This window comes from Arthrobacter parietis (assembly GCF_039530425.1).
Lineage (GTDB): Bacteria > Actinomycetota > Actinomycetes > Actinomycetales > Micrococcaceae > Arthrobacter_D > Arthrobacter_D parietis.
Genome location: NZ_BAAAON010000001.1, coordinates 184,344 through 242,014, shown reverse-complemented (window position 1 = coordinate 242,014; position 57,671 = coordinate 184,344). Strand labels below are relative to the sequence as shown.

Genomic DNA, 57,671 nt, shown 5'->3' with positions numbered 1-57,671 from the left:
CGCGCCACAAGCAGCGCCAGGGCTGAATCCTCTCTTTTGAGGGTCACCCACGCGTAGTAACACCACAATAAAAAGCAGTGCAGGGCAAGCCCTACCAGGTAAGCCCACACCCCCGGCACGGAGGCCGGGGACCGGAGATCATCCGGGCCGCACTGTTTCAGACCTCCGGTCATCAAAAGGAGAACCGCCACTATGGCACGTCTCGCTGGCGTAGACATTCCCCGCGAAAAGCGGGTTGTCATTGCGCTTACCTACATCTACGGCGTGGGCAAGACCCGTGCAGATCAGACGCTCGCAGAGACCGGGATCAACCCGGAAACCCGAGTGAAGGATCTTTCTGACGCTGAGCTCGTACAGCTCCGCGATTACATTGAAGGCAACTACAAGGTCGAGGGTGACCTCCGCCGTGAGGTAGCTGCAGACATCCGCCGCAAGGTGGAGATCGGCAGCTACGAAGGCATCCGGCACCGCCGCGGCCTTCCTGTGCGTGGACAGCGCACCAAGACCAACGCGCGTACCCGTAAGGGCCCCAAACGCACCGTCGCAGGCAAGAAGAAGGCCGGCCGCTAGTTCTAGCGGTTGCCCATAGCCACCACCCAAAACCTTCGTAGGAGAAGTAATGCCCCCCAAGACTCGTGGAGCGGTGCGTAAGCCGCGTCGCAAGGACAAAAAGAATATCGCCTTCGGTCAGGCGCATATCAAGAGCACGTTCAACAACACCATCGTCTCGATCACCGATCCCAGCGGAGCTGTTATCTCCTGGGCTTCGGCTGGCGAGGTCGGATTCAAGGGCTCACGCAAGTCCACCCCCTACGCTGCGCAGACCGCTGCCGAGGCCGCTGCAAAGCGCGCCCAGGAGCACGGCGTCCGTAAGGTCGACGTATTCGTGAAGGGTCCGGGATCCGGACGCGAGACCGCGATCCGCTCGCTGCAGGCTGCCGGCCTTGAGGTTGGCTCCATCCAGGACGTTACCCCCAGCGCCCACAACGGCTGCCGCCCGCCGAAGCGCCGCCGCGTCTAAGTAGCTCCCTTGGCTCCAGGCTCGCCCGCGCTTCACCGGAAGTGTGGGCGGCTTGGGGCTGACTGTCGTTTAGCTACTGAGTTCCGCTCTCTAGCTTTCCCTTTCCACCATTTGTGTTGCGTCATATAGCGGATGCTCCCTGAAAGGAAATGTAAGTGCTCATTGCACAGCGCCCCACCCTGACTGAAGAAGTAGTCGCTGACAACCGTTCGCGGTTCGTCATCGAACCGCTGGAGCCCGGTTTCGGCTACACCCTCGGCAACTCGCTTCGCCGTACGCTCCTGTCCTCGATTCCCGGAGCAGCTGTCACCAGCATCCGGCTCGACGGCGTGCTGCACGAGTTCACCACCGTTCCCGGTGTGAAGGAAGATGTCACTGAGATCATCCTGAACGTCAAGAACCTGGCGGTGTCCTCCGAGCATGACGAGCCCGTGGTTGCCTACCTGCGCAAGCAGGGCCCCGGCGTCGTCACTGCAGCTGACATCGCTCCGCCGGCCGGTGTGGAGTTCCACAACCCGGACCTGCACATCGCAACCCTGAACTCGAAGGGCAAGTTCGAGCTTGAACTGACCATCGAGCGTGGCCGCGGTTATGTCTCTGCTTCGCAGAACAAGTCCGGTGACTCCGAGATCGGCCGCATTCCGGTTGACTCGATCTACTCGCCGGTCCTGAAGGTGACCTTCCGCGTGGAAGCCACCCGTGTTGAGCAGCGCACCGACTTCGACCGCCTGATCGTAGACGTCGAAACCAAGGACGCTATCGCTCCGCGCGATGCCGTTGCTTCGGCAGGTACCACCCTGGTTGAACTGTTCGGCCTCGCCCGCGAGCTGAACACCGCCGCTGAAGGCATCGAGATTGGCCCTTCGCCCAGCGACGCCGCTCTCGCCGCTGACATGGCCCTTCCGATCGAGGATCTCGAACTGACAGTTCGTTCCTACAACTGCCTCAAGCGTGAGGGCATCCACACCGTGGGTGAACTCGTTGCACGCTCCGAGGCTGACCTGATGGACATCCGCAACTTCGGTGCCAAGTCCATTGATGAGGTCAAGGCAAAGCTGGTTGACCTGGGTCTGTCCCTGAAGGATTCCCCTCCAGGGTTTGACCTTGCAGCCCGCGCCGCTGCGATTGAAGAGGACGACGACGCCTACGGCGACGAAGCACTCTAAACGTTAGAAACCTGGTGCCGCTTTAGGATGCGGCCTCGGGCACATTTATGAGGAGATAACACATCATGCCCACACCCACAAAGGGCCCACGCCTCGGTGGCGGTCCGGCGCACGAGCGCCTGATGCTCGCCAACCTGGCCGCCTCGCTGTTCGAGCACAAGCGCATCACCACCACGGTGACCAAGGCAAAGCGGCTTCGCCCCTACGCCGAGCGCCTGATCACCTTCGCCAAGAAGGGTGACCTGGCCTCACGCCGTCGTGTCCTGGCTGTCATCAGCAGCAAGGGTATCGTCCACGAGCTGTTCACGGACATCGCCCCGGCTGTTGCTAACCGCAACGGTGGCTACACCCGCATCACCAAGATCGGCAACCGCAAGGGCGACAACGCTCCCATGGCTGTCATCGAGCTGGTGCTGGAGTCAGTTTCCGCCAAGCAGGCAGTGGTCGGCGAGGCTGAGCAGGCTGCCGGTAACGCCGCTGCCCGCGACGCTGCAGCTGCTGCACCCGTAGCGTCGGCTGAGTCCGCAGATTCACCGGAATCGGCTGAGTCCGCAGAGTCCGCTGAATCGGCACCCTCGGCAGCTTCGGCTGACGAGGTTGCGGCAGAGGACACCACGGTAAGCGCCTCTGAGGGCGACGCCGAGGAGACCGTTGTTGTTGAAGAAGGCTCCGTGCCGGAAGCAGACGAGAAGAAGTAGTTCTTCTGCTCTGCTGAACACATGAACGAACAAATGCCCGTCATCCCGTCCGTGGATGGCGGGCATTTGCGTGTTCGGATCGATTTAGCGTACGACGGCGGTCCGTTCTCCGGTTGGGCTGTCCAGCCTGGTCTGCCAACAGTTCAGGGCACAGTGGAATCGGGTCTGGGGTTACTTTTTCGGAGACGCGTGCGCCTGACCGTTGCCGGCCGGACTGATGCGGGCGTGCACGCACGCGGTCAGGTGATCCACATCGATCTCGAGCCGGGGGAGTGGTTTGCGTTGAGCCGGGGCCGGGACATCGATCCCGCGTTGGCCCTGAAGCGTCGCCTGCAGGCCACCGTGAACCGCTACCTGCCGCCCGGCGCTGCCGCGCGTACCGCCTATGCGAGCAATCCGGCGTCACCCGTTGTGGTGCGCGCTGTGCGGCTTGCTCCGGCGGGCTTCGATGCGCGGTTCTCGGCGTTGTGGCGCCGGTATAGCTACCGGATCGCTGATCGTCTTGACAATCAGGATCCGTTGCACCGCAGCACTGTGCTGTGGCACTCGGAGGAACTGGACGAGGGCTTGCTGAACGAGGGGGCCCGGCCATTGCTGGGGCTTCAGGACTTCCGGGCATTCTGCAAGCCCCGGGTGGGTGCCACGACTGTTCGGGAGCTGCAGCGATTCGAGTTTGAGCGGGAACCGGATGGTGTTCTTCGCGCAACCATCCAGGCCGATGCCTTCTGCCACAACATGGTGCGTGCGCTGATCGGTGGCGCACTGCGGGTGGGAAGTGGTGAGGAACCGCCGGAGTGGATGGGGGAGCGGCTGCGTTCCCGTCAGAAGGACTCGCGTTCTGTCCTCGCTCCGGCGCATCCGTTGGTGCTTGAGGAAGTGCGATACCCGGACGACGCCGCCGAGCTGGCCTTGCGTGCGGAGCTCACGCGGGCGAAGCGTGATCACGTTCGGGGCGATGCCTGACCAGCTGGCAGCGCAAGACCGAGGGGTCGGCGGCGCCTCGCCTGGTCGCGCACGCGGCCGTTCCGTTAGAAGGGCGGTCACGCTCCGGCCGGCGCACGTGGCCGTTCCGTTAGAAGGGCGGTGCCTGTGCTTGGGCGTGGATCGGCTCGGGGTGGGTGGTGTAGGTCCTTCCGGTGAGGGAGGTGGACACAATGGTGCCTTCGACCGGTTGCCGGTGTTTCCAGAAACCCATGGTTTTGAACAGGTGATGGCGTTTACAAAACGCCCCGAGGTTGTCTGCGCAGGTTTCTCCGCCCTGGGACCATGGTGTTGTGTGGTCGATTTCGCACCGTACCGCTGTCCGGTTGCAGCCGGGATGTCGGCAGGTCTTGTCCCGCACCCGTACCCAGTCCTGCAGGTCTTTGGGTGGTTTGTACCTGGTCCTGCCAACCGAGAGGACCGCTCCGCTTTCCGGGTGGGTCAGCAGCCGTGTGAATGACGGCGCGTGGCCGGCAAGCTTCCGGGCCGTGTCCGGATCGATGGGCCCATATCCGTCGAGTTCGGCGGGCTCATTCCCGCCGAGCAGGGTCATCACCGGCACGGTGACGAACACCCGCGCAGCCACACCGCGATACCCATCAGAGGAAGAACCGCCAGAGGACCCGGCAGAGGACCCAGGAAAAGGCACGGAGGAGGCCCCGGCACTTGGTCCGGAGGAGGAACCGGACCCCAAAGCGGGCTGGCGGTTCGCTGTGGTGGTCGTCGGGTCGGTGGCACAGGTGTGGGTGAGCAGGTCCGAGAAAATATCTGCCCGCAACTGACCAAGCGTCCGCGGCTCGTCCGGGCCGTTCAAGGTCCGGGCGGTGCCGTCGATCCGGTGCATGATCCCATACGCTTCCTCGGCGGGCAGGTAGGCGCTCAACCACGCCATGCCGTCGCTGGCGGGATCCACGGCGACGGAACGTTCACGGATTTTCTTTTCCCGCCGTACGGTCAGGGCTTCGGGGTGCATCAGTTCACGCAGCCGCCGGGCACGGTTGGACAGCTTCGCCACCGTTGTTCCCCGTGCAATTTCGAGGAGTTGCTCCTCGAAGTCCGGGATCTCCTGCTCGGGAACACCGCAGCTTTCCTGCGCCACAGTCAACGCGTGCCGGCGGGAGATCTTCCCGAGTTGCAGCGCTTCGACGGTGGCGGGAAAGAAGTTCACCAGCAGCTTCGACTGCTCAATCAGCTTCCCGGCCGAGGCGTCCGGGATCCGCAGTACCGGCCCGATCTCAGCGGCCGCGAGGCTTTCCCCGTACTCCTGCGCAACAAGGGTGCCGTATCCGTCTTCCATGAGGGACCCTACAGTGAGCTCGGCTATGTGGGTCAGCAGCTTCGCTTCCTGCGCATCGACCCAGGCCCGCAACGTAGCGAGTTCCTCCACACACTCAAGCGACGCCACAAGATCCCGCTTGGTTACCGGATGATGCGACAACTGCCCAGCTAACGGGCCCATGACCGAATCCGACGCCCACAACGCCGTCTCCTCAGACACCCAACCCGAACGCTTCCCCGCCATGAAAACATTCCATCACCCGCCACTGACAAAACCGCCCGACGCCCAAACACAGCCGCCAAGACAACCCAGCCCGGCACGGAAGGCTCCGAAGAGTAGGCCCCGAAGAAGCTAGTTCTGCTCCGACCGGTGGAGCGGCAGGGTCACCGTAAACGTGGTTCCGGCACCTGGCTGACTGCTGCACCGGATGGTCCCGCCGTGGCTGTCGACGATCGCCTTGGTGATGGATAGGCCAAGCCCCACGCCCGGAATGGACGACTCCCGGGCCGCAGCAGTGCGGAAGAACTTGCCGAAAATCTGTGTGGTCTCATTCGGCGACATCCCGATGCCGGTGTCCTGCACTTCGAGCAGAGCCGCGTCGCTGTGCTGCCGTGCGCGTACGGTGACCGTGCCGCCGTCGGGCGAGTATTTGATGGCGTTGGAAATGAGGTTATCCAGCACCTGGCGGATCCGCAGCGGATCCGACGTGGTCCACAGGATGTCGGGAACATCCGCCTTGAGGGTCACTCCGGTGCCTGCGGTCTGCGGCCACGCCGATTCGATGCTGTGCTCAACGAGGCCGGTGAGATCGGTTGGCCGCAGATGGACGCTTGCGGCGCCGGACGCGGAGGCAAGCAGGTTGGACACCAGCGCGTACAGCCGTTCCGCGTTGCGGCGGGCAACGCAGAGCTGGTGGGTGACGTTTTGCGGGAGGTCGTGATCGTCGTCGAGCACCAGGTCAAGATGCCCGATGATCGAGGTGAGCGGCGTCCAGAGTTCGTGCGACACGTTGGACACGAAGTCCTCTTTGGCGCTCAGGGCCTCCACCATGTCCGTCACGTCGTTGGAGACGATCACGGATCCGGTGAACCGGCCGTCGCCGTCTTTCATGGCCGTCGCGGCCGTAGAGACGGCGCGCTGGTTGTCCTTCGGCCCGAGCCACACCAGATAGTTGGCGAACGTCTCGCCGGCTGCGGCCCGCTGCACGGGATACCGGGCGGTCGCCACGGGAGTGGATTTGTCCGCAGCGTAAAGGTGGCTGGCGCCGTCGTCGTTGGTATTGCCTGCCTGGACGAGGAGGTCATAGGAGCGCTGCTGGCGGTTGGTGTGGGTGCGGTTGCCGCTGGCGTCGAGGGCTACGAGGCCGACGTCGATTGTGTCGAGGATGGCTTCGAGGAGCAGCTCGCGCTCGTTGTTTTCACCCTGGAGGCGGTCTACCTCGGCCTTCGATGCTTCGAGTTTGCGCTGGCTGTAGACGGAGTTCATGCTTGCGAAGCGCAGCGAGGTCCACACCGTAGCCATGGCCACACTCAGCAGCACGGCCGTGCCGACCTGGCTCAGCGGCGCGAGCCCCAGCAGGGGAGCAACGCCGAGGATGAGGAACGGGCCTGCGAAGCTGGACAGCAGGCTCAGTGACGGCTTCATCCCGGACGCAGACAGCCAGATCACCGGGAAAATGGCCAGGAGGCTCAGGCCCGGAAGCACCTCAGCTGCGCCATTGCGGGTCAGCGAGATGGCCACGAAGTCCAGCAGCGGGATGGCTACGTAGGAACCCTCGCGGAACTTCTCCCATGGAGCCAGGAAGGCCGCCGCCAGCAGGCCCGCGTGCAGGAGGAGCCCACCAAGGAACAGGGGATCTACCAGTAGGGAGGGTGCCACGATGGCAGCGATGATGGCAATGACGGCCACCAGGAGCGCCAGGGGCAGCTCGCAAAGCCCTACCCGAGTGCGGAATTGCAGGTTCGAGTAGGCGCGCTTCACTTTCAGGAACATCACGCGATCGCTCACGGTGCCGCCTTGGCGCGCGCACACAGAACAGTAGGGACATGCCTCCGAGACCAGGACATACCATCCATTATGTGGCCACTTGATACAGCAGAAGGACCATAACTCCTAACCGGTTCACAAAGTTCCGATATTGTGACCGTAAACACCTTTGCACGCGTATGCTGTGTAGCACGTTGCGGCGGTTCACTGCTCGTCGCGGTGTTTCGTCCTTTTGTGATGAACTGAACAACCACAGTTCTGTCGGGGCCAGGAGGAGATAGTGCCAGATCCAGGTGTGGCGGTAGTCGTCGAGGATGATCTCGACGTTCGCAACCTTGTGAGCACGGTGCTCACGCAATCGGGATTCGTTGTCCATACCGCTGCTGAGGGCCGCGATGGCGTGGCAGCGGTCAAGGAGCATAACCCGACGCTGGTTACCCTCGACGTAGGGCTTCCGGACATTGACGGCTACGAGGTGCTTCGCCGCATCCGCGGTCTCAGCGACTGCTACGTGATCATGCTGACCGCGCATAACGAGGAGATTGACACTCTGACCGCGCTGCAGTCCGGCGCCGATGACTTCGTCACCAAACCCTTCCGCCCGCGTGAACTGCGGGCGCGCATCGCCGCAATGCTGCGCAGGCCGCGCGGCGGACTCAGCGAGGAACAGCCAACGACGACGACGGCGCCCGCCGCTGAGGAGCCAAACCTTCCGCCACGTCCGGATTCAGTGCTGCGGCACAACGGCCTCGAGCTGGACAAGGACACGCGCACCGTCACCGTTCGCGGTGAGGAACTGGTGCTGACCCGGAGCGAGTTCGATCTGCTGCACGAGTTGCTGCGCAGCTCCGGCGCTGTGCGGACCAAGGGTGACCTGGTGCGCGTGGTGCGGGGGCAGTACTACCGGACGGATACGTATATCAGCGAAGCCGATGAGCGGGCCATTGAGGTTCACATCGGAAACCTGCGCCGAAAGCTGGGGGAGGACTCGCGAAGTCCCCGCTGGCTGATGACCGTGCGGGGTGTGGGCTACCGGCTGGTGCCCCGGCGCGTGGACTGAGTTTTCAGGGCTTAATTCTTACGGCTTGTTGAGGTGCAGCAGTCTTAGCTCACGCATGGTGCGTACTCCGCATCGGTGAACATGTGGGAGTGCAGCCTCAGCCTCTTCCAGTTTGCCCTCACGGAGCAGTTTTTCCAGCGCGCTTGCCAGCGTGACAAGCTGGGTGGCTCCAACCATGGTGGACGTGATCTTCAGGCTGAGCACGGCGTCGAGTGAGGCGGCCTGGTTCCGGCGCGCAATGGCGGAGGAGATTCGTAGGTCGCGTTCGTCCCAGACGGCAACGTAGTCGCGCACAAACGCCCGGGCGGCGGCGGGGCTGTCGAGCTGATCCTCGAGGTCATGGAGCACGTTGGGATCCACGAGAGGTGTCCTGTCTACACGGTGGCTGCCGCCTGGGGCTCTCCGCGGCTCAGCGCCGACGGCGCGCAGGGACTCTGCGTCGTCGTCATCTGCGCTGGGGCGGGAGAGGGCCATGGGCTAACGCTACTTTCACAAAATGGGAGAAAAGCGGGAATTGCATGATGCTGTGCAAACATTGCGGAATTCTTCGGCTTGCGTACTAACTGGATTTGAAGCTTGGGGTTACGAACCGCTGAACGTCGCGATTGCGTTAATGACTGCGGGTCCGAGAATGATGATGAACAGCACCGGGAAGATGAAGAAGAGCAGCGGAAAAAGTACCGTGACCGGCAGTTTCATTGCCTTTTCCTCGGCACGTTGGCGCCGCTTCACCCGCATCACCTTGGCCTGCGTGCGGAGCACGCCGCTCAGGGCGATGCCGTACGCGTCAGCCTGCACAATGGCTTTCACGAAGCTGCGCAGTTCAGGGATGCTGGTGCGGTCTGCGAGGGCGAGGTAGGATTCGCGTCTGCTGCGCCCCACCTGCATGTCCTGAAGGGTCCGGACCAGTTCCTCTGCGAGAGGGCCCTTACCGGTTTCGCCTGCGCGCTGCATTGCGCTTTCGAACCCGAGGCCGGCCTCTACCGAGATGAGCATCTGGTCCAGCGTGTTCGCGAGTTCCAATTGCATGGCCTTCTGCCGTTCCTGGCCCTTGCTGTAGAGCAGAAGGTCTGGGATGAAGTAGGCGAGGACAGTCACGAAGAGCGCCAGCATCGTGATCATGGGCTTCTGGGCAGCGCTTGCCATGAGGTAGCCGAGTCCGGCTCCCACCAGGCAGAGTGCCGGCTTCGCCCCGAGTACCTTGCCGAGCGGCATGGACGCCGGTCTTCCGGCCAACGCGAGGAGCTTGTCCAGCTTCTCCACGTACGAGGACGGCGTGAGCCTATAACCGAGGCGCGCCAGAGAGCCGGAGGAAGTCTTCTGAACATCGTCCGCAGCATGGAGTCCGCGGCTAAGGTTCGCCTGGATCGTCTTGTAGGTCTTGTTACCGGGAGTGAGCAAAGCCCACCCCAGATAGCCCAGGGGCGCAGCGACGAGGAACAGGGATGTCAACAACACTGGATTCACGCCGGCCTCCTAGAACTTCAGATCGATGATTTTGCGGAGCCACAGGCAGCCGATGGTCATCATGACCACGGAAGCGCCGATCATGACCCAGCCGAGCGGATTCTCAAACAGCGGGTTGATATAGCCCGGGCTGACCACCGTGAGCATGCCGCCGATGGCGAACGGAAGCGCTACGAGGATGTACGCCGAAAACTTGCCTTCTGCCGCCAATGCCCGGATCTGTCCCTTGATTTCGCTGCGCTCACGGATGGTGGCACCAACCTGATCGAGGACATCAGCAAGGTCGCCGCCGACTTCACGGTTGATCTGGATTGCCTGCGCGATCCACGCGAAGTCTTCACTTTCCATGCGCTTGGAGGTGTCCGTCAGGGAGGCGAGGAGATCCTTGCCCAGACTGGTTTCAGTGACCACCCGCCGCATCTCATCTGAGGTAGGTGCGTCAGCTTCAATGGCGGCAGCATCAATGGCCCGCAAGATGCTGTGCCCCGCGCGCAGACCGCCTGTGAGGAGCTGAAGGGTGTCACCGAGCTGGGCATCAAACTTGGAGCGCCGACGGGCGATCCGAAAGATCAGGGCGACATGAGCGACAACCGGAGCTAGCAGGAAGAAGAGAATGCCCAGCAGTGGACCACCCACCAGCAGGCCGAGCGCCAACCCGGCGATGCCGCCGGTGACGACGAGCAGGAACATGTCGGCCTGAGTGAGCCGTACGCCGGCCGTTTCCAGGAGCTCCGGCCGGTACAGTCTCTGCGGGCGCTTCTTGAGGAAACGTTCCATGGCACGGACGGCGGATCCGGCGAACTTGCTGAGCTGGGAGTCCGACTCCTCCACCGGCGGACGACGGCGGTCCAGCGGAACTGCTGACTGTGCAGGACGAGTGGCGAAGAGCAGGAGGCCGAGAGCTGCGAGGCACAGCCCCGCACCATACAGGAACAGCAGCGTCATCGGCTTACCTCTGCCCGATCAGCGCAGCACCAAACACGGCGGGGGACACAGTGATGCCCAGGTCCTCGAACCGTTCCATGAAGCGCGGTCGGATGCCGGTGGGGATCGGCTTACCAAGGAAGCGTCCGGAGGAGTCAACGCCGGCGGAGTAATCAAAGACGAAGGCGTCCTGGAGGGTGACTACGTCGCCCTCCATTCCCTGTACCTCGGTGACATGGGTGATGCGGCGGGTGCCGTCACGCAGTCGTGAAATCTGGATGACCAGGTGAACAGCGGAAGCAATTTGTTCGCGGATAGCTCGTAGTGGCAGATCCATGCCGGCCATGAGAACAAGAGTCTCGAGCCTGGCGATCGCGTCGCGGGGCGAGTTCGAGTGCACAGTCGAAAGGGAGCCGTCGTGGCCGGTGTTCATGGCCTGCAGCATGTCGAGCGATTCCCCGCCACGGACCTCACCGATGACAATGCGGTCAGGGCGCATACGCAGCGAGTTGCGCACGAGGTCACGGATGGTGACTGCGCCCTTGCCCTCTGTATTGGGCGGTCGACTTTCGAGGCGCACCACATGCTGCTGCTGAATCTGCAGTTCCACAGCGTCCTCGATGGTGACAATGCGGTCGCCATGGGGAAGGAACGAGGACAGCACATTGAGCAGCGTCGTCTTACCCGTGCCGGTGCCACCAGAGACGATGATGTTCAGCTTGGCCTTGACGCACGCGTCAAGCAGCTCGGCCATCTCCGGTGTGAGGGTTCCGAAGCTGATCAGGTTCTGAACCGTCAGTGGAGTCTTGCTGAACTTTCGGATGGTTAGCGAGGATCCGTTTACAGCCAGCGGAGGAATGACGGCGTTCACACGCGAACCGTCCTCCAGACGCGCGTCAACATACGGCGAGGACTCGTCAATGCGGCGGCCTACCTTGGAGACGATGCGCTCGATGACGCGGCGCAGGTGCTCCTCGGACTTGAAGCTGGTGTCGGCGAGCACAAGCTGACCGCGACGTTCGATGTAAATCTGGTCGGCGCGGTTCACCATGATCTCGGTAATGTCTTCGTCGTCGAGTAGTCGCTGGAGTGGTCCGTATCCGAGGACGTCGTCGGCGACGTCCTGAATCAGGCGCCGGCGCTCGTCTGGAGTCAGCGGCACCTGCTCCGCGTCGATGACCTGGCTGAGCTCTTCGCGCGCGGCTGCGCGGAGGTCCTCTTCCTTCAGGGTTGAATCGCTGAAGCGAGCGCCCATTCGCTCATACAGCGCTTCGGCTGCCCGCTGTTTAATGCCGGCGAAGACGTCGACGCGGGCGGCCACCGGCGCTTCCGGTCCGGTGGAGGTTCCGGAGCCGACGACGACGGCGCCCTGGAACACCGGCTCGGTCGCCTCACCTGCGGCGTGCGTCGGCACCGAGTGCGCGCTGGTGCCAGTAGCAGCGGACGCAAGGACAGAAGCCGTCGGCGTGGGAGCTGCCGCAGGGGTCGACCCGTTGGCTTGATTGAGACGATCGGAAAGTTTCATCGGATGACGACCCGCCGGTGGGCTTTACGCTGGTTGCCCTGCCGCCACTCCGGGGTGAAGCGCTGGACCAGTCCGTGGAGGTTTTTGGTGGCGGGGTCGCGCACTTCCTCCTGCAGCAGGGGAACACCGCGGTTCGTGGCGAGGGACAGCGCCCGGGAACGCGGAATCGAGACGTCGACCGGTGCGCCGAGGGTTGCCTCAATGTCCTGAACAGACAAGCCGGTCTTGGAGTCTGCAAAGTTGAGGACCACATGACGGGTTTCGGGGATGAGATTGAGCTTGTTGAGGATATCCAGGCCTGACCGAAGGCCGCGGACGCTGGGCACATCCATGCCCGTGACCCACACCGCATCGGTCGATTGTTCCAGAGCAGCGAGGCTGTGCTCGGTCAGTCCCGGGCCGGTGTCGAGGACAACGTACGGGAATTCAGCGCTGAGCTGCTTGATCAATGCGCCAAGCTGTTCTGCAGAGATGCTGTCGGCATCCGCCGGATTGCTGGGAGCGCACAGTGCATAGATACCCGAGGGGTGAGGTGTCAGAAAGGCCTTGAGCACCATGGTGTCGGAACTCGCTGAGCTGGACACCGCGTCCCGGACCGAGTACTCCGGGTTGAGGTATAGGTTCGATGCCACGTCGCCGAACTGCAGGTCAAGGTCTACGAGGACCACGCCCATGGGAGCAACCTTGCCGAGACCGACGGCGATATTGGAGGCGATGGTTGTCTTGCCGACCCCACCCTTCGGTGAGAAGACGCCGATGACCAGCCCGTGCTCCTGCTTGGCAGGGGCGACAGACTGAACGAACTCGGCACGGTGGCGGCTGGCGAAGGCCTGGCAGGCGCGCTCCAGCAGCAGACGCACACTGGGAATGTCAGCCGTTGGGTCGACGACATCGCGGACACCGGCCCGCATGGCGGCGAGTGCGACGCCGGAGTCTTCCGGCGCGACGAGCACCATGCTGAGGTTCGGGAACCGAACGTCGACGATGGTTGCAAGTCGTAGTGCACCGTCCACAACCATCCCCGGACCGAGAATCAGGACTTCAGGCTGCTGGACTGACAGCAGATCTAACAGGTCGCCGGGCTGTGGCAGGAGCGCTGGCTTGACCGCGAGTACTTCGCCGGGCAGGCCGGCAGCGGTGGCCAGACGGACCTTCTGCTCGAAGGCGTTGTCCGCTGTGATGAGGAGAAAGCGGCTCATCGGTACAGCTCCTCGTCCTTGACAATGAGCGGGGGAGCGTCATTCTCGGCGACTGTAGCTTTGCTGAGCCAGATTGACTCGTATTCGCTAGCAAAGACGAGGCGTGATGCTTGATCCGGGGTTAGAGCGAGAGTCACCATCAGGGAACCGGTTGGCAGCGCTGCGGCTGCAGCGGCTGCCGCGTCTTCTTCTGTCGCTTCGGGATCGGCTGGCGCTGGTTCGGGTGCGCGCTGGACCGCCGAAATAAGCACCCGCGGCAGCAGGAGTTGAGTGGATTCTTCTTCTGGCGCAGCTACTATGCCGCTGTCCGATTTTGATACGAAGACGCCAACGAAGTCACCAGCCTCCACCCTTCCCCCGGCGATACGCTGCGGTTCGACAAGAATCGATACCTCGTGCAATCCGGCAGGCACTTCTACAGACCCTGGGGTTTCGAGATCTTCCGGCTTTACGAGTCGTTCCGTGATCAAATGTTCACCCGGCACGAGGTCTACTGCTGTAACCAGCCCCGCAGAGCTGTCAAGGTTGGCGAGGGCAGTATCTGCCACAGATGCGTCGGGAAGTTGGGTTGTGGCTACCGATGCGGTCAGTTCTGCTACGGGTGTGCCGGCTGGCACAGCGGTCTGCACAATGAGGACATCAACCGGCTCGAGTTCCTGTATTGCGCGGGCATCTGCGCGGTTGGCGTAGCTGAACACCATCACGGCCCCGACAAGGGCAAGGACTATTGCGGCGATTCCGGCTATCAGGCGGGACTTCATCAGGGTGCTCCGAGTGTGAGTTGAACAACATTGGTGCCATTGACGTTGGGTGCGCCCATTGTGTAGCCATCGGCGAGTGAGACATATTTGACGAACTTGCCGACAATTCCACGGCAATCGTTTGTGCACGCGGCGGAGCCAACGTCGGTCGCCGTGTTGTGGAAGGAATTGCCTCCGCCACTGAAGTACCAACCGTGGACCTCATAGGCGGCGAACGATTGGAGATCGTAGACGGCGCCGCTGCCGGTTCCCGTTACTTTGTAGAACACGGGCAGGACCACGATTGGGTAGGTGCCCGCGTTTATAGCTGCCTTCCACCTGTCCAATGTGGCGGTGCAATTGCTTGGTGCGGCATTCCCGGGATTGCTGTCCGCTTCGTCGAAAGCAATATCGATCAGGGCGCCGCAATTACCGGGGTCCGGTGCCAGCCAGCCAAACCCGCCGGGAACGGTTTGCCCTGAAGGACCGTAATTGCAGTCCGGGTTGGCATTCGAACCGTGGCTCTGCAGAACCTGCAGACCACCTCCAACGTGTCCTTGAACTTGGCAGATCGAAAAGGCGATGGGAAACGGAGTCTCGCCTGCAATGGGACTTCCCCAAGCGGCGGAGGAGGTGACTGTCACTTCAGCGTCATCAAAACCAAGAGCTCGGGCAAATAGGAGTGAAACCTTATTGGATGTTGTGCCTGCTTCAAGCGCACCCGCCGTTACCGACACTTTCCCCGCAGTTTTGTTTAGCGTGACATTGCTGGGATTGCTTTGGTTGTCGAGTGCGTTCGCGTCAACCATTTGCTTCGCAAGAGAGCCTGACATGATTGACGTACTGCATTTGGTGTCTTCCGAGTTATACGCACAGGTTTGAGCGATGCTCAGGGCTGCCGCGTCGGCACCGTTGCGCAGCTGGGCTTTTTCCGCGTATAGCATCCCGACATCCACTGCGATTGCGGCGAAACCAAGCAGCGCGACCAACAGGATGGCAACGATGACGGCAACAGCACCGCGCTCGTCGCTCTTCTGGTTCATCCGCCGCATCGCATGGTTCCTTTGCCGGTCATCGTAAAGGGGCCAGCGATACCAGTGAGGCTAGGCAGCTGGTACGAAATGACGAATGTGGTGTTGGTGGTAGTCGTGCCTGTCGTGCTGGCCGGGCAGGCTGTGGGAGCAGGACTGAAATTGGTAAGGGTCAGTTCGGGCTTCAGAGTCGAAGCTGCAGCCGTGGCGGCTGCTCGCGCTTTGACCGGATCATTGGTGATGGCCATGGCACGCGCACCGTCGCGCGCTGCGTTGGTCAATGTGACTTGGGCGTTGTACGCCCGACCGAATTCCATGATGCCGAGTAGCAGGAGGACCAGCACCGGAAGAAGCAACGCCATTTCAACTGCGACCGCGCCCCGATCTCTGTTTCCTACCACCAGGTTCACCTTTCATCCGTTGACAGAAAACGGGCCTGGGGGAACATCGGTGCTCGCCCAGGCCCGTCAATCAGTTTTAGGCGCAGCCTTCGGCTACCGCAGCGACTGCTGGGGTAGATCCTGAGGCGGGCACAGCGGGCGCAGCAGCGGTGAACGTCTTGCCTGACATGGTGCACGCGGCACCCTTGAATGTGTTAGTAAGCTGCGTGCCGAGCAAAGTGACAGCAACGATGATTGCGATGGCAATGAGGGCAACCATGATGCCGTACTCGACGGCGGTTGCGCCGGTCTCGTCGCGGTTGGTGCGGGCCTTGATGGTGGACTTGGCGTCTGCCAGGAATGCTACGAGCATTTGGGTTTCTCCTGTACGAGATGGGCGGCTGGCCCATCGCCAGCTCTGCCAAAAAAGTAGCAGTGGAAATCCCCGAAAACTCCAAGATTGAACCAATCCTGAGCGAACCCTAACCGGGGTAGCTTTTTATGTGTGTATCCTGCGCTTTTCCTGCGCCAGCGTCAGGATTTGCGGCGCCGTCGACCGCTGTAGGTGGCCGGTACTTCGATCATTTCCGACGCACTCGAAGGAGCTGAAACAGGGGCGGCGGACCGACCGCCCGCCCCCAGAATCCGCCCGTCGTGCAGCTCCAGAACCCGGTCCGCACGCTGCATCAGTAGCGGGTCGTGGGTGGAAACAATCGCAGCCACCTCATGACTGTGCACGAGGTCGCTGATGAGGTCCATCATGGTGCCGGCAGTCACGCTATCGAGCTGCCCGGTGGGTTCGTCAGCAATCAACACCTTCGGCCGGTTCGCCAGTGCCCGAGCCAGCCCAACACGCTGCTGCTGGCCGCCCGACAGCTCCGCCGGCCGCTGATGATGGTGCTTCCCCAATCCCACCAGCTCAAGCAGCTCATCCACCCGTGCCTGACGCTCGGCAGCGGGCATACCGACCAGACGCATTGGCACCTCGACGTTCTCCGCAGCAGTCAGGATGGGAATCAACCCAAACGACTGAAATACAAACCCGAGATGCGTCTGCCGCAACGTCACCCGATCCTGCTCCCGCATCGCCGTCAGCTCCAGATCCCCAACGAAGACCGTCCCGCTATCGGGTTCATCCAGCCCGCCGATACAGTTCAACAGCGTCGTCTTGCCCGAACCAGACGGACCCTTGACCACCAGCAGCTCACCCGGCGCAACCGACAACGACACATCCGTGCACGCATGCACAGCGCTCTCACCGGAGCCGTATGTCTTCGTCACGCCTTCCGCACGCAACGCGGGGGCAGCGGCACTCATGGTGTCTCCTCGGAAGCACCTGAAGCAGAAGGGCCATCAGCGGAAGCCGGCGTCACCCGCACATGATCCGGCTCCAACCCCAACCGCACACGATCCTTCATATCCAGGCTCTCCATAAACTCCTGCGGCAACTGCAACCGCCCCACACGATCAATCACAGCGAACTCCTCGGCAATCAGGTGCTCATCGCCGTCGTTATTCACGCCTGTCCGGCGCAGAGTCTCCGTAGAGCAGCGGCCGTCGCGGATCTGCACCGTGCGCTTTACGTGCTCGGACACGGTGGGATCGTGCGTGACAATCAGCGTCGTGGTACCCAGCTCCTCATTGACCCGTCGCATCGCCTCCAGCACTTCCGCGGAGGTGTGCTCGTCCAGCTCGCCGGTCGGCTCATCCGCCAGGATCACCTTCGGCTCATTCGACAGCGCGACGGCGAGAGCCACCCGCTGCTGCTCCCCGCCGGACATTTCCTGCGGCTTGCGGTTCCGGCAATGCGCCACCCCGGCCAGCTCGAGCAGCGAAGCCACCCGAGTGTCGGCATCCTTCCGGCGGGTGATGGCCATGGGCAGCGCCACGTTCTCTGCAGCGGTGAGGTAGGGCAACAGGTTCCGTGGCGTCTGCTGCCAGATGAACCCGACCGTCTCCCGCTGATACCGCGAACGCTCCTTGCGGCTGAGCCCCAGCAGATCCACGCCCGCCACCTGCGCCTTCCCGGCGGACGGACGGTCCAGGCCGGACAGGATGGTCAGCAGAGTCGACTTCCCAGAACCTGACGCGCCGACCAGAGCCGTCATCTCACCCGGCATGACCGTCAGGTTGAGCCCCTGAAGCGCCTGCACCTCGATGCCCTCACCCTTGAAGATGCGCACCACATCCTCACACAGGATGTGCGGCTGCCTTTCGTTTCCCACCGTTATCACCTCAGGTATCCGTCATTCGAAGAACCGCAGCCAACCGCTGCCGCCGACCAGCAGCCACAGCACCCGCCACCGAGAGAAGCACCACCACCACAAACCCAACCAGCAGGCCCAGCAACAGCAGGGGATTCAGTGCCAGCGCCGGCTCGGCAGCACCGCCGGTAAACGCCGACAGGTCAATCGCACCCAGAATGACCAGCGGCAGCACCAGCCCAAGAGCAGTCCCGGCCAGCACCGCAGCCCCGGTAATCGGCCCGAGCTCCCACAACATCAACGCACCATCGCGACGAGGCGGGAACCCCAGCGTACGCAGCAGCGCGATCAACCGGTTGCGGGCCGGCGCATTCACCACCGACGTCATGACGATTGTCAACGAACACAGCGCGGCCATCGCGCCGATCACCGCCCACAGCCCTAGCTGCAGTCCCCGCCCGGACGCCGATTCGAGCGTCTGCTCAACCTGCTGGTCCGGAGTCTGCTGCAAAACGGGCACGCCGGCGATGTCCGCAACTGCGTCCATGACAGCCTCAGAAGCAGCGCCATCGTGCAGGTCAGCCAAAAGCACGGACGGTTCAAACGTCCGCTCCTGCACAGAGCCGATTGCCTGCTCACCCACCAACATCCAGACCGACGACGCCGAGAACACCACGTCCTCCGGCCCAATGCCCACCACCTCCGCGTCCACCGACGTCCCGCGGTAACGCAGCTCAATAGCCGTACCTTCCGCAAGCTCCAGTGCAGGCGACGCGATTACAGGTAGAGCTCCATCCGAAGCATCGCCCTCCAACGCGTTCAGCAACGCCGGCGGGAACGCACCAGCGAGGTCCTCCTGGACACTCAACACCGCACCGGGATCGGCCGCGAGTAGGTTCACGTCCTTGGTTTGCCGGCCACCCGTCTCCGCGCGCAGGGTCCCCAGATCCGTCACCGCGGCCACCGACGCGACGCCCTCGACCGACCGGATCCCCTCAACCTGCTCCACCGAGAACGGCGGGCCCTGGACGCGGAGGTCAGCACCGACGTCGGCCTGTGCAGCATCGGTGACTCCCTCACTGAACGTCGACAACAGCACGCCGGAAAAGAGCACGACGGCGAGCCCCACGATCAGCGCCAGCACCGGCACCAACCCCGCACCAGGCGAGCGCACCGCACGCGACGCCCCCAGGAACCCGACCAGCCCGGGACCCCGCCGCCGAACCCGCGCGAACCACTCAAGCGGTACCGGATACAAACGCAGCACCAGCACGCACACGGCAAGCGCAATGAGCAGCGGCGTCGCCGACAGCAGCGGATCCACCTCGCCGTACTCCAACGCCCCCTGCGCCAGCCCCCGCTGCGTCAGCAGAACCGTGGCCATTCCAGCCAGCACGACGACGGCGGCCTCCGCACTCACGCGCCACCGGTTCCGTGCAGAGGCGCCAAGATCCTGCCGCAACGAAGCTTCCGGACGATGCTGGACCGCCATCAGCACTGCGGGCACAAAGGCCGCCAGCACCGGCCACAGCAGGTGCGCCGGCGAGAACGGCACGGGCACCAGCAGGAAAGCCGCCAGCGCACCGAGCACGGCAGCCGGGATGCCGAGCAGCAACCCGTCCAGCGCCAGGGCGCCGCGCAGTTGCCAGTAGCTGGCCCCGCGCGCCGACGCCAGAGCCAGCGCGCCCCGCCGTCGTTCGAGGAGAAGCCGTACCGCAAGGGCGGCGGTTGCCAGGCACACGCCAAGCGGCCCGGAAGCCAGCAGCGCGAGGATCTGGTTGGTCGACGCGGCACGCTGGGTGGCATCGGCTATCGCGTCGGGTGTTTCGGATCCGAAGACGACAGTGGTCGGCAACGGGGAGGTGGAGGGAACGGTGTGCGGCGTCCCGAGGAACTCACTTAGCTGCGCGGCGGTTTGCGGTGCTGTGCTGGCGGTCAGGGAGTCGGTGGACACCGGGTACCAGTAGGAGGTCTGCACATGGTCAGCCGCTCGCGAGAGGAACGGGAACGCCCTGGGGGAGACGAAGGCCGTTGCATTCACGGCCGTGCCGGTGTCCGGATTGAAGTCCTCGGCCGCTGAGAGCAGCGTGTTGTTCAGGCTCCAGTAGGGGGAATCGGGGTCCTTCGGCGCGTAGATGCCGCTCAGGACAATCGGCTGCGACCGCACCTCGTTGCCCTCATCGCCGGATTGACCCGGCAGGAAGACGGCGACATTCCGCTCCCCGCCGACCGGCCACTTCGCTGACGCGGCGGAGTCCCGCGAGAGGATAATTTCCACCGGATCCTCGCCGTACTGATCCGGCGGCGGCCCCGGCAGCGCGCCCTCCACCAGCTCGATGTGCTCGAGCGCCTGCACATCGACTGCGTAGTTCAGCACCAGTTCGCGGATACCGTCCGGCAGCGGCCCGATGCTCGAGTTGACGCCGGTAGCCAACCAGCGGCCGTTCCCGAGGACTGAGCCAAGCGGCTCGGCCAGGTCTTCCCGAATGGTGGCGAGCGCGTCCTCGGTGGCCCCGTCAATGTCCGTCTCGTCGAAGGCGCGGTCGAAGTCCTCAAGCGGCGGGAAGGACGTACTGAACGCGCGGACTGCCTGCTGGGATCCCGCGAGCTCGGACACCGATTCCTGCAGGTCCGCCGTATACATCGAGTCCACTGCACGCGGCCACGCGCACAGCAACGCCGAGACCACCAGCACAATCGACGCCACCAGCACCGAGGGCCAGCGGGAGTGCCGGAACTCGCGGCGCAACAGCCGGTACAGACTCACAGCGCATCCACCGCCAACGCCGGCGTGAGCGCCTGCCGCTTCACGCGCTCGCCGTAGAACCAGGCCGCAAGCACCAGGATCAGCACCTGCACCGCGAGCACGCCCAGCAACGGCACGACGGCGATCGACAGCGGCGCCCGCAGCGCCTCCGACGCATTAACCACCACCGCCTGCGCCAGCAGCGACACGGTTAGCGCCGCCACTCCCAGCCCTGTCAGCAGACCCAGTACGACGGCGGCACCTCCGACACTGAGCACCTCCCACCGGCGCCCGCGCACCTGGTCGCGGGCCTGCATGCCGAGCGCTCGCAGGACGGCCACCTCGGAGCGCCGGGATTGCACGAGGGTCACGATGCTGGCCGTCAACGCCGCACCGCCCACGAGCAGCGCTCCGATCGCGCCGATCCAGAGCGAGGTGGTTGCCGGTGCCAGAAAGCGTCCGATGAGTGAGTTGTCTGCCGTGGAGACGGTTGCGCCGGGTCCGGCCAGGCTGGCGGCAGCGCCGGCGGTGGCGGTCCGGTCCGTTGACGCGAGCCAGACTTCTCCCGGCCGCGGAGGAACGGGTGAACTGGCCAGCGACGCGTGACTGTAGGCCTGCAGATCCACCAGGACGGCGCTGCTCTCCGTGGTCCCGGGCAGTACGGGTGCAACCGCGGCAACGACGCCGTCGATCTCGACGCCGCCGGGACGCAGCGACACTGGGTCACCCACCGTCAGGTCGAGGTCCGCGAGCAGTTCAGTGGTGAAGGCCACCGGAAGAGGCGGCGCATCCTGAGCTCCGACCATGAGCCGGGCCTGCGCGGTGCCGAACGTTGAGCCCTCCTGGGGGAAACGCACGCCGACGCCCGTCTCCAGCGGCAGCACACCGGACTGCGCGGACCCGAACGCGGCGGACGCGAGCCGCAGGTCGGAATCCTCGGTGAACCGGCCCTGCCCGGTACCGATGCCGCCGTCGCTGGACACGCTCGTGATTTCGAGCTCGTAGCCGCGCGGGGCCTCGGACGGGTCCAGGGCGATGTCCACGGCTGTGATTGCTGCCGGGCGCAAGTCCTCGGGCAGCGGAAAGGACAGGGAATGCGCCTGGTTCCCGGAACCGGACAGAACGAGCGTGCCGGCTGGCACAGGCACCAGGAGCCCGGCCTCCGAGCGGATCCAGACGGTGACGGAGGCAGAGCGGGCGGCAGCGCCGTCGTCGTCCGGTGTTTCCGAGGTGCCGCGCGAGGTGAACTGCAGACGGACCTGGGTGGCGGACGGCGTCAGGGCCAGCGCGGGTTCGGGGACGGGGGACTCGAAGGCCAGCGCGCCCGCAAGCTCTCCGACGTTCACCAGGTTGGCGCCGTCGTCCAGGAGCCCCGGCAGCGATCCGGCATCAACGGCGAGCAGGGGAGCGGTGATCGATGCCAGCCGCGCTTCGCCCCGGTAAGCGAGGGAGGCCGCGGTCACCGCCTCACGTTCGGCGAAGGTGTTCAGGGCCGGAACGTCATCAGCGGACCGGATGACCAGCGGACCGGGCACCGCGACACGCACGTCCGAACCATTGCCCAGCTGGGATGCCGCTTCCTGGGACCGGCTGGTGGTCTGCGCATACGCGGCAGTGAACGTGGCGGTGCCCACCGTGACGGTGACCAGCGCGATCGGAATCACGTAGGACGCGATCCGCCGGGAGACCTGCCGCGCCGCCAACGGCACTCCGAGGGTGGCGCGGGAGGACGTCCGGCGCTCTACCCGGCGCGCCAGCCACGCGGTGATGACCAGGGCCAGCGCGGTCCCGGACAGGAGCAGCAGGGCAGGAGCGGGAGCGGCGAGCGGGTTGACCTTGAGGGTGCCGCTGCCGGACTCTACCAGCGGCGACCGGTACAGCAGGAACTGCCAGAGCGAGAGCGCGGTCGCAGCAACGAGCAGCGCCAGCACGCCGAAGGAGGCCACCCGTGCCGTACGCGCTGCATCTCCGCCCGGACTGTGCTCACGCAGAGCGTCGAGCACCGCAACCGCGACGAACACCAGCGCCGTGATCCCCGCGCACAACACCGGCACGCTCCAGCTGGCCGAGGCGAACTCACCCATTCCCTCGACATACTCTGTCTCACTGCCGGTGGAAAGCAACGGACCCAGCACGACGGCGGCAACCCACCCGAGCAGGCAACCCGCGACGGCCAGCGGCACCACTTCGAAAGCGGCGACGGCGGCGCGCTGACCCGTCGTGGAGCCGCGGGCACTGATCAACTTGTCCTCCACAGCACGCGTATCGGCCAGGAGCCGCGCGAACTGCACCACCGTCACCGCACTCAGCGCCACCAGCAGAAGCAGGGCAATGGGAAGGACAGCCCGGACCGACTGCGTTGCATCCGCCGCGGAAGCCAGCAGGCCGCCGAGTTCACCGGACGGGATCACGCCGCCGTCGTTGATTGCTGGATCGCCGCTCAGCCGCTGCGGCAGCTGGCGCAGCCCCTCAGCCAGCCGGGACAGCTCCGCCGCTGAGACCGAGTCCGCATCCACCGTGAACACCCACTGGACTTTCGGCTCACCACTCAGCGCAGGAATGGTCTGCGGAGGAACGACGACGGCGGTGGGCACCGATTCCGCGCCCTGGACGGGCACCGGGTCGAGGAAGGCGGCGTCCGGGCCCACGGGATTCAGGGTTGCCACCAGCTCGAGCCGGACCGTTCCCTCAGCACCCTCCACGGCGAACGTGTCACCCACGGCGAGGCCGAGGGATTCCGCGGTCGAAGTCTCCAGGGCAGCGGGAATGGGGCCGGTTCTGTTGAGTTCACTAGCGGCACCCGACGTGAGTGGTGCGAGCGAGCCGGCTGCCGGCGTCGTCGTCGGTGTCCAGCCGACCGGCAGGAAGGTGAGGTCAGCCGGGAGGTTGGTGGCGCTGCCGCCGGAGGGCACCAGCGGGCGGGGCGGTGAATACGGTGCGATGGAGATGGAGAGGCCGTTGGGAAGTCCCAGTTCGGCGAAAGCGGCTTCGGCGGCTGCCTGCTGCGCAGCGGCGTCGTCAGCGATGGTGGTGTGGATGCGGAAGAAGCCCTGCGCGCCGGAGGCTGAGGCCCCGGAAGCTGAGGCGAGGGAGCGCAGTGCCTCCGTTGCGGCCAACTGGGTGAAGCCGCTGATGCCGGCGAGGACCGCCGTCAGCACTGCGAGGGTCAGCGCAATAATGGCCAGAAGGCTGCGGCGGGCGGCAGAACGGCGCGACGCAAGTTGGACCAGCCGCACTCTTCGCCCTACCCCCTAGATGAACCTCCTGCCATCCTATGCTGATGGGTATGGCTGACGTGTTTTGACCCGGGGGTCACGTCCGCGCTAACCTTGAGAGTCGTTGTGCGTATCCCATCTCGATATGTCCATGCCCGCGTGCGGCTCAGTTGCAGAGCTACCTGGTCCGCGGATATGGCCGAGAACCCAGGGATCACCGGTGTAGCTTTCAGTCCTCACCTGAAGTTCCGGTAACGCATGCATCAGCTGCGTTGGCATCTGGAGGTCATTCTCCACGTGTGCCAGCGTCACCGTAGAACAAGAAACGAAGGCAAAAACCGTGCGTACGTACACCCCGAAGCCCGGCGACATCAACCGCCAGTGGCACGTCATTGACGCCACCGACGTTGTCCTAGGCCGTCTTGCCAGCCAGACCGCAACACTGCTGCGCGGAAAGCACAAGCCGACCTTTGCCCCCCATATGGATATGGGCGACTTCGTCATCATCATCAACGCTGAGAAGGTTGCCCTCACCGGCGCCAAGCTCGAACAGAAGCGTGCCTACCGCCACTCCGGTTTCCCGGGTGGACTGAAGTCCGTCAACTACGCAGAGCTGCTGGAGAAGAACCCGGTACGCGCTGTGGAGAAGGCCATCAAGGGCATGCTGCCCAAGACCTCCCTCGCTGCCCAGCAGATCGGCAAGCTGAAGGTTTACCGCGGTGCAGAGCACCCGCACGCGGCCCAGCAGCCCCAGACTTTCGAAATCACCCAGGTCGCTCAGTAGTCCTGGCCACCACAGACTAAGAATCACTCAAGGAGAACCGTGGCTCAGAACACTGAAGAGCTGAATGAACCAACCGAGGAGCTCACCAGCTACACCTCGGAATCGTCGGCCGTCTCGGACGCGCCCGTCAAAGAGCGCCCCGCGCTGACCGTAGGCGGCGCCGCTGTGGGCCGTCGCAAGGAAGCTGTTGCACGCGTCCGCGTCACACCGGGAAGCGGCAAGTGGATTGTCAACGGCCGCGAGCTGTCTGACTACTTCCCCAACAAGCTGCACCAGCAGGAAGTCAACGATCCGTTCAAGCTCCTCGAGCTCGACGGCGCGTATGACGTCATTGCACGCATCCACGGCGGTGGCCCTTCCGGCCAGGCCGGTGCACTGCGCCTCGGTGTTGCCCGCGCGCTCAACGAGATTGACCGCGAGAACAACCGCCCCGCCCTCAAGAAGGCAGGCTTCCTGACTCGTGACGCCCGCGTCATCGAGCGCAAGAAGGCCGGTCTCAAGAAGGCACGCAAGGCGCCTCAGTATTCCAAGAGGTAAAAATCGCCTACCCCAGGAATACCGCTGGCGCGTTATTCCTGGGTCCCCTCGGCGATTTTTCGCTCTTGGCTCCACAAGCGCTGATTTCACCAGCTTCACCCGTTACGCCCGCTCGGCTGCTGCCGGGCGGGCGTAACGCTCTAACAGCGTTCTTCGACGCTTCCCGGGTGCGGGACTTTTCTCCCTTAGGATGAACCACGATGACTAGATTATTTGGGACCGATGGCGTCCGCGGTCTGGCGAACGGCCTCCTCACCGCAGAACTCGCTTTGCAGCTTGCCCAGGCAGCGGCCGTGGTGCTGGGGCATCAGCAATCCGATGGCAGGCGCCCCACCGCCGTCATCGCGCGGGATCCGCGTACCAGTGGCGATTTCATTGCCGCTGCCGTGGAAGCCGGCCTGGCGAGTGCCGGCGTCGACGTTTTTGACGCGGGCGTCCTTCCCACACCGGCTGCGGCTTTCCTCGTTGCTGACCTGAACGCTGACTTCGGGGTCATGATCTCCGCCTCCCATAACCCGGCGCCGGACAACGGCATCAAGTTCCTGGCGCGCGGCGGCAAAAAGCTCGACGACGCCCTCGAAGATGCGATCGAATCCGAACTCCTCGCACCCCGGCACCGCCCCGTTGGGCCGGACGTCGGCCGCATCCAGCGCTTCGCCGATGCTGAGGACCGCTACGTGGTCCACCTCCTTCAGTCACTACCGCACCGGCTCGACGGCCTCAAAGTGGTGCTGGATTGCGCCAACGGCGCGGCCAGTGGCTGCTCACCCCAGGTGTTTTCCGACGCCGGCGCGGACATCGTGGTCATCGGCGCTGACCCGGACGGTAACAACATCAACGAGGGCTGCGGTTCCACCCACCTCGAAATGCTGCAGGCCGCGGTGCTGGAACACGGCGCAGACCTCGGTATTGCGCACGACGGCGACGCCGACCGCTGCCTCGCCGTGGACCACGAGGGCACCGTGGTGGACGGCGACCAGATCATGGCGATCATGGCAGTTGCCCTCAACTCGGCCGGGCGCCTGAAAGACGGCACACTGGTGGCCACCGTGATGAGCAACCTCGGCCTGAAGCTCGCTCTGCGGGAAGCCGGAATCACCTTGCGTGAGACTGCGGTGGGGGACCGCTATGTTCTTGAAGGCATGCGCGACGGCGGCTTCAGCCTCGGCGGCGAACAGTCCGGACACGTCATCTTCGCTGACTACGCAACCACTGGCGACGGCGTTCTGACCGGCCTGCAGTTGGCGGCGCAGGTCGCGTTGACCGGCCGCAGCCTGAAGGAACTGTCGACCGTCATGACCAAGCTTCCCCAGGTGCTGATCAACGTCAAGGGCGTGGACAAGTCGAGTGTGAACAGCGACGACGAGGTGCAGCGTGCGGTCCGCGACGCCCAGGAATCCCTCGGGGAAACCGGCCGCGTACTGCTGCGCCCCTCCGGCACCGAGCCGGTTGTCCGCGTGATGGTTGAGGCCGCCGACATGGTTACGGCCGAGCGCACTGCCGAGACCCTCGCCGGGATTGTGCAACATCAGTTGGCGCTCGAACCCGCTTAGGCCTCCCTGCTCCGTCTAAACATGGATAGCGGATTGACTATTCATGTTTAGTGGGTGAAACATGAACAACATGAAGCATGTTCTGGGTTCTACGGCGAGCCGGTAACCGGATGTGGCCAGCGCATAATTACGAGAAGCGGCCGTGGAGGTTTTCCGGGAGACCGCCGCGGGAGGATCGGCTCTTCGCGGAGGTGGTGGTATCCCTGCCGCCACTGATCGCCGCTCAGGATTACTACCCGGAAAAGGACACACTGGTCGCGCTGGAGGAGGCCGCCGTTGCTGTCGCTTCCCTGGACGCTACTTCCGGCGCACGCATGGCGGCGATCAGCGGTTTTCTCCTCGGGAGCGAGTCTGTCTCTTCCTCGAAGATTGAACATGTAGAAGCGCCACGGGATGACTACGCGCGGGCAGCAATCGGGATTAAAGCCAGCGCGAACGCCCGTTCAATGGTCGCTGCCACAGACGCCATCCAAGCCATGATCGACGGAGCCGGCTCCACGGGCACGATCTCGGTGGATCAGATATTGAAGGCGCACCACCTGCTCATGAAGGACGATCCGGTCGACTTCACGTACGCCGGCCGCTTTCGCGATGTCCAGAACTGGATCGGCGGTTCTGACTACTCTCCGCGCAACGCCATTCATGTTCCCCCTCCGCCGGAACTCGTCGACGACCTCATGGCCGACCTGATTGTATTCAGCAACAGGGTCGACCTGCCGGTCATAGCCCAGGCAGCCATTGCACACGCTCATTTCGAGTCCGTGCACCCATTCACCGACGGCAACGGCAGGATCGGGCGTGCCCTCATCGGCGCTGTCTGCCGCCGCCGTCGGCTGACCACCGGGACCGTTACCCCCATCGCTTCCGCCATGGTCGCCGACGTTCAGCAGTACTTCGATCTGGTCAATGCCTACAGAACCGGCGATGTCGACCCGTTCGTGAAGTACCTGGCGGTCTCGGCGGTAAGGGCGACTGACGCAGCCCGCGCATCGATTGCCGAGCTGGAAGAGCTACCCGGTATCTGGGAGGAAGCCGCAAAGCCTCGGCGCGGTTCAGCTGATGAGAAAATCATCGCTGCCCTGCTGGAGCACCCGGTCCTCGAAGCGCACACTGCTGCCCACATCGCAGGTGTCACCCTGAACGCCGTCTATGCCAGCTTGGATCGGCTGACAGAAGCCGGAGTAATCGCCCCCATTACCCGAAGCAAGCGGGACCGAGCCTGGGCGGCGACCGAGGTGCTCGACGAGGTTGATCGGCTGAACGCGCGCTTGGCAGGCAAGTAAGGTACGGCAGTAGCTAGACGGAACGCTGCTTGAGGCTGTCGCGGATCTCGGTCAGGAGCGCAACCTGCGGGTCAACCTCTTCGACCTTCTCCTCCAGGTTCAGTTTGCGGTCGCGCCGCTCGATCAGCTTGTTCATCGGCATGACGATTACGAAGTAGACAGCAGCGGCGATCAGGAGGAAATTCACGACGGCGGTGAGGAACATCCCGAACAGGATCTCGTTGCCGTTGATGGTCACCTTCGCAAAATCGTCGAAGTTGGGTGCGCCGACCAGCGCTGAAATCAAGGGCATGAGGATGTTCTCGACGAGCGATTTCACCACCGCCCCGAACGCGGCACCGATAACCACGGCAACAGCCAGGTCAATGACGTTGCCCTTCATGATGAAGTTTTTGAATCCGTTGATCATGGGTTCAGGTTACGGGAAGATTTGCGCAGATCAGGTGAGCCCGACGGGCGTGCAAGTCGCGCGAGCTGCGCAAAAGTTCGGGGTACATCAGTAGCCGGGCGCCGGTGGCAGGTTGAAGTACTCCTCGAGGGTTGCCACACCGTCCTTCCGCATGGCCTGCGCCAGCTCAACGCTAACGTACCGGTAATGCCAGGCCTCGCCGGAGAACCCGGTGATGCCCTCCGCCCCCAACGGATACCTCAGGATGAACCCGAACCGGTGCGCGTTGGCTGCCATCCACTGACCTGCGGGAGTGTCGGCGAAGCAGGAGGAGAGGGTGCACGCGCCGTCGTCCTGGCCCACATCGAAGGCGAGCCCCGTCTGGTGTTCGGAGAACCCGGCGCGCGCCGAGATGCGGTCAGCTGCTGCCGTGTCACCGCCGTACTGCGCCACCCAGTGTTCATAGGTCGAGACCTGGTCCTGGAAGGACCGGTACCCGCTGACCAGGGTGAGGCTCACGCCGTCGCTCGCTGCAGTTGCAAACATCTCCTCCACAGCGGCAGCGGTGTCACCACGCAGCAGGGCATTAGGCTCGGCCACGGCCAGCGGGACCGCGGGCAGTACCAGACCGGAAGGAAAGTAGTCGATCGGGTTGATCGGCCGTTGCTTGTTGACGACGACGCTCACCGAGGTTGGGTCGCCCAGCTCGGTTGGCTCTGGAGGCGGTGCAGCAACTGGAGGCGGCGGAGAGGGAGAAGCCGCAACACTCGGCGCGGCGGTGGGTTGCGCTGGTGGCGTCTCGGGGACCACCGACGGAGCAGAAGTTTCAACGGGAGCGGGTGCACGCTGTCCCGGGGCGGGAATGGTGCCGGGGGTCTGGGACACGGCCGGAGAAGGCGGAACTGAAGAAGCGGGCGGAACCGATGACGCAGGCGCGGAGGCGGGGTTGTCCGCTGCAGGTGGCGGCGTACCGCAGGCTGACAGCGCGACGAGGAGCACCGCCGTCGTCATCCAGCTGGATGGGGTGCGGTGCCGCCGCGGTTTCGTCAGGTTTTTCGTAGCAGCATTCTTCGGATCGAGTGGTCGGCTTCCTTGGTGAGGACCAGGGTGGCGCGGCCGCGGGTGGGAAGGACATTGGCCATCAGGTTCGGCTCGTTGATGCGGTGCCAGATGCCAAGCGCGGTCTCGCGGGCCTCCTCGTCGGTGAGTGAGGCGTACCGGTGGAAATACGACTCCGGGTTGGCGAAGGCGCCGCTGCGCAGCGATTGGAAACGCTGGACGTACCACTCCTCAATATAGGAGGTTTTCGCGTCCACGTAGATAGAGAAATCGAAGAAATCGCTGAGCGCGAGGCCGGAGCGCCCGTCCGCCCTCATGCGCGCCGGCGCAAGGACGTTCAGGCCCTCCACAATCAGCACGTCCGGCCTGCGCACCACCACTTCACGACCAGGCACGATGTTGTAGGTCAGGTGCGAATACCAGGGGGCGCGGACCTCCTCGGCGCCGCTCTTGACCTCACTGACGAAGCGCAGCAGACGACGGCGGTCGTAGGACTCCGGGAAACCCTTCCGCTGCATCAGGCCGCGCCGTTCCAGTTCCTCGTTGGGGTAGAGGAAGCCGTCCGTGGTGATCAGCTCAACGTTGGGGGTGCCGGGCCAGCGGCGAAGGAGCTCGCGCAGCACGCGGGCAGTGGTGGACTTGCCGACCGCCACCGAACCGGCAACGCCGATGACGAACGGCGTCCGCGTGGTGGTCTCACCGAGGAAGGTATTGGTGGCGGCATGCAGTTCACCGGCGGCGGCTACATAGAGCGAGAGCAGCCGGGACAGTGGAAGGTAGACCTCGCGCACCTCGTCAAGGTTGAGGGCGTCTCCCAGGCCGCGCAGACGGAGGATGTCCTCGACGTTGAGCGGCGACTCGATCTCATTGGACAGCCGCGACCACGTCTGACGCTCGAGTTCAACGAACGGGGTGACACCGGCATCCACCGTCGCTGTGGGCCCGGTACCGGGAGATTGCTCACTCACCCTGTGAATTCTGCCCCCTGACCAGGACATTAACAAACGGATAGCGGCCTCTCCGGTGAGCTGCACCACGCCTGAACTTCGCGGCGCAAAGGAAGGAGTGCTCGGCAGGTACGCTTAAGCCCATGTGTGGAATCGTAGGATACGTAGGCCGGAACAACGGCGCATCACTGAACAGCGCGGTACTCGAGGACGTCGATTCAAACGGCAGTCACGGCGCCCTTGACGTTGTCATGGAGGGCCTGCGCCGGCTCGAATACCGCGGCTATGATTCCGCGGGCGTTGCAGTCCTGACGGAATCCGGCATCCAGTCGCGCAAGAAATCCGGCAAGCTGACCAACCTTATTGCCGAGCTTCAGGAAGCGCCCCTTCCTGATTCACTGACGGGAATCGGCCACACCCGCTGGGCCACCCACGGCGGCCCGACAGACCAGAACGCACACCCCCACCTGGCCGACGACGGCCGGCTGGCGATGATCCACAACGGCATCATCGAAAACTTCGCAGAACTCAAGGCCGAGCTTCTCGACGCCGGTGCCACCTTCATCTCCGACACCGACACCGAGGTTGCCGCCGTACTGCTGGGCAGCATCTACCGCCGCCTGGCGGACGCCGACGCCGGTTCAGGTTCCGGTTCCGAGGACACGCTGACCCGGGCAATGCAGGAAGCCAGCCAGCGCCTCGAAGGCGCCTTCACGCTGCTGGCCATCCACCAGGACGCCCCCGACGTCGTTGTGGCCTCTCGCCGCAACTCGCCGCTGGTTGTGGGCCTGGGCGAGGGCGAGAACTTCCTCGGCTCGGACGTCTCGGGCTTCATTGACTTCACCCGCCGCGCAGTGGAGCTGGGCCAGGACCAGGTGGTCACCATCACCCCGGACGCGGTTGCAATCACCGACTTTTTCGGCGCTCCCGCCGAGGGCAAGGAATTCCACGTCGATTGGGACGCCGCTGCCGCGGAAAAGGGCGGTTATGACTCCTTCATGGAGAAGGAAATCAATGACCAGCCCGACGCCGTTGGGCAGACGCTGCTGGGCCGCACCGACGCCAAGGGAAACCTGGTACTGGATGAACTCCGCATTGACGAGTCAATTCTGCGCTCGGTGGACAAGATTGTTGTCCTCGCCTGCGGAACCTCTGCCTACGCCGGCTCGGTGGCCAAGTACGCCATTGAACACTGGTGCCGTATCCCCACCGAGGTGGAGCTCTCCCACGAGTTCCGCTACCGGGACCCCATCGTCAACGAGAAGACCCTCGTGGTTGCCATCTCCCAGTCCGGCGAGACCATGGACACCCTCATGGCGGTCCGCTACGCCCGCGAACAGGGCGCCAAGGTGGTTGCCATCTGCAATACCAATGGGTCCACCATCCCGCGTGAATCGGACGCCGTGCTGTACACCCACGCGGGGCCGGAAATCGCTGTGGCATCCACCAAGGCCTTCCTGGCGCAGATCACCGCCGCCTACCTGCTCGGCCTCTACCTTGCCCAGCTGCGCGGCAACAAGTTCCGCGACGAGATCAACGCCGTCCTGAGCGATCTCAACGAGATGCCCGCCAAGATCCAGCAGGTGCTCGACAACGCGGATGCCGTCAAGAAGCTCGGCCGGGACATGGCAGATGCCAAGTCCGTGCTCTTCCTGGGCCGCCACGTCGGGTTCCCGGTGGCCATGGAGGGCGCGCTCAAGCTCAAGGAACTCGCTTACATCCACGCCGAGGGTTTCGCTGCCGGTGAGCTCAAGCACGGCCCCATCGCGTTGATCGAGGAGGGCCAGCCTGTCGTCGTCGTGCTGCCGTCCCCGCGCGGCCGCGACTCCCTGCACTCCAAGGTGGTCTCCAACATCCAGGAGATTCGCGCCCGCGGTGCGGTCACCATTGTGATTGCCGAGGAGGGCGACGAATCCGTGGCAGCGTTCTCCCAGCACGTCATCCACGTGCCGCAGACCTCCACGCTCCTGGCGCCCCTGCTCACCACGGTTCCGCTGCAGATCTTCGCCCTTGAACTGGCATCAGCCAAGGGTTATGACGTTGACCAACCCCGTAACCTGGCCAAGTCCGTCACGGTCGAGTAGGCGCCGATGATCATTGGTATCGGCGTAGACGTTGTGGACGTAGCCCGGTTCGAGCGCCAGGTCGAGCGCACACCCGGGTTGCGCGAGCGATTGTTCGTTGCGGCGGAGCGCGGGCTCAACACCCGCTCGCTGGCCGCCCGCTTCGCCGCGAAGGAAGCTGTGGCCAAGGCGCTCGGAGCACCGGCGGGCATGAACTGGCAGGACTGCTGGATAGGCCTCGACGCCAACGGCAGCCCCACGGTCCAGGTTTCCGGGACGGTCCAGGCCGTTGCGGATGCACGCGGAGTGAACCGCTGGCACCTCTCACTCAGCCACGACGGCGGGGTAGCAACCGCCATGGTGGTTGCCGAGGGGGAATATCCGGGGGCCACCCGGTAGGATTCTAAGCATGCTTAGTGCTTATACCGGGAATCAGGTCCGGGCAGCGGAATCCCCGCTGCTCGAGGCGGGTCTCGGCGGTGAGCTGATGCAGCGTGCTGCGCACGGCCTCGCACAGGCCTGCGTTGGGGAACTGCACGCAACGGGCGGCACCTACGGACGCGCCGTCGTCGTACTGGTTGGCAGCGGCAACAATGGGGGAGACGCGCTCTACGCCGGCGCCCGCCTGCAGCAGCGGGGAGCAGGCACGACGGCGGTACTCACCTCGGATCGCGTGCATACCGATGCTCTGGCCGCCTTCCGCGCCGCGGGCGGGCGGGTTGAACGGCTCACCGGGAACCTCGACCGCATCGCTGAGCGCGTCACCGCGGCCGACCTCATTCTTGACGGCATTCTCGGCACTGGGGGAGTCGGCGGACTGCGCGGCGAGGCGGCCGAGCTGGTCACGAAGGTCAATGTTCGCGGAACCTCCGGCCGGGTTGTGGCGTGCGATGTTCCGAGCGGAGTCAACGCAGACACCGGCGCTGCCTCCGGCGAAGTATTGGCAGCCGATCTCACGGTGACCTTCGGCGGCCTGAAGTCCGGGTTGCTGGTTGGTGCCGGGGCGCGGCTGGCGGGACGCGTCACCACCATCGACATCGGCCTCGGCGACACGCTGGCCGAGCCCAGCCTCTACTCGCTGGAGCCGTCGGAATTCCACCTCCTTTATTCCCAGCCGCAACCGGCCGACCACAAGTACAGCCGTGGTGTTCTCGGCATCGCAGCCGGTTCGGGGATGTACCCCGGAGCGGCCGTGCTTGCCACGGGCGCAGCGCTGGCTACCGGCGTTGGAATGGTTCGCTTCCTCGGCCCGGACGCGGTGACCACCCTCATCAACACCGTCCATCCTGAGGTGGTGTGCTCCCACGGTTCGGTTTCCGAGTCTCATGTCCAGGCGTGGCTCGTGGGCCCGGGTGCCGCCGAGGATCCGGGGCAGCGGCAGCGGGCCCGCGATGCCATTACCTCCGGATTGCCTGCTGTGGTTGACGCCGGAGCGCTCCCGCTGCTGCCGGAGACCGTCGGCAGCCACGTCATCCTCACGCCCCACGCGGGCGAGTTGGTGGCGCTGTTCGAACGGCGCGGGAAAAGCGTGGAACGGGAAGCCATCGAGGCAGCGCCTCTCGACTCTGCCCGCCGTGCCGCCGAGGCGACCGGCGCCACCGTCCTGCTGAAGGGCAACACCACGGTGGTGGCAGCACCGGACGGCACGGTCTTCAGCCAGACCAACGCCACGCCGTGGCTCGCCACAGCAGGCTCGGGCGATACCCTCGCTGGGATCCTTGGCGCGCTGGTTGCCACCAACACGAAGCATGACGACGCCGGCGCATCGCTGGGGCTGCCGCCGTCGTCGCGCTGGGCAGCGCTTGCAGCAGCAGCTGCGATGCTGCATGGTTTGGCCGGTCAACGCGCTGCGAAGCGCGGGCCGATTGTGGTGAGTGAGCTGCCACGCCATGTCCGGCTGGTTATCCACGAGCTGTTGCGGGACCCGCCCCGCGCTGACCAATAACTTACGTTCACCAAAATGTCAGATCCCTGCGCTATGAAAAGATGCAGGAGACGGCCCGAGCACATCGGGTGACACAAACAAGCAAGGAGCACATATGGAACTGTGGCCAGGAGATGCCTATCCGCTGGGGGCAACCTATGACGGCACGGGGACCAATTTCGCGCTCTACAGTGAGATTGCCGAGAAAGTGGAACTCTGCCTCATCCATGATGATGGCACCGAAACCCGCGTGGCCCTGAAGGAAGTGGACGGGTATGTGTGGCACGGATACCTGCCGCAGGTTGCTCCGGGGCAGAAGTATGGTTACCGCGTCCACGGCCCCTACAACCCAGCCGAGGGCCACCGCTGCAACCCCAACAAGTTGCTGCTCGACCCCTACGCCAAGGCCATCCACGGCGAGATGGACTGGGACCAGGCGTTGTTCAGCTACAACTTCGGTGACGAGACCTCCTATAACGACGAGGATTCGGCATCACACATGATGCTCGGCGTGGTCATCAACCCGTTCTTCAACTGGGACGGCGACCGGATGCCGCGCACCCCGTACCACCAGTCCGTGATCTACGAGGCGCACGTCAAGGGGCTTACCCAGCTGCATCCGGAGATCCCCGAAGAGCAGCGCGGCACCTACGCCGCAATCGCGCATCCGGCGATCATCGCCCACCTGCAGAAGCTGGGGGTGACGGCCATCGAGCTGATGCCCGTGCACCAGTTCGTCAATGACAGCACCCTGCAGGAAAAGGGCCTCTCCAACTACTGGGGCTACAACACCATCGGATTCTTCGCGCCGCATAACGCCTACGGTTCCTCGGGGGATGAGGGCGAGCAGGTCCAGGAATTCAAGGCGATGGTGCGTGAACTGCACCTTGCCGGTATCGAGGTGATCCTCGACGTCGTCTACAACCACACGGCCGAGGGAAACCACATGGGGCCCACCCTGTCGATGCGGGGCATCGACAACTCGGCGTACTACCGCCTGGTTGAGGATGACAAGCAGTACTACATGGACACCACGGGAACCGGCAACTCACTGAACGTAGGACACCCCCATGCCCTGCAGTTGCTGATGGACTCGCTGCGGTACTGGGTGACCGAGATGCACGTTGACGGCTTCCGCTTCGACCTTGCCTCAGCGCTTGCCCGCGAATTCTACGAGGTGGACCGGCTCGCAACGTTCTTCGAACTCGTCCAGCAGGATCCGATCGTCTCCCAGGTCAAGCTCATCGCGGAGCCGTGGGACGTTGGTCCCGGCGGCTACCAGGTGGGCAACTTCCCGCCGCAGTGGACCGAGTGGAACGGCAAGTACCGGGACACGGTGCGGGATTTCTGGCGCGGCGAGCCCTCGAGCATCGGCGAGTTCGCCTCGCGGCTGACCGGCTCTGCAGACCTGTATGAGCACTCGGCACGCCGACCGGTGGCCTCCATCAACTTCGTCACCGCCCATGACGGCTTCACCCTGCGGGATCTGGTTTCCTACAACGAGAAGCACAATGAGGCCAACGGCGAGGACAACAACGACGGCGAGTCCCACAACCGTTCCTGGAACTGCGGTGAGGAAGGGCCTTCGGATGATCCGGTAGTGCAGTCCCTGCGCGCGCGCCAGCAGCGGAACTTCATTGCCACGCTCCTGCTCTCGCAGGGTGTACCGATGATCTCCCACGGCGATGAACTCGGCCGCACTCAGGAGGGCAACAACAACACCTACTGCCAGGATTCGGAGCTGTCCTGGGTGCACTGGGACAACCTGGACCAGCCGCTGCTCGAATTCACCGCCGCCGTGAACCGGCTCCGTTCCGAGCATCCTACGTTCCGGCGCCGTCGGTTCTTCGACGGACGTCCTGTGCGCCGCGGCGAGGGCGAGGCCCTGCCGGACATCGTCTGGCTGGATACCGCAGGTGATCTCATGGCGCCCGAGGACTGGGACTCCGGATTTGGGCGCTCCATCGGCGTCTTCCTCAACGGGCAGGGAATTCACGGGCGCGATCAGCGTGGCCAGCGGATCACTGACCTGAACTTCCTGCTGTACTTCAACGCCAATGATGAACCGGTGACCTTCACGATTCCCTCGGCTGAGTACGGGCCCATGTGGGACGAGGTCATCGACACCGCCGGCGTGTACGCGGACTCCGAGCCCATCCCCGCGGGAGGGACGGTGACCGTGGAGGCCAAGTCCATGGTCGTCCTGCGTGCCCATGAGGAAGCCGAAGATCTGGACCACTCGGTTGCCGCGTCACTGGCAATCCTCGCAAACGAGAACACCGGGAAGACAACCGCCCCGTAAAGGCTTGTCCAACCGCACTACCACACCTCCGAGGAGGCATTCGTGCTGACACCCAAGTCCACCTATCGGCTGCAGATTCGATCCAGCTTCGATCTGACCGCCGCAGCGGAGACCGTGCCCTATCTTGTAGACCTCGGGGTGGACTGGGTGTATCTTTCACCCGTCCTCACGGCGGAACAGGGATCCGACCACGGGTACGACGTCACCGATCCCACCTCGGTGGATCCGGAACGGGGAGGCACGGAAGCATTCGACGCACTGTGCCGGACGGCCCACGAGGCTGGGCTCGGTGTCCTCGTGGACATCGTGCCCAACCACGTGGGCGTTGCCACCCCGGCGCAGAACGCGTGGTGGTGGGACCTCCTGGCCAAGGGAAAGGACTCCCGCTACGCCGAGGCGTTCGACGTTGACTGGGACGCCGGCGGCGGCCGGATCCGGGTGCCGGTGCTCGGAGACAGCGACACCGAGGAAGACCAGCTCAAGGTCGTCGACGGCGAGCTGCACTACTACGAGAACCGGTTCCCCATCGCCGAGGGGACAGCGCAGCCCGGTGACACCGGTGCTCAGGTCCACGCACGGCAGCACTATGAGCTGGTGAACTGGCGTCGTGCGGACAGCGAGCTGAACTATCGCCGGTTCTTCGGCGTGAACACCCTTGCCGGGGTCCGGGTGGAGGTGCCGTGGGTGTTCGATGAGGCGCATTCGGAAGTTCGCCGCTGGTTCACGGAGTCACTCGTGGACGGCGTGCGAATTGACCACCCGGATGGCCTCGCGGACCCGGCGGGTTACCTCGAGAGGCTGCGCGAGCTCTCGGGCGGCGCGTACACGCTCGTCGAGAAGATCCTGGAGCCGGGGGAGGTGTTGCCGGAACGCTGGGCCTGCGAGGGAACCACCGGTTATGACGGCCTGGCCGTGGTGGACCGGCTCTTCGTCGACCCGGCCGGCCAGCCCGCGCTGGATGCGGCGGTCCCCACCGAGCCTTTCGTTCACATGATCCACGGGACCAAGCGCGGCATCACTGACGGGATCCTGCGTTCCGAGGTGCTCAGGCTCGCCCGGCTTGTGCCCGGTTCCGCACAGCTTGATCCGGAACAGAGTGCCGACGCGGTTGCCGAACTGCTGACGTGCTTCCCGGTCTACCGGAGCTACCTGCCCGATGGTGCGGACCACCTCGCCGATGCAGTGCTGAACGCCAAGGTTCGCCGGCCGGACCTCGGGCCCGTCATTGACACACTGCATCCCCTGCTGAACCCTTACCTCTCGGACGCGAAAGCTGAACTGACGGAGCTGGCGGTCCGGTTCCAGCAGACCTCGGGCATGGTGATGGCCAAGGGTGTGGAAGACACCGCGTTCTACCGGTTCAACCGGCTGACCTCGCTCAATGAGGTTGGCGCAGATCCGTCAATCTTCTCGCTGGACACTCACGAGGTGCACCGCGCGCTGCTAGAGCGCCAGGAGTTCTCCCCTCTGACCATGAACTCGCTCAGCACACATGACACCAAACGCGGTGAGGACACACGGGCCCGCATCACGGTGCTTTCCGAGCTGGCAGGGGAGTGGACGGAGGCCCTCGACCAGCTCAACCGGCTGGCACCGATCGGTGACACAGCCTTCGCATCCCTGATGTGGCAGGCCCTGATCGGAGCCTGGCCGCTGAGCCGTGAGCGGGCCCACGCCTACGTCGAGAAGGCCTCGCGGGAAGCCGATGCCAGCACCCACTGGACGGCGCCCAATGCCGCGTTCGAGGAGAAAATGCACGACGCCGTCGACGCAGCCTTCGACCGCCCTGAGGTGAACGGCCTCATCACGTCGCTGGTGGAGAAGACGGCTGCGCCGGGGTGGTCGAACTCGCTGGGCGCCAAGCTCGTGCAGCTCACCATGCCGGGCGTCCCGGACGTCTACCAGGGCTCCGAACTGTGGGAGACCTCCCTGGTGGACCCGGACAACCGGCGTCCGGTGGACTTCGCGGCCCGCAAGCAGGGGCTCGTGGACCTCGCGTTCGGTGCGCTCCCGCAAATTGACGACGGCGGTATGGCCAAGCTCCTCGTCGTCTCGCGTGCCCTGCGGTTGCGCCGGGACCGGCCGGAACTGTTCTCCGGTTATCGTTCGGTGCTGTCCACCGGATCTGCTGCCGAGCACGCCTTCTCCTTCGATCGCGGGGGCGCAGTCACGGCCGTTACACGTCTTCCGCTGGGACTGGAGCGGGCCGGCGGGTGGCGGGACACCGCCGTCGTACTCCCCGAAGGCACCTACAGCTGCGCAATTACCGGCACCGGTTTCGAGGGTGGGCCGGTTCCCGCCGCGCGGCTGTTTGAGACCTACCCAGTGGCACTTCTCGTGAAGGAGGAAGCTCAGTGAATCCAACGATCGCAGCACGCTCAAGGTTTGATGTCTGGGCGCCGAAGGCGCAGTCCGTAACGCTGGTGGCAAACGGCACTAACTACCCCATGGTTTCCCGCGAGGGCAGCTGGTGGGAGGCCCCGGAAGCTCCGGCCAGCGGTGAGGTGGACTACGGTTACCTGATCGACGGCGCTGATCAGCCGGTCCCCGACCCCCGGTCCCGGCGACAGCCGGAAGGAGTACACAAGCTCTCCCGAACGTTCGACGCCGGTGCCTACTCCTGGGGCGACAGCAGTTGGGCATCACCTGGGCTGGACGGGAACGTCATCTATGAGATGCACATCGGGACGTTCACGCCGGAAGGCACGCTGGACGCTGCCATCGGGAAACTCGATTACCTGGCGGGCCTCGGCGTGCAGTACGTCGAGTTGCTGCCCGTCAATGCCTTCAACGGCACGCATAACTGGGGTTACGACGGCGTGCTTTGGTACGCGGTGCAGGAAACCTATGGCGGGCCTGAGGCTTACCAACGGTTTGTCGACGCCGCGCACCAGCGCGGGCTCGGCGTCATCCAGGACGTTGTGTACAACCACCTCGGCCCCAGCGGCAACTACCTGGGCCTGTTCGCTCCGTACCTGACCGAGGGCAAGTCCAACACGTGGGGCGATTCCCTGAACCTGGACGGCCCGCTGTCCGATGAGGTCCGCCGGTACGTGGTTGAGAATCTGCTGATGTGGTTCCGGGACTATCACGTGGACGGGCTGCGTCTCGATGCCGTGCACGCCCTGCATGACGAGCGCGCCATCCACATCCTCGAGGAATTCGCGGTGGAAACGGACCGGTGCGCCGCGGAGCTCGGCAAGCCGCTGTTCCTCGTGGCGGAGTCGGACCTCAACAATGCGAGGCTTATCGCACCGCGCAGCGTCGGTGGGTACGGCCTGGCCGGCCAATGGAGCGATGACTTCCACCACGCGGCGCATGTCAACGTCACGGGCGAGACAGTGGGCTATTACGAGGACTTCGACTCGATCGGTGCGCTGGCGAAGGTCTACACGGAAGGCTTCTACCACAACGGAACCTGGTCTTCCTTCCGTGAGCGTTCGCATGGGCGTCCCATTGACCCGGCCAGGCACAGCCTGCACCAGCTCGTGGTCTGTACCCAGAACCACGACCAGATCGGCAACCGCGCGGCAGGCGACCGGATCAGCGCCTCGCTGAACACCGCCCAGCTGGCTCAGGCGGCAGTACTGAACATCGCCGGGCCCTTCACCCCGATGCTGTTCATGGGGGAGGAATACGGCGCACTCACGCCGTGGCCGTTCTTCACCTCGCACCCGGAGCCTGAGCTTGGAAAGGCGACGGCGGAGGGACGCCTGCGGGAGTTCGAGAAGATGGGCTGGGACCCGGACACCGTGCCGAACCCCCAGGATCCGGAAACGTTCGTCTCCGCGAAACTCAACTGGACAGAGCAGGAGCGCCCGGAACAGGCACGCCTCCTGAACATCTACCGGGAACTGATCGCGCTGCGCCGGAAGAACAAGGACCTGCACAACCCTGACTTCACGTCAGTGAAGGTCAGCTTCGACGAGGACCAGCGCTGGCTGGTGCTCCACCGGGGAGGCACCGCCGTCGTCGTGAATTTCGCGGACAGTGAGCGGCAGATTCCCGTGTCCGCGAAGAAAGTGCTGCTCAGTACCGAACCCGGGGAATCGATGGGGGACGGCACCGTCTCGCTTCCGGCGCACGGAACAGCAATCGTGAAGGTCTAGGAAAGGCAAGGCCACCATGCGCGAGCTCAGCACGGAGGTGCTTGTGGTCGGAGCCGGACCTACCGGCCTGATGCTCGCCGCCTGGCTGGCCAGGCTCGGTGTCGATGCCGTTCTCGTGGACGGCAAGAACGGACCCACCCGGGAGTCGCGGGCGCTTGGTGTCCATTCGCGCAGCATGGAAATTTATGACCAGCTGGGTGTGGTGGACCGTGTGCTTGCCGAGGGGTACTCGGCGGTAAAGATCCGTCCGGGCTATGAGAACCGTTCCTTCGGCGCCGTACCGATCGGCAGGTTCGGCGCCGGGCTGACGCCCTATCCCGGGCTCCACATCCTGGAACAGAGCAGGAATGAACGCATCCTGCTCGACCGCCTGATGGAACTGGGTGGATCTGTCGAGTGGCAGCTCCCGCTGGTCAGCCTGACCTCCGACGCCGGCGGTGTGACCGCGGAATGCAGCGGGCCCGCCGGGTCCCTGCGCGTCCAGGCGCGGTTCTGCGTCGGGGCGGATGGCGGTTCATCGGCGATCCGGAAGCTTGCGGGAATTCCGTTTGAGGGCCAGACCAACGAGCACACGTTCTACGTGGCGGACGTCAATGCTGTCTTGGGTGTCGCCGAGGACAGTGTGAACCTGCGCTTCGGGGCCGAGGAATTCCTGCTCGGTTTCCCGATGGGTCCCGGCGGCCATCATCGGCTGCTCGGGGTGTTGCGGACTGCCGGCAGTGAGGATGTTCCCGAGTCGCTGGCGCGTCAGCGCGTGGAAAAGGTGTTCGGCGTCTCCTACCGCGAGTCGCTCTGGTTCTCCACATACCGCATCCACCATCGCGTCGCAGCCCGCTTCCGGGAAGGTCCGCTCTTCCTTACAGGGGATGCCGGGCATGTCCATTCACCAGTCGGCGCGCAGGGAATGAACACCGGGCTGCAGGATGCGCACAACCTGGCGTTCAAGCTGGCGGACGTGATTCAGGGCCGTGCCTCGGAGTCCCTGCTCGACCGGTACGAGGTTGAGCGGCGACCGGTGGCGCTGCGCCTGGTCAACAGCACCGACTGGGTGTTCGGCCTGGTGACCTCCGACCACCGGGTGGCCCGCACCATCCGGCGCATCGCTCCGCGGCTCGTCGCCCCTGTGGCCATCCGGCTTCTTCCGCACTTGCCCATCGCGCCCAGGCTCTTCGGTTACCTGTCCCAGATCCGCATCCACTACTGGATGGACGGCTCCTCTCCTGGACGCCGGGGCCGGGTGATCGGCCGGAGACTGCCGTGGACCGGGTCGAATTTCGAGGCACTGCGCTCAGCGGCCTGGCAGGTCCACACCTACGGTGAGGTGGATTCGGAGGTGGCTGCCGCCGTCGGGCATGGTTTGAAAGTGCCGGTTCACTCATTTCCCGCGACGGCCGGCAAGGGGCTTCAGGAGGGGCTGTGTTACCTCGTGCGTCCGGACGGATTTGTGGCGGGGGCAGCGCCGGTGCATACCGCGGTGTCGCAGTTACGGGCGCTCCTGCCTGATCAGTGGTTCGAGGCCGGGCCCACTAGCGACCTAGGATGAATTCATGACCTTTCACCCCGCGGACAACCGCTATGACACCATGCCGTACCGACGAGTGGGCCGCAGCGGGTTGCACCTGCCGGCCGTCTCGCTGGGGCTCTGGCACAACTTCGGCGATGACAAGCCGTTTGATGTGCAGCGGGATATTCTGCGGCGTGCGTTCGATCTTGGCGTCAACCACTTCGACCTTGCAAACAATTACGGTCCTCCCTATGGCTCGGCGGAGACCAACTTCGGCAGGCACCTCAAGGATGACTTCCGGCCTTTCCGGGATGAGCTCGTGATTTCAAGCAAGGCTGGTTACGACATGTGGCCAGGCCCGTACGGCAACTTCGGATCACGGAAGTACCTGCTGGCGAGCCTCGACCAGTCCCTGAACCGGATGGGACTGGACTACGTCGACATCTTCTACAGCCACAGGCCCGATCCGGAGACTCCGCTGGAAGAGACCATGGGTGCGCTGGACACCGCAGTGCGGTCCGGGCGGGCGCTCTACGCCGGCATCTCCTCGTACTCCCCAGAGCGGACCGCTGAGGCAGCGGCGATCCTGCGCGATCTCGGCACGCCGCTGCTGATCCACCAGCCCTCGTACTCCATGCTGAACCGCTGGGTGGAGAACGGCGAGCCGAACCTGCCCGAGGTCCTTGAGCAGGTTGGCGCCGGTTCGATTGCGTTCTCCCCGTTGGCGCAGGGCCTGCTGACCAGCAAGTACCTCAACGGAGTGCCTGAGGGGTCCCGTGCGGCGTCGAACAAGTCGTTGTCCGAGGATCACCTGTCCGAGGACAATCTGCGGCGGGTCCGCGGACTGAACGGCATTGCGGAGTCCCGTAGGCAGACGCTGGCCCAGATGGCCATCGCCTGGATTCTGCGTCCGCAGGGCAAGGGTTCGCCCATCACGTCGTCGCTGATCGGAGCGTCGAGCGTGAAGCAGCTCGAGGACAGCGTGGGCGCCATCAATAACCTCGACTTCAGCGAGAGCGAGCTGCACGCGATCGACGAGTTCGCCGTGGAGTCGGACATCAACCTGTGGGCCAAAGCGCTCGAGGCGTAACAACAACTACTCAGCGTCAGCCTGCCGGTAGCGGCGCCCCCCGTTCGCGCTGGCTCTCAGACGCGGGCGACTATGAGCCAGCCACGGCCCGGTGCATAGGGCAGGTCACGCACTTCGGTACTGGTGAAACCTGCTTTAGCCAGGGACAGGCAAAGCGCCTCTTGGGAGCGGAATCGCAGAGTGGACATGGAGTCGATGCGCTCACCATCAGCGTGGAAAATGGTCGGGGATTCGAACGTAACGAACTCCCCATCAACCTGGGTTACCTGAACCCAGTCCTCGACCGGTCCCTCTCCCTGGCAAGCCATTCCCCGTCATCAAGAAAGACCTGCGCGACATTGGCAGTCATTGTCGCCAGGTCGTACTGCCCTTCCTGGGAGGAATCTGCGGCAACATCCACCGCGGTTCCCACCAGCCATGTCACCCGGTCTGCCCCCGGTTTGGTCCGGGCGACATCCACCGAGGCCCCGGCAGGGTCGACCCCGAACACCTGGAGACTCCGCTCTGTTACCAGCCGGGAGCACAAGGTCCCTGTACCGCAACCAACGTCGAGAACCGCTGACGAGCCGAACTCGTCCACAAGGTCCACATAGGTCTCCAGATCGCTGCGGTCGGGATCAAGAGGGTCATACACGCGGGCAACCCGTGGGTGATCAAAGATAGCGTCAGGCATCACACAGACGGTACCTCACCCACTAGGGCTCCAGGGATTCAATGGGCTCCCGGAATTACCGCCAGAGATCCCGCAATTCCGGGAATGCCTTCTCGTACCCTCTAAGTAGCCGCTGCGCGGTGTGCGCGGAGTCGATCAACGGATGCAGTGTGAAGGCACGCAGCGCCAGTGAGCGGTCCCCCTGCACGACGGCGGCGATCACGTCCTGCTCGACCCCTTTGACCTGTGCCATCAGGCCGAGCTGGTGCGGCGTCGGCGTGCCCACCGGCAGAGCCTCGACGCCGCGGCCGGTGACGCGGGCCGGGATCTCCACCACGGCACCTGCGGGCAGCTGGGAGATTGTGTGCCCGTTGCGGATGTTGAGGATTAGCTCAGCAGCCTCGTCCCGCACCAGTGCACTCATTACCGTCAGGGCGACCTGCTCGTATCCACCGCCCGCCAGGTCTGCTTCATCGCGGGATTCCTCCTCCGTACGGGCTTCGGCAAGGTACCCCTCTTCCCGGAAACGCCGGGCTGCTTCCCAGACGGCGAACGGCGTATCGGTCACGAGCAGCTCCGGGTACAGACCCTCCTGCTGCCGAACCAGCGATTCCCCCCGGGTTTCGGCAGCAGCCGAGACGGACCGCCGGGTCTCCGCGTGGAAGTAGTAGTAAAAGAGATACTCGTTTGGGAGCGCACCGAGCATGTGCAGGAACTGCGGACCGAACACCCGGCCTTCCTCGAATGAAGCCAGCCGGGAAGGATCGGCGAGCAGAGCGGGCAGGAGGTCACCGCCGTCGTACTCCAATCTCCTCAACCATCCCAGGTGATTCAGGCCCACGTAGTCGACGCCGGTCAGGGCACCGGGCGGCAACGGTACGCCGGCCGCAAGGGACGCCCTGCTCACCAGCCCGGACGCGGAGTCACAGATCCCGATGACGCGTTCGCCGAGGAGCGGCTGCAGAGCCTCGGTGATGATTCCGGCGGGATTGGTGAAGTTGATGACCCACGCATCCGGGCATACCGCGACGATCGCTTCGGCTACCGAGAGCATTTCCGGAATCGACCGCAGCGCGTAGGACAGACCGCCGGCACCCACCGTTTCCTGCCCCAACAGCCCTTCGGCGATCGCCACCCGCTCGTCCAGCACGCGCCCGGAGGCACGGCCGGGACGGATGGCAACGAAGACGACGTCGGCCCCCGCCAACGCGTCCTCCAACCGGTCGCTCACGGTGAGACGGGGTGGCTGCGCGCCGTCCGGTAGGGGCATGTCGTGTGCCACACGGGCGACGGCCGCTGTGCGGGAGGGATCGGCGTCGTACAGGCGGACTTCGTGGACCAATCCGGCAAAGACTCCCGAGCAGAGCGCACGGTAGATGAGGGGCACGCGAAACCCGCCGCCGCCGATGATAGCCAGTCTGATGGCATGCATGTGGTGATCCTTCCTGTCGCCTGAGCGCAGAGTAATGTGCCCTACATGGCCGCACTGAACCGCTTCGATCCGCTCGCCTCCGCTCGGACCGGGAACGATCCGGAATTCGACCTCCTGCTGACCGGCTCGGTGTTCTTCGACATTATCTTTACCGGCCTCGAAGCGCTGCCCACACCCGGAACCGAAGCCTGGGCCGAGGGGATGGGCTCGTGCCCGGGCGGGGTGGCGAACCAGGCCATCGCGGCAAGCAGATTGGGCCTGCGCACCACCCTGGCGGCCGCATTCGGCGACGACGGCTACGGCGCCTTCAACCGCAGCATCCTCGAGGGGCAGGAGCACGTTGACCTGTCCAGGTCAAGGACTTTCGAGCAGTGGCATTCGCCGGTGACGGTCTCGCTCTCGGTCGACAGGGACAGGTCGATGGTCACGCACGGACATCCCTCGCCGCTCTCGGCCTCCGCACTTATCGCGGACCTGCCGCGCTGCCGGGCGGCCATTGCTGAGGTCGGCCCGGAGGTGGAACCTTGGGTGCCCGCAGCACACGCCCAAGGCATGCGGCTCTTCGGCGACGTCGGTTGGGACCCAAGCGGAACCTGGTCTTCGGAGGCGCTCGATTCGCTGCAGTTTTTCCACGCTTTCCTGCCCAACGAGACCGAGGCCATGGCCTACACCCGGACCAGCGACCCGTGGGCGGCCCTGTATGCGCTCGCCGATCGGGTGCCGGTGGCAGTAGTGACGGTCGGCCAGCAGGGTGCCATCGCCGTCGACTCCCTGACCGGGGAGGAGGAATGGGTGCCCGCGCTGCCAGTGAATGCCTACGATCCCACGGGCGCCGGTGACTGTTTCGGCGCGGCTTTCGTGATGGGTGATCTGGCGGGGTGGCCGCTTGCGGACCGGCTGGCGTTCGCCAACCTGTGCGCTTCGCTGTCGGTTCAGGAGGTGGGCGGTTCCCTCGCAGCACCCGGTTGGGGAGACATCGCCGACTGGTGGCGGCGGGTGAGTGCCGAGCGCGACGGCGTGCGGAAGCAGTGGCTGCGGCGCTACGCCTTCCTGGAGGACATCGTGTCGAACGTTCCTCCGTCAGCGGTGCGGCGCGCGAGCGCCACCATTGCGACGCAATCGGACGCGTAAGGGGGCTTCCAATCAGACCGTTCGCCAGTCGTCACTGGTGATATGCGATCCCGCCTGTGGCCCCATCTGTAGCATTCCGCCGTCCACAGCCCACGATGCGCCGGTGACGTAACTGCTGGCGGGCGAGGCAAGGAACGCGATGACGGCGGCGATTTCCCGGGCATCGCCCGGGCGCCCCAGTGGTATGCCGGGACGGCTGATCTCGTGCGGGTCCTCGTTTTCCTCGTGCGTCATGGGAGTAGCGATCTCGCCGGGGAGAACCGTGTTTGCCGTGATTCCGCGGTCGCTGAGCTCAAGCGCAATGGTGCGGATCAGGCCGCCCAAGCCGTGCTTCGATGCGTCGTAGGCCGCTGCACCCACCCGGGGCTGTTCCTGGTGCACGCTCGTCACAGCGATGATCCGTCCACCTTTTCCCGCACTGACCATGTGCTTCGCCGCGCGCTGGATGCAGACAAAAGCGCCGTCCAGGTTCGCCCCCACGGTGGTGCGCCACGTATCCAGGTCCAGATCCAGGAACGGAGTTCCGTCACCGGTTCCGGCGTTGTTGACGAAGACGTCCACGCCGCCCAGCTCGTCAGCCAGCCGGTCGATGACGTCGCCGCACACTGGGATGTCGGTGGTGTCGAGTTGCGCGACGGCCGCTTTTCGGCCTTGAGCCCGCACCTGGCGGGCTGTCTCCTCAGCCCCCTCTTGGTCCGAATGCCAGGTGACGCCGATGTCGCATCCCGCTTCTGCGAGTGCTACCGCGGTAGCGTGTCCGATGCCGGAATCAGACCCGGTGACTATTGCCGTTTTCGGTGAGAAGGTCATGGTCCATCCTGTCGCTCCCTGAAAGTTGAAGGCAAGGGTGCACAGCGCGCGGTGCAGCCGGATTCCCGGCGGTCCGCCCGGAACTGACAGAATGGACCTGTGAGTTTTTCAGCAGGACCAGTACCGGAACGGCGTGTGGACATTGACCTCGCCGCGCTGCGGCACAACGTTCGCCACATCGCCGAGATAGCGAGCCCGGCACGCGTCATGGCCGTAGTGAAGGCGGACGGCTACGGACACGGCGCGGTTCCCGTGGCAAAGGCGGCGCTGGAGGCGGGCGCAACGTGGTTGGGCGTTGCCCACATCGCCGAAGCCGTTGAACTGCGCCGCGCCGGCATTGAAGCACCGATCCTCGCCTGGCTGCACACTGAGTCCAGTGATTTCGCCGCTGCCATCGAGCTGGGTGTGGACCTCGGCATTTCGGGTTGGGAGCTGGCTCACGTCGTCGCGGAAGCACGCAGGATCGAACGTCCCGCGCGCGTGCACCTCAAGATCGATACCGGCCTGGGCCGGAACGGCTGCCCGCCGGAGCAGTGGGAAGCACTCCTGGGCCGGGCGCTGGAGCACCAGGAGGACGGGCTGCTGCGGGTGGTCGGAGTCTTCTCCCACCTCGCCGTCGCGGATGAACCCGACCGCGAAGAAACCGACGAGCAGATTGACCGTTTCCGGGAGGCTGTCGCAGTCGCCGAGGACGCAGGAGTTGACCTTGAGGTACGCCACCTGGCCAATACCCCCGGCACGCTCTCCCGGCCGGACGCGCATTTCGACCTTGTACGGGTGGGCCTTGGAATCTATGGGCTCTCGCCGTTTGACGGGCAGTCCTCGGAGGAGCTCGGGCTCCGCCCGGTCATGAGCTTCCGGACCACCATCGCCAATTGCAAGGAAGTGCCGGAAGGCCACGGTGTCTCCTACGGACTGGCCTACCGCACGGACAAGCGAACCACGTTGGGGCTCGTGCCGGTGGGTTACGGCGACGGCGTGCCACGAGTAGCAACCGGTGCCCCTGTCTCGGTCGGCGGCAGGTTCTACCCGGTAGTGGGCAGGATCGCCATGGACCAGTTCGTCATCGATTTCGAGGAGACCGGGATCGCGGACTCGGAGGACAGTCCACTGGGCCAGGAGGCGGTTCTCTTCGGAGCGGGCGGCGGCACGCCCACAGCCGATGACTGGGCCCGGGCAAGCGGCTCAATCAACTACGAGATTGTCACCCGCATCAGCCCCCGCGTGACCCGCCGGTATGTCGATTCAGAGGCTATTGACGCGGAGGCTGACCAGTGACCGGTCTTGTCTGGTCGCAGGAATTTTCCGTAGCATCCGTCGAGGAGTTGCAGGGCGCGGCCACAAGCATTGGAAGCCGGCTCGCCGCCGGTGACCTTCTCATCCTCACCGGCGAGCTCGGAGCGGGCAAAACCACCTTCACGCAGGGACTGGGCCGCGGGCTCGGCGTGCGGGAAGGCATCATTTCTCCCACCTTTGTGCTGGTCCGGAATCATCCCTCGCTCGCCGACGGGCCCGCGCTGGTCCACGTCGATGCCTACCGGCTCGAGTCAGACTCAGAAATAGACGACCTCGACCTTGAATCGACGCTGGACAGTTCCGTCACAGTGGTGGAATGGGGATCCGGCCGGGTGGAGCACCTGGCTGAGAGTTGGCTGCACATCACGCTGGTGCGTCCCGCCGCCTCTCCTGCTGCCGGTTCGCCCGCGGGGCAGGCGGCACCAACCGATGACGACGACGACGAACCGCGCCAGGTGCGCATCGAAGCCTTCGGTCCGCGCTGGGTGGACCAACAGCTGGGAGCGCTGGTCTAACGTGCTGATTTTGTCCCTTGACACGTCCGCCGCCGCCAGCGCTGGGCTGGTGCGCAACGGCGTCGTTCTCCAGCGGTTCGCCTCAACCGACACGCGCTCACACGCTGAAGTGCTGGCTCCCGCCGTCGAGCAATTGTTGGCAGACGCAGCAGTGCGCGGAACGGAACTCGATGCGATCGTGGTGGGCGTCGGTCCCGGCCCGTTCACTGGGCTGCGTGCCGGCATCGCGACGGCACGGATGCTGTCCTTTGTATGGAGCGTGCCGCTGCACGGAGTGATGAGCCTGGACGCGGTGGCGCTCGACGCCGGGCACGCCGGGGGCGAGTTCGCGGTGGCCACCGATGCCCGGCGAAAGGAAGTGTACTGGGCGCGCTACCGGGCGGAATCTCCGTTGCCGGTCCTCGTGGACGGTCCGCATGTGGGCCCCGCGGAAGATGTTCCGAACCTGCCGGTGTATGGCCGCGGTGCCGGCCTCTATGCTGAGCGGCTGACCGGTTCAGCCGCTGCAACCGAACTCACGCCCGACGCCGCGGCGCTGGCTTTGGTCGCGGAGCATACCCTCGCCAGGGGTGGGACCCTGCGCCCGACTACTCCGCTGTACCTCCGGGAGTCGGATGCCAAGGTGCCGGGCCCGCGGAAGAAGGCGCTGCTGTGACGTTTACTCTTCGGCCCATGCGGCTGCAGGACATCCCCGCGGTCGGCATGCTGGAGCAGAAGCTTTTTCCGATTGATGCCTGGCCGCTGGAACTGTTCTTCGACGAGTTCGCCCAGACCGAGACGCGGGAGTACCTGATTGCCGAAGTTGATGGGGAGCTCATTGGCTACTGCGGCGTCATGGTGGTCGGTAGGACGGCGGACATCCAGACCATCGGTGTGCTGCCGGAGTATGAGGGCCGGGGAATCGGCACGGCAATGCTGACCAGCATGCTCAAGGAAGCGCGGCGGCGCGGTGCAGCGGAAACCCTGCTCGAAGTCCGCGAGGACAACCCGCGGGCGCGCCGGCTGTATGAGCTGTTCGGTTTCGAGCACATCCACACTCGGCGACGGTATTACCGCGATGGTGTGAATGCGCACGTCATGCGGCTGATCTTCGACTCCTCCGGCGCAGCGAAAGGTGATCATGAACCGGTCTGAACCCCTGGTGCTGGGGATCGAGTCCTCCTGTGACGAGACCGGCGTCGGAATCGTGCGCGGAACCACCCTGCTGACCAACGCCGTGTCATCCTCCATGGACGAGCACGTGCGCTTCGGCGGTGTCATTCCCGAGATCGCTTCCCGGGCACACCTTGACGCGATGGTGCCCACGCTTCAGCAGGCGCTCGATGACGCCGGGGTGCAGCTGGCCGACGTCGACGCGCTCGCCGTCACCTCTGGCCCCGGGCTGTCCGGAGCGCTGATGGTCGGCGTGGCGGCCGCGAAGGCGCTTTCAGTGGCGACGGGCAAACCGCTTTACGCGGTGAACCACCTGGTGGCACACGTCGGGGTAGGGCTGCTCGACTCCGGCGAACTGCCCGAGAACCTTGGGGCACTGCTGGTATCCGGTGGGCACACGGAGATCCTGCGCGTGCGCAACCTGGCTTCCGACGTCGAGCTGTTGGGTTCCACGATCGACGACGCCGCCGGTGAGGCGTACGACAAGGTGGCGCGCATCCTCGGTCTCGGGTATCCGGGGGGTCCGGCGATTGACCGGATTGCCGCGCAGGGCAATCCTGCTGCAGTGAGATTTCCGCGCGGGCTGAGCCAGCCCAAGTACCTGGGGACCGCTGAGCAACCCGGCCCGCACCGGTATGACTGGTCGTTCAGCGGACTGAAGACCGCCGTAGCACGGTTCGTCGAGGACTGCGAGGCGCGCGGTGTCGAGGTGCCGGTCGCGGACGTCGCGGCGTCCTTTCAGGAAGCTGTGGTGGACATCATCACGTCGAAGGCGGTGCTGGCCTGTACCGAGAACGGCATCACGTCGCTGCTGCTGGGCGGGGGAGTGGCGTCGAACTCGCGGCTCCGTCAGCTGACCCGGGAACGCTGTGAGGCGGCGGGGATCACGCTCACTATTCCGCCGTCGTCGTTATGCACTGACAACGGCGCCATGGTGGCGGCTCTTGCCGCGCGCATCATCATGGACGGCGGCGAGCCCAGCGGGATCGGCTTCGGTACTGATTCCTCAATGCCGGTGAGTACGGTTCACCTCTAACCCTTCGCGTTCATTTGTCAGGACACGCCCCCAAAGGACGCGCGAAAGGGGAGTGTCCTGTGAATTCGCGGGGGGCTGTCGCTCGGGTGGCCTGCGGTTTACGGTAGTGCGATGACTACCTACTCGGAGCTGTTTAGGACTGAGAATGCCCGCTTGACCGAGATCCTCGAGACTGTGGAGGACTGGAATGCCCCGTCGCCGTGTGCCGGCTGGACAGTCCGCGATGTCCTTGACCACCTGATCGACACTGAACGCGATTTCCTGAGCCAGCATGACATTGACACGGGCTCCAGGCCGGACACGGCGCAGGACCCGGCGGGCGCGTGGAAGACTCATGCGTCGCGGGTTCAGCACGTCCTCGACACCGCCGAGCTCGCGGAAACGTCGTTCGACGGGTTTTTCGGGCCGACGACGGTCGGCGCTACGCTCGCAACCTTCTACGGGTTCGACCTGCTGGTGCATCGCTGGGATATTGCCCGCGGCGCCGGCAGGGACACCAAGTTCAACGAATCAGAGCTTGACCTCATTGAGAAGTCGCTCGAGGGATTCGGCGAGAACCTCTACATGGAAGGGATTTGCCGGCCGGCGCTTCCTGCCCGGGCAGATGCGGATCGGGCAACAAGGCTTCTGGCTCGGATGGGCCGCGACGCCGGCTGGCAGCCGGCCGTCAACGCCTGAGTTCGCGCACAACCTGGCGTCGAGTTGTCAGGACACGCACCTAAAGGACGCGCAAAAGGGGTGTGTCCTGCGAATTCAGCGCGGGGGACGGTTAGGCGCGGAGCTGGCGCACCATATCCAGTACGACGGCGCTCAGGTCGCCATTGTTCTCGGCGGCGATGCGGCGCTGGCGCTGGTAACCCGCGCCGCGCTGCAGGATTTTCTCAACGTCGGCGAGCTCCTGGCTGCAACCAAGCTTCGCCGCGACGGGCTCGAGCCGGTTCAGCTCGTCCATCAGATGCTCGGTGACCAGGCGCTCGTTGCCGGCGGCGTCCAGAATGATGATCGCTTCCAGCCCGTAACGGGCGGCGCGCCACTTGTTCTCCTGCACATGCCAGGGCGGCATGGTGGGGATCGAGCCGCCGTTGTCGAGGGTGGTTGAGAAGTCGTCCACGAGGCACTGGGTCAGCGCAGCCACCGCGCCGACGTCCTCGAGCGTCGAGAGCCCGTCGCACACGCGCATTTCAACGGTTCCAAGGTTTCCGACCGGGCGAATGTCCCAGCGGATTTCGCTCACCGTATCGATCACACCGGTGGTGAACATGTCCTGCACATAGGACTCATACTCCGCCCAGCTGGGGAACTGGAACGGCAGGCCGGCGGTGGGAAGCTGCTGAAACATCAGCGCGCGCTGGGACGCGTAACCGGTATCTTCGCCTCCCCAGAACGGCGACGACGCTGAAATCGCCTGGAAATGCGGGAAGTAATTCACCAGCCCATCGACCACCGGAAGCGCCTTGTCCCGTGAATCCAGACCCACGTGCACATGGACGCCGTAAATGACCATCTGCTGGCCCCACCACTGGGTGCGATCGATCAGCTTGAAGTACCGGTCCTTGTCCGTGACCGGTTGGGAACGCGGCGCACTGAACGGATGCGAACCGGCGGAGAACAACTCAACGCCCATCGGGTCCGTGACCTCGCGCACCGCGGCCAGCGACCGGCTCAGGTCTTCTTTGGCTTCAGCGACGGTATGGCAGATGCCCGTCACAATCTCCACAGTGTTGAGGAGAAGTTCCTGCTTGATGTGGGGATGCTCGTCATCGGCCTGCAGCTCGGGATGCCGTTCGTTGACTCCGCGAAGTACCTCTTTGGCCACAGAGACCAGGTCACCGTTGTAACGGTCGACCAGGGCGAGCTCCCACTCAACGCCGAGGGTCGATTGCTCGGACTTCGCGAAATCAATCTTCAATGCTGCTCCTGACCGGTACCGGACTGTTGGAAATGTGTGCCTCGGTATCGCGCCATCGCGGGTGAGAACTGACCCAATAGTAGTGCAGGAGAGGTTCCGTTCTGCCGTGTGAAGCGACCACCCTCAGGAAACGACCGGCATAATTGACGGGTGCCGATCCTGAACAAAGACATGGTCCTGTGTATCTCCCTCGCCGCCCGGCCGAGCAATCTAGGAACCCGCTTCCACAACTGGCTGTATGACCAGCTGGGCCTGAACTACATCTACAAAGCGTTCACCACCACGGATCTTCCGGCAGCCATCGGCGGCGTACGCGCGCTGGGGATTCGCGGGTGCGCCGTATCGATGCCATTCAAGGAAGACGTCATCGAGCTGGTGGACCGCATGGATCCCTCCGCGCTGGCCATCGATTCGGTAAACACCATCGTGAACGACGACGGCGTCCTCATCGCCTACAACACCGATTACCTTGCGGTCGCGGAACTGATCAAACAGCGCTCGGAGGTGACGCCGTCGTCGTCGGTTCTGCTGCGCGGCTCCGGCGGAATGGCCAAGGCTGTTGCCGCGGCCGTACGGGACGCGGGCTTCACCCGGGTGACGGTTGTTGCACGGAACGAGGAGGCCGGCAGACGCCTGGCAGGGTTGTACGGGTTCCAGTGGCAGGCCGAGCCGGGAAACTCCACCGCGGACCTGCTCATCAACGTAACGCCGCTCGGCATGGCCGGGCAGGACGAGGAGGTACAGTCCTTCAGCGACGAGGCGATTGCTGCGGCGTCGCTGGTGTTCGACGTCGTTGCGTTGCCGTCGGAGACGCCGCTCATCCAGGCGGCCCGGCGCGCAGGCAAGCCCGTGCTCACCGGAGCCGAGGTGATTGCGCTGCAAGCGGCCGAACAGTTTGTCCTCTACACCGGCGTGCGTCCATCGGCTGAGCAGATCCGCCAGGCGGGAGAGTTTTCGCGGCAGCCTGCGTAGCTGCCAGAGCAGTACCGGATCTAGCCCAGTACAGGATCGACGACGACGGCGACGCGCTCTTCGCCGATCCGCGTCAGTACCAGCGTTGCCTTGTTCGTTGCCTTCTTCGAGCCGGCGAGGAGCTGCTTGCGCAGCTCTTCGGGCGTGACTGAGGTTCCGCGCTTTTTGATGTCGAGAATCCCTATGTCGTTGGCCTTGACCCACGCTTTCAACGCCTTGACGTTGTAGGGCATCACTTCGAGGACGCGGTAGGGCCGGGCGAACGGGGTGTCTACCAGCTCCGGCGCGCAGATGTAGGCGATGTGCGGGTCGACCAGGTGCCCGCCGATGGAACGAGCAACGTCGGCTACCAATCCGGCCCTGATCACAGCGCCGTCCGGTTCGTAGAGGTAGCCTTCCACCGGACCGATAGGGGCGTCGTCGTCCTCGCCGAAGTTGGTGTGGCTGGTCAGCTCAGCGGCGCCGTCGGCGCCGATTAGCAGGGCGCCGCGGCGGACGTTGTCGCGGCGGAGGGCGTTGAACCAGAGCACTACCTCGGCAACATCGCCGTCCACGCTTACCCACTGGGCTTCGCAGTTGGGCGGAACCGCGTCATGCGGGATCCCGGGCCCGAGCTTCACACCCACAGGCATGCCGGTGTCCGCGAGGCTCTCCACGAAGGACAGGGGAGGCGAGAAGGCTTCCGGGTCGAAGAGGCGCCTGGTGCCTGAGCTGGAAGTGGTCCGTCGGGCGGGGTCCAGCCACACGCCGTCGTACTCTGTCAGGTCAAGGGAGGAGGCATCAGTGTTGACAACGGTCGCGTTGGACCACGGCAGCAGATTCATGGTGGCGGCAGCGGCGGTGGTTTCGTCGAGTTCGACGGCGGTGACGTCGCGTTCCAGCGTGGCGAGGGCCATCGAGTCGGCGCCAATCCCGCAGCCAAGGTCTGCGACCTTCTGGACGCCGGCAGTGACGTAGCGTTGGGCGTGGCGGGCGGCGACGCTGAGGCGGGTTGCCTGCTCGAGGCCGGCTGGGGTGAAAAGCATCCGGTCGGCGAAGGGACCGAACTTCACCTGAGCCTTAGCACGGAGCCGGGACTGGGTGAGGGCTGCATTGACGACGTCGGGGGAGTGGCCCGCCGCGCGGAGCTGTTCGTTGAGCCGGAGGCTGTCCGCTTCGGAGTACGGTCCGAGAGAGTTGAGCAGCTCCCAGCCCTCGGGAGTCAGGATGGGCTCAAGGAGGTTCTGGGTCACGGTGTCGCTTTCAACTGGAGCTTTCGGCGAGGGGCTGGGTCCGGTTCTTCAGTCTAGGGGTTGTGCCCGGGGCCGGATCCCCCACGTCCTGCTGTGAAAGTCCGCGCATCACCGGCGTGTTCCCGCCGACACGCCCCTGCCGGCTCCAGGAAGCGGGGAATTCGGACCGGCGCAGGGGGCCCGGCCCGCCCTGCAACACCACCCCTCTGGCACTCGCCTTGACCGAGTGCTAACCGTTGCATAAAGTCAGACTTGGCACTCTCACTATGAGGCTGCTAATCCTTCGAGGATGCGCCAACCGGCACCGCGACGACGGTCAGCGCCTGCTCGATACCCAAAGATTCATTCAAACCAAGTGAAGGAGAGGTCCGAGTGTCGGTCTCTATCAAGCCTCTTGAAGATCGTATTGTCGTCCGCCCGCTGGAAGGCGAGCAGACCACCGCATCCGGTCTGGTCATCCCGGACACTGCCAAGGAAAAGCCCCAGGAGGGCGAAGTTGTCGCAGTAGGCCCCGGCCGCGTTGATGACAATGGCAACCGCGTTCCCGTTGATGTAGCTGAAGGCGACGTCGTCATCTACTCCAAGTACGGCGGAACCGAAGTCAAGCACGGAGGCCAGGAATACCTGGTTCTTTCCGCTCGCGACGTTCTGGCGATCATCGTCAAGTAGTTGTGCAGAAGAACCCCGGTCAGCATCGGCCGGGGTTCTTTCCTGTCAGTACACATTCCTGCACAAGCCTGAAAGGAACGAAACAACATGGCAAAGCAGTTGGAATTCAACGACGCCGCCCGACGCAAGCTCGAAGCAGGCGTCGACAAGCTGGCCGACACCGTCAAGGTGACTCTCGGCCCTCGTGGACGCAACGTCGTCCTCGACAAGAAGTGGGGCGCCCCCACCATCACGAACGACGGCGTGACCATCGCCCGTGAGGTGGAGCTGGACGACCCCTATGAGAACCTCGGCGCGCAGCTCGCCAAGGAAGTTGCCACCAAGACCAACGACGTCGCCGGTGACGGCACGACGACGGCTACCGTCCTCGCGCAGGCACTGGTCAAGGAAGGCCTGCGGAACGTTGCAGCAGGCGCTGCCCCCGGCGCTCTGAAGCGCGGCATCGAGGTCTCCATCGAGGCCGTTGCTGCCCGTCTGCTCGAGAACGCCCGCGAGGTCGTTGGCAAGCAGACAGCAAACGTCGCAGCTATCTCCGCCCAGAGCCAGGAAGTCGGCGACCTGCTCGCCGAAGCTTTCGACCGGGTCGGCAAGGACGGCGTCATCACGATCGAGGAATCCTCGACCACCCAGACCGAACTGGTCCTCACCGAGGGCATGCAGTTCGACAAGGGCTTCCTGAGCCCCTACTTCGTCACCGATGCAGAGCGTCAGGAAGCCGTCCTCGAAGACGCGCTCATCCTGATCAACTCCGGCAAGATCTCTGCTCTGCAGGAATTCCTGCCGCTGCTCGAGAAGGCGCTGCAGGCAGGCAAGCCGCTGTTCATCATCGCCGAAGACATTGAAGGTGAAGCGCTGTCCACCCTGGTGGTCAACAAGATCCGCGGCACCCTCAACGTCGTAGCAGTCAAGGCTCCCGGTTTCGGGGACCGACGCAAGGCCATGCTCCAGGACATCGCCACCCTCACCGGTGCGCAGGTTGTCTCACCGGATCTCGGCCTGAAGCTGGACCAGGTCGGTCTTGAGGTTCTCGGCTCGGCCCGCCGCATCACCGTGACGAAGGACAACACCACCATCGTTGACGGCGCAGGCAGCGAGCAGGACGTTGCGGACCGCATCGCTCAGATCCGCGCTGAAGTTGAGCGCACCGACTCCGATTGGGACCGCGAGAAGCTCCAGGAGCGCCTCGCAAAGCTCGCCGGCGGCGTCGGCGTCATCAAGGTCGGTGCAGCCACCGAAGTTGAGCTCAAGGAAAAGAAGCACCGCATCGAGGACGCAGTGTCCTCGACCCGCGCCGCCCTTGAAGAGGGCATCGTGGCAGGCGGCGGTTCCGCTCTGATTCACGCCTCGAAGGTCCTCGATGAGGACCCAAGCGTGCTCAAGCTCGAGGGCGACGCCGCGACCGCCGTCGGTCTCGTGCGCCGCGCCCTGGTCCAGCCGCTGCGCTGGATCGCCGAGAATGCCGGCTACGAGGGTTACGTCGTCATCGACAAGGTGAGCCAGCTTGAGGTCGGCCACGGCTTCAACGCCGTCACCGGTGACTACGAAAACCTGGTCGACGCCGGCATCATCGACCCGGTCAAGGTCACCCGGTCGGCACTGCGCAACGCAGCGTCGATCGCGGCACTGGTTCTCACCACCGAAACCCTCGTGGTTGAGAAGCCGGTTGAGGAAGAAGAGCAGGGCCACGGCCACAGCCACTA

Annotated in this window: 52 protein-coding genes (1 of these 52 only partly in view); 29 read left to right on the top strand and 23 right to left on the bottom strand. The window is 64.5% G+C overall.

Annotated elements, in window-relative coordinates; genetic code table 11:
* The 6 genes from rpmJ to ABFX19_RS01065 form a co-directional block, all read left to right on the top strand.
* On the top strand, positions 1 to 26 hold the 3' end of the coding sequence (gene rpmJ, locus ABFX19_RS01090; protein WP_024475611.1) for a 50S ribosomal protein L36. Its footprint begins 88 nt before the window's first position; the window shows 26 of its 114 coding nt (coding positions 89-114); the start codon falls outside the window, past its left edge; it ends in the stop codon at positions 24 to 26.
* A 166-nt stretch (positions 27 to 192) separates the two neighbouring features.
* Positions 193 to 570 (top strand): 30S ribosomal protein S13, encoded by a 378-nt coding sequence (rpsM, locus tag ABFX19_RS01085; RefSeq protein WP_056544063.1) that lies wholly within the window; start codon positions 193 to 195, stop codon positions 568 to 570.
* Positions 571 to 619: 49 nt separating this feature from the next.
* Positions 620 to 1,021, top strand: coding sequence for a 30S ribosomal protein S11 (gene rpsK, locus ABFX19_RS01080; RefSeq protein ID WP_026545640.1), 402 nt, complete (start codon positions 620 to 622; stop codon positions 1,019 to 1,021).
* Positions 1,022 to 1,176: 155 nt separating this feature from the next.
* Entirely contained in the window at positions 1,177 to 2,187 is a 1,011-nt protein-coding gene (locus ABFX19_RS01075) for a DNA-directed RNA polymerase subunit alpha (protein ID WP_056544066.1), read from the top strand.
* A gap of 65 nt (positions 2,188 to 2,252) precedes the next feature.
* Complete coding sequence (gene rplQ, locus ABFX19_RS01070) at positions 2,253 to 2,885, top strand: 50S ribosomal protein L17 (protein ID WP_346027193.1); 633 nt, start codon at positions 2,253 to 2,255, stop codon at positions 2,883 to 2,885.
* 21 nt (positions 2,886 to 2,906) lie between these two features.
* Positions 2,907 to 3,848 carry a tRNA pseudouridine synthase A gene (locus ABFX19_RS01065; RefSeq protein WP_346027192.1) on the top strand — a complete coding sequence of 314 codons (942 nt, stop codon included), beginning with the start codon at positions 2,907 to 2,909 and terminating at the stop codon, positions 3,846 to 3,848.
* A gap of 109 nt (positions 3,849 to 3,957) precedes the next feature.
* On the opposite strand, the gene ABFX19_RS01060 is transcribed toward ABFX19_RS01065, so the two are convergent.
* Both ABFX19_RS01060 and ABFX19_RS01055 read right to left on the bottom strand, forming a co-directional pair.
* Positions 3,958 to 5,388 (bottom strand): HNH endonuclease, encoded by a 1,431-nt coding sequence (locus ABFX19_RS01060; RefSeq protein ID WP_346027191.1) that lies wholly within the window; start codon positions 5,386 to 5,388, stop codon positions 3,958 to 3,960.
* 108 nt (positions 5,389 to 5,496) lie between these two features.
* A complete protein-coding gene (locus ABFX19_RS01055) occupies positions 5,497 to 7,152 on the bottom strand; it encodes a sensor histidine kinase (protein ID WP_346027190.1) in 1,656 nt (551 codons plus the stop codon).
* A gap of 259 nt (positions 7,153 to 7,411) precedes the next feature.
* Between ABFX19_RS01055 and ABFX19_RS01050 the strand changes: the two genes are divergently transcribed.
* Positions 7,412 to 8,191: a response regulator transcription factor gene (locus ABFX19_RS01050; RefSeq protein ID WP_277359589.1), complete on the top strand. Its 780-nt coding sequence runs from the start codon at positions 7,412 to 7,414 to the stop codon at positions 8,189 to 8,191.
* A gap of 18 nt (positions 8,192 to 8,209) precedes the next feature.
* Here ABFX19_RS01050 and ABFX19_RS01045 read toward each other — a convergent pair whose 3' ends face one another.
* The 13 genes from ABFX19_RS01045 to ABFX19_RS00985 all read right to left on the bottom strand — a co-directional run bounded on the left by ABFX19_RS01045 (position 8,210) and on the right by ABFX19_RS00985 (position 23,643).
* Positions 8,210 to 8,665, bottom strand: a complete 456-nt coding sequence (locus ABFX19_RS01045) for an Hpt domain-containing protein (protein WP_277359588.1) — start codon at positions 8,663 to 8,665, stop codon at positions 8,210 to 8,212.
* Between the two features lie 108 nt (positions 8,666 to 8,773).
* Complete coding sequence (locus ABFX19_RS01040; protein ID WP_346027189.1) at positions 8,774 to 9,658, bottom strand: type II secretion system F family protein; 885 nt, start codon at positions 9,656 to 9,658, stop codon at positions 8,774 to 8,776.
* Between the two features lie 9 nt (positions 9,659 to 9,667).
* Positions 9,668 to 10,597, bottom strand: a complete 930-nt coding sequence (locus ABFX19_RS01035; RefSeq protein ID WP_346028016.1) for a type II secretion system F family protein — start codon at positions 10,595 to 10,597, stop codon at positions 9,668 to 9,670.
* 10 nt (positions 10,598 to 10,607) lie between these two features.
* Positions 10,608 to 12,107, bottom strand: coding sequence for a TadA family conjugal transfer-associated ATPase (locus ABFX19_RS01030; RefSeq protein ID WP_346027188.1), 1,500 nt, complete (start codon positions 12,105 to 12,107; stop codon positions 10,608 to 10,610).
* The gene (locus tag ABFX19_RS01025) at positions 12,104 to 13,306 is read right to left on the bottom strand and encodes a CpaE/TadZ family protein (protein ID WP_346027187.1); all 1,203 of its coding nucleotides are present in this window, start codon (positions 13,304 to 13,306) and stop codon (positions 12,104 to 12,106) included. Before ABFX19_RS01025 ends, ABFX19_RS01030 begins: the two co-directional genes overlap by 4 nt.
* Entirely contained in the window at positions 13,303 to 14,067 is a 765-nt protein-coding gene (cpaB, locus tag ABFX19_RS01020; protein ID WP_346027186.1) for a Flp pilus assembly protein CpaB, read from the bottom strand. The genes ABFX19_RS01025 and cpaB overlap by 4 nt, the downstream gene beginning before the upstream one ends.
* On the bottom strand, positions 14,067 to 15,098 hold the full coding sequence (locus ABFX19_RS01015; protein ID WP_346027185.1) for a pilus assembly protein TadG-related protein: 1,032 nt from the start codon (positions 15,096 to 15,098) through the stop codon (positions 14,067 to 14,069). Before ABFX19_RS01015 ends, cpaB begins: the two co-directional genes overlap by 1 nt.
* Complete coding sequence (locus ABFX19_RS01010) at positions 15,086 to 15,439, bottom strand: TadE family protein (protein ID WP_428831019.1); 354 nt, start codon at positions 15,437 to 15,439, stop codon at positions 15,086 to 15,088. Before ABFX19_RS01010 ends, ABFX19_RS01015 begins: the two co-directional genes overlap by 13 nt.
* A 115-nt stretch (positions 15,440 to 15,554) precedes the next feature.
* Complete coding sequence (locus ABFX19_RS01005) at positions 15,555 to 15,830, bottom strand: Flp family type IVb pilin (RefSeq protein WP_346027183.1); 276 nt, start codon at positions 15,828 to 15,830, stop codon at positions 15,555 to 15,557.
* Positions 15,831 to 15,991: 161 nt separating this feature from the next.
* Entirely contained in the window at positions 15,992 to 16,774 is a 783-nt protein-coding gene (locus tag ABFX19_RS01000; RefSeq protein ID WP_346027182.1) for an ABC transporter ATP-binding protein, read from the bottom strand.
* Positions 16,771 to 17,682 carry an ABC transporter ATP-binding protein gene (locus ABFX19_RS00995; RefSeq protein ID WP_346027181.1) on the bottom strand — a complete coding sequence of 304 codons (912 nt, stop codon included), beginning with the start codon at positions 17,680 to 17,682 and terminating at the stop codon, positions 16,771 to 16,773. The genes ABFX19_RS01000 and ABFX19_RS00995 overlap by 4 nt, the downstream gene beginning before the upstream one ends.
* A gap of 10 nt (positions 17,683 to 17,692) precedes the next feature.
* Positions 17,693 to 20,428, bottom strand: a complete 2,736-nt coding sequence (locus ABFX19_RS00990) for an FtsX-like permease family protein (protein ID WP_346027180.1) — start codon at positions 20,426 to 20,428, stop codon at positions 17,693 to 17,695.
* Positions 20,425 to 23,643: an FtsX-like permease family protein gene (locus ABFX19_RS00985; RefSeq protein WP_346027179.1), complete on the bottom strand. Its 3,219-nt coding sequence runs from the start codon at positions 23,641 to 23,643 to the stop codon at positions 20,425 to 20,427. Before ABFX19_RS00985 ends, ABFX19_RS00990 begins: the two co-directional genes overlap by 4 nt.
* Positions 23,644 to 23,962: 319 nt before the next feature.
* On the opposite strand from ABFX19_RS00985, the gene rplM reads away from it, so the two are divergent.
* From rplM to ABFX19_RS00965, 4 genes are all read left to right on the top strand, one after another.
* Positions 23,963 to 24,406 carry a 50S ribosomal protein L13 gene (gene rplM / locus ABFX19_RS00980; RefSeq protein WP_056544112.1) on the top strand — a complete coding sequence of 148 codons (444 nt, stop codon included), beginning with the start codon at positions 23,963 to 23,965 and terminating at the stop codon, positions 24,404 to 24,406.
* 39 nt (positions 24,407 to 24,445) lie between these two features.
* Positions 24,446 to 24,943 (top strand): 30S ribosomal protein S9, encoded by a 498-nt coding sequence (gene rpsI / locus ABFX19_RS00975; RefSeq protein ID WP_056544114.1) that lies wholly within the window; start codon positions 24,446 to 24,448, stop codon positions 24,941 to 24,943.
* Between the two features lie 200 nt (positions 24,944 to 25,143).
* Positions 25,144 to 26,496, top strand: coding sequence for a phosphoglucosamine mutase (gene glmM, locus ABFX19_RS00970; protein WP_346027178.1), 1,353 nt, complete (start codon positions 25,144 to 25,146; stop codon positions 26,494 to 26,496).
* 194 nt (positions 26,497 to 26,690) lie between these two features.
* Positions 26,691 to 27,779 (top strand): Fic family protein, encoded by a 1,089-nt coding sequence (locus ABFX19_RS00965; RefSeq protein WP_346027177.1) that lies wholly within the window; start codon positions 26,691 to 26,693, stop codon positions 27,777 to 27,779.
* Positions 27,780 to 27,792: 13 nt separating this feature from the next.
* Here the strand turns inward: ABFX19_RS00965 and mscL are convergent, their stop codons facing one another.
* The 3 genes from mscL to coaA all read right to left on the bottom strand — a co-directional run bounded on the left by mscL (position 27,793) and on the right by coaA (position 30,224).
* Positions 27,793 to 28,188 carry a large conductance mechanosensitive channel protein MscL gene (gene mscL / locus ABFX19_RS00960; RefSeq protein WP_204531640.1) on the bottom strand — a complete coding sequence of 132 codons (396 nt, stop codon included), beginning with the start codon at positions 28,186 to 28,188 and terminating at the stop codon, positions 27,793 to 27,795.
* An 87-nt stretch (positions 28,189 to 28,275) separates the two neighbouring features.
* On the bottom strand, positions 28,276 to 29,052 hold the full coding sequence (locus ABFX19_RS00955; RefSeq protein ID WP_346027176.1) for a M15 family metallopeptidase: 777 nt from the start codon (positions 29,050 to 29,052) through the stop codon (positions 28,276 to 28,278).
* Between the two features lie 161 nt (positions 29,053 to 29,213).
* The gene (gene coaA / locus ABFX19_RS00950; RefSeq protein WP_428830998.1) at positions 29,214 to 30,224 is read right to left on the bottom strand and encodes a type I pantothenate kinase; all 1,011 of its coding nucleotides are present in this window, start codon (positions 30,222 to 30,224) and stop codon (positions 29,214 to 29,216) included.
* Between the two features lie 92 nt (positions 30,225 to 30,316).
* On the opposite strand from coaA, the gene glmS reads away from it, so the two are divergent.
* From glmS to mgrA, 8 genes are all read left to right on the top strand, one after another.
* Entirely contained in the window at positions 30,317 to 32,257 is a 1,941-nt protein-coding gene (glmS, locus tag ABFX19_RS00945; RefSeq protein WP_346027174.1) for a glutamine--fructose-6-phosphate transaminase (isomerizing), read from the top strand.
* 6 nt (positions 32,258 to 32,263) lie between these two features.
* Positions 32,264 to 32,635 (top strand): holo-ACP synthase, encoded by a 372-nt coding sequence (locus ABFX19_RS00940; protein WP_277359686.1) that lies wholly within the window; start codon positions 32,264 to 32,266, stop codon positions 32,633 to 32,635.
* A 10-nt stretch (positions 32,636 to 32,645) separates the two neighbouring features.
* Positions 32,646 to 34,181 (top strand): NAD(P)H-hydrate epimerase, encoded by a 1,536-nt coding sequence (locus ABFX19_RS00935; RefSeq protein WP_346027173.1) that lies wholly within the window; start codon positions 32,646 to 32,648, stop codon positions 34,179 to 34,181.
* 94 nt (positions 34,182 to 34,275) lie between these two features.
* Positions 34,276 to 36,462, top strand: coding sequence for a glycogen debranching protein GlgX (gene glgX, locus ABFX19_RS00930; protein ID WP_277359170.1), 2,187 nt, complete (start codon positions 34,276 to 34,278; stop codon positions 36,460 to 36,462).
* Between the two features lie 42 nt (positions 36,463 to 36,504).
* Complete coding sequence (gene treY, locus ABFX19_RS00925; protein WP_346027172.1) at positions 36,505 to 38,820, top strand: malto-oligosyltrehalose synthase; 2,316 nt, start codon at positions 36,505 to 36,507, stop codon at positions 38,818 to 38,820.
* Positions 38,817 to 40,571: a malto-oligosyltrehalose trehalohydrolase gene (gene treZ, locus ABFX19_RS00920; RefSeq protein ID WP_346027171.1), complete on the top strand. Its 1,755-nt coding sequence runs from the start codon at positions 38,817 to 38,819 to the stop codon at positions 40,569 to 40,571. Before treY ends, treZ begins: the two co-directional genes overlap by 4 nt.
* A gap of 16 nt (positions 40,572 to 40,587) precedes the next feature.
* Positions 40,588 to 42,114: an FAD-dependent monooxygenase gene (locus ABFX19_RS00915; protein ID WP_346027170.1), complete on the top strand. Its 1,527-nt coding sequence runs from the start codon at positions 40,588 to 40,590 to the stop codon at positions 42,112 to 42,114.
* A 4-nt stretch (positions 42,115 to 42,118) separates the two neighbouring features.
* Positions 42,119 to 43,165, top strand: a complete 1,047-nt coding sequence (gene mgrA, locus ABFX19_RS00910) for an L-glyceraldehyde 3-phosphate reductase (RefSeq protein WP_346027169.1) — start codon at positions 42,119 to 42,121, stop codon at positions 43,163 to 43,165.
* A 262-nt stretch (positions 43,166 to 43,427) separates the two neighbouring features.
* On the opposite strand, the gene ABFX19_RS00905 is transcribed toward mgrA, so the two are convergent.
* Both ABFX19_RS00905 and ABFX19_RS00900 read right to left on the bottom strand, forming a co-directional pair.
* A complete protein-coding gene (locus tag ABFX19_RS00905; RefSeq protein WP_346027168.1) occupies positions 43,428 to 43,838 on the bottom strand; it encodes a class I SAM-dependent methyltransferase in 411 nt (136 codons plus the stop codon).
* Positions 43,839 to 43,893: 55 nt separating this feature from the next.
* Complete coding sequence (locus tag ABFX19_RS00900) at positions 43,894 to 45,240, bottom strand: family 4 glycosyl hydrolase (RefSeq protein WP_346028015.1); 1,347 nt, start codon at positions 45,238 to 45,240, stop codon at positions 43,894 to 43,896.
* A gap of 54 nt (positions 45,241 to 45,294) precedes the next feature.
* On the opposite strand from ABFX19_RS00900, the gene ABFX19_RS00895 reads away from it, so the two are divergent.
* The gene (locus ABFX19_RS00895; protein ID WP_346027167.1) at positions 45,295 to 46,380 is read left to right on the top strand and encodes a PfkB family carbohydrate kinase; all 1,086 of its coding nucleotides are present in this window, start codon (positions 45,295 to 45,297) and stop codon (positions 46,378 to 46,380) included.
* A 12-nt stretch (positions 46,381 to 46,392) separates the two neighbouring features.
* On the opposite strand, the gene ABFX19_RS00890 is transcribed toward ABFX19_RS00895, so the two are convergent.
* Entirely contained in the window at positions 46,393 to 47,190 is a 798-nt protein-coding gene (locus tag ABFX19_RS00890) for an SDR family oxidoreductase (RefSeq protein WP_346027166.1), read from the bottom strand.
* Positions 47,191 to 47,289: 99 nt separating this feature from the next.
* Here ABFX19_RS00890 and alr point away from each other — a divergent pair, with 99 nt between their 5' ends.
* The 6 genes from alr to ABFX19_RS00860 all read left to right on the top strand — a co-directional run bounded on the left by alr (position 47,290) and on the right by ABFX19_RS00860 (position 51,867).
* Positions 47,290 to 48,468, top strand: coding sequence for an alanine racemase (gene alr / locus ABFX19_RS00885; RefSeq protein WP_346027165.1), 1,179 nt, complete (start codon positions 47,290 to 47,292; stop codon positions 48,466 to 48,468).
* Positions 48,465 to 49,001, top strand: coding sequence for a tRNA (adenosine(37)-N6)-threonylcarbamoyltransferase complex ATPase subunit type 1 TsaE (tsaE, locus tag ABFX19_RS00880; RefSeq protein WP_346027164.1), 537 nt, complete (start codon positions 48,465 to 48,467; stop codon positions 48,999 to 49,001). Before alr ends, tsaE begins: the two co-directional genes overlap by 4 nt.
* Before the next feature lies 1 nt (position 49,002).
* Positions 49,003 to 49,656 (top strand): tRNA (adenosine(37)-N6)-threonylcarbamoyltransferase complex dimerization subunit type 1 TsaB, encoded by a 654-nt coding sequence (gene tsaB, locus ABFX19_RS00875; protein ID WP_277359179.1) that lies wholly within the window; start codon positions 49,003 to 49,005, stop codon positions 49,654 to 49,656.
* Between the two features lie 17 nt (positions 49,657 to 49,673).
* Entirely contained in the window at positions 49,674 to 50,135 is a 462-nt protein-coding gene (gene rimI, locus ABFX19_RS00870; protein ID WP_277359180.1) for a ribosomal protein S18-alanine N-acetyltransferase, read from the top strand.
* Complete coding sequence (tsaD, locus tag ABFX19_RS00865; protein WP_346027163.1) at positions 50,122 to 51,189, top strand: tRNA (adenosine(37)-N6)-threonylcarbamoyltransferase complex transferase subunit TsaD; 1,068 nt, start codon at positions 50,122 to 50,124, stop codon at positions 51,187 to 51,189. The genes rimI and tsaD overlap by 14 nt, the downstream gene beginning before the upstream one ends.
* A gap of 111 nt (positions 51,190 to 51,300) precedes the next feature.
* On the top strand, positions 51,301 to 51,867 hold the full coding sequence (locus ABFX19_RS00860; RefSeq protein ID WP_346027162.1) for a TIGR03086 family metal-binding protein: 567 nt from the start codon (positions 51,301 to 51,303) through the stop codon (positions 51,865 to 51,867).
* Between the two features lie 91 nt (positions 51,868 to 51,958).
* Here the strand turns inward: ABFX19_RS00860 and ABFX19_RS00855 are convergent, their stop codons facing one another.
* Positions 51,959 to 53,098 carry a glutamate--cysteine ligase gene (locus ABFX19_RS00855; protein WP_346027161.1) on the bottom strand — a complete coding sequence of 380 codons (1,140 nt, stop codon included), beginning with the start codon at positions 53,096 to 53,098 and terminating at the stop codon, positions 51,959 to 51,961.
* A 150-nt stretch (positions 53,099 to 53,248) separates the two neighbouring features.
* Here ABFX19_RS00855 and ABFX19_RS00850 point away from each other — a divergent pair, with 150 nt between their 5' ends.
* The gene (locus tag ABFX19_RS00850; RefSeq protein ID WP_346027160.1) at positions 53,249 to 54,070 is read left to right on the top strand and encodes a shikimate 5-dehydrogenase; all 822 of its coding nucleotides are present in this window, start codon (positions 53,249 to 53,251) and stop codon (positions 54,068 to 54,070) included.
* Between the two features lie 20 nt (positions 54,071 to 54,090).
* On the opposite strand, the gene ABFX19_RS00845 is transcribed toward ABFX19_RS00850, so the two are convergent.
* Entirely contained in the window at positions 54,091 to 55,302 is a 1,212-nt protein-coding gene (locus tag ABFX19_RS00845; protein ID WP_346027159.1) for a THUMP-like domain-containing protein, read from the bottom strand.
* Between the two features lie 372 nt (positions 55,303 to 55,674).
* Between ABFX19_RS00845 and groES the strand changes: the two genes are divergently transcribed.
* Positions 55,675 to 55,971: a co-chaperone GroES gene (gene groES / locus ABFX19_RS00840; protein ID WP_204531574.1), complete on the top strand. Its 297-nt coding sequence runs from the start codon at positions 55,675 to 55,677 to the stop codon at positions 55,969 to 55,971.
* A gap of 87 nt (positions 55,972 to 56,058) precedes the next feature.
* Positions 56,059 to 57,671, top strand: a 1,613-nt coding sequence (gene groL, locus ABFX19_RS00835) for a chaperonin GroEL (RefSeq protein WP_277359186.1), incomplete at its 3' end; no start/stop codon positions are given.

Coding starts and splice junctions, on each gene's coding strand:
- rpsM (WP_056544063.1), top strand. CDS start 193: ATGGCACGTCTCGCTGGCGTAGACATTCCCCGCGAAAAGCGGGTTGTC.
- rpsK (WP_026545640.1), top strand. CDS start 620: ATGCCCCCCAAGACTCGTGGAGCGGTGCGTAAGCCGCGTCGCAAGGAC.
- rplQ (WP_346027193.1), top strand. CDS start 2,253: ATGCCCACACCCACAAAGGGCCCACGCCTCGGTGGCGGTCCGGCGCAC.
- ABFX19_RS01065 (WP_346027192.1), top strand. CDS start 2,907: ATGAACGAACAAATGCCCGTCATCCCGTCCGTGGATGGCGGGCATTTG.
- ABFX19_RS01060 (WP_346027191.1), bottom strand. CDS start 5,388: ATGGCGGGGAAGCGTTCGGGTTGGGTGTCTGAGGAGACGGCGTTGTGG.
- ABFX19_RS01045 (WP_277359588.1), bottom strand. CDS start 8,665: ATGGCCCTCTCCCGCCCCAGCGCAGATGACGACGACGCAGAGTCCCTG.
- ABFX19_RS01030 (WP_346027188.1), bottom strand. CDS start 12,107: ATGAAACTTTCCGATCGTCTCAATCAAGCCAACGGGTCGACCCCTGCG.
- ABFX19_RS01025 (WP_346027187.1), bottom strand. CDS start 13,306: ATGAGCCGCTTTCTCCTCATCACAGCGGACAACGCCTTCGAGCAGAAG.
- cpaB (WP_346027186.1), bottom strand. CDS start 14,067: ATGAAGTCCCGCCTGATAGCCGGAATCGCCGCAATAGTCCTTGCCCTT.
- ABFX19_RS01015 (WP_346027185.1), bottom strand. CDS start 15,098: ATGCGGCGGATGAACCAGAAGAGCGACGAGCGCGGTGCTGTTGCCGTC.
- ABFX19_RS01010 (WP_428831019.1), bottom strand. CDS start 15,439: ATGGCGTTGCTTCTTCCGGTGCTGGTCCTCCTGCTACTCGGCATCATG.
- ABFX19_RS01005 (WP_346027183.1), bottom strand. CDS start 15,830: ATGCTCGTAGCATTCCTGGCAGACGCCAAGTCCACCATCAAGGCCCGC.
- ABFX19_RS01000 (WP_346027182.1), bottom strand. CDS start 16,774: ATGAGTGCCGCTGCCCCCGCGTTGCGTGCGGAAGGCGTGACGAAGACA.
- glmM (WP_346027178.1), top strand. CDS start 25,144: ATGACTAGATTATTTGGGACCGATGGCGTCCGCGGTCTGGCGAACGGC.
- mscL (WP_204531640.1), bottom strand. CDS start 28,188: ATGATCAACGGATTCAAAAACTTCATCATGAAGGGCAACGTCATTGAC.
- coaA (WP_428830998.1), bottom strand. CDS start 30,224: ATGTCCTGGTCAGGGGGCAGAATTCACAGGGTGAGTGAGCAATCTCCC.
- glmS (WP_346027174.1), top strand. CDS start 30,317: ATGTGTGGAATCGTAGGATACGTAGGCCGGAACAACGGCGCATCACTG.
- ABFX19_RS00940 (WP_277359686.1), top strand. CDS start 32,264: ATGATCATTGGTATCGGCGTAGACGTTGTGGACGTAGCCCGGTTCGAG.
- ABFX19_RS00935 (WP_346027173.1), top strand. CDS start 32,646: ATGCTTAGTGCTTATACCGGGAATCAGGTCCGGGCAGCGGAATCCCCG.
- glgX (WP_277359170.1), top strand. CDS start 34,276: ATGGAACTGTGGCCAGGAGATGCCTATCCGCTGGGGGCAACCTATGAC.
- ABFX19_RS00915 (WP_346027170.1), top strand. CDS start 40,588: ATGCGCGAGCTCAGCACGGAGGTGCTTGTGGTCGGAGCCGGACCTACC.
- mgrA (WP_346027169.1), top strand. CDS start 42,119: ATGACCTTTCACCCCGCGGACAACCGCTATGACACCATGCCGTACCGA.
- ABFX19_RS00905 (WP_346027168.1), bottom strand. CDS start 43,838: ATGCCTGACGCTATCTTTGATCACCCACGGGTTGCCCGCGTGTATGAC.
- ABFX19_RS00895 (WP_346027167.1), top strand. CDS start 45,295: ATGGCCGCACTGAACCGCTTCGATCCGCTCGCCTCCGCTCGGACCGGG.
- ABFX19_RS00890 (WP_346027166.1), bottom strand. CDS start 47,190: ATGACCTTCTCACCGAAAACGGCAATAGTCACCGGGTCTGATTCCGGC.
- rimI (WP_277359180.1), top strand. CDS start 49,674: ATGCGGCTGCAGGACATCCCCGCGGTCGGCATGCTGGAGCAGAAGCTT.
- tsaD (WP_346027163.1), top strand. CDS start 50,122: ATGAACCGGTCTGAACCCCTGGTGCTGGGGATCGAGTCCTCCTGTGAC.
- ABFX19_RS00860 (WP_346027162.1), top strand. CDS start 51,301: ATGACTACCTACTCGGAGCTGTTTAGGACTGAGAATGCCCGCTTGACC.